Below are 57,671 nucleotides of genomic sequence, written 5' to 3'. Positions count from 1 at the left end.
AAGGGTGGCGAGTTCGGCTGACGGTCACCCGCGGTACGGGTGCGACGGCGGCGAGCCGCTGGGCCAAGGCTTCCATCTCGGCGAGCAGCCCGGCCGGTGACTGGTCGAGTTCGAGTGCGTGCTGGTGAATGGTGATGCGCGCGTGCCGGATACGGTGGGCGGCGTGCGGGGCGTTCCCCTTGGCGTAGACGAGGTGCCCTTCCGGCAGGTTGAGCGCGGTGCAGTAGGCGAGCATCTGGTAGAGGTCGGCGTCCGGGAAGCCCTTGGGTTTCCCGGCCTTGTACTTGGCGTCGGCCACGGCGAGTGGAGTGCCGTCGTCGGCGTACCACACGAGGTCGGGAACCATCCGGATCGCGTGACGTTCGTCGAGGTGGTGGGTGGCCTGAAGGACACAGTGGCCGCCGCTGCCCGTGAGGGCATCGCGCACGGCGACGGTGACGAAGTCCTCGAAGACCCCGGCCACGTCGAAGAGGAAGCCGTTCACGGTGACGTGGGGATGGGCAGGTTGGGCTGGATCTGCTCGACGGGCTCGCGAGAGCCCTCCGGTGGAGCACGGTGCGCATCTGTCGTCGGTGATGACCGGCGGTCAGCCACTGCCTGCTCTTGCGGGCAGCGGTGTCGAGCCCTTCGAGCGTCGACTCCCGGATGTTCTCGCGCGAGGTAGTGGAACCGCGTAACCGGCTGCTGAACATCGCGGTGGGGGTGGTCGTGAGGGGCTAATGTCGGAGGCCGCATTTATGGTGCTGTTGACGATGGCGCACCCAGATCCGTCCGGGCACTGCCGCCAAGACCTGGAGAATGACGTGCACTTTTTCGATGCCGCAGACGTTCCGGAGACAGATCACTGGGAAGCGTGGCTCGCCTACGCGGATCTGCTGACCGGGGCGGGTGATCTCCGAGGTGAGGCGATCCGGCTGGAGCACCACTGTGAGATCGGGGATGGGGATCCAGCCCGGCTGGCCGCGGCGTACGCGGAGGTGGAGCGGCAGTGGGGGCTGGACGGGCTGCGGGAGGACGGCTCGTGGCGGCTCACCTGGTCCCGCGGCTTCATTGACGAGGCATGCTTCCGCCTGGCCAAGGACACACAGCCGCAACGCCGAGAACTGGTGGAACGGCTCCTGACAGATCACCCACGCACCGCGACCGTCGACCTGACCGACCCTGAACAGTGGGAAGGCGCACTGATCGACGTCCTGCTCTCCCACCCCGCCGCCCACCGACTGCGCGCCCTCGAACTGCACCTCACCGACTACCACCGCTCTGCCGAGCACTCCGCGATCTCACTTGCCGGCCGGCGACGCCCCCGTCTGGAGCGCATGTACTTCGGCTACGACTTCGAATACCTCTACGAAGACAGTGAGGGATCGACGGGTAACCGGATCAACCCCCTGGACTACCATCACAAAGGACTTGTTCAGGCCGATGTGTGGGACTCGCTTCCCGCCCTGCGCACACTGGAGCTCGAAGGCGCGTTCCTGTTTCACTTCGTGAAGCACGACAGCCTGACCCGACTGCGGGCGCGGGGCCCTGTCATCTCCGACGGCTCAATTTTCGATTTCGGATGGACTACCGGCCTGCAGTCATTGGAAGTTGAAATCGGTAGTGACGTTTTCGGTTGCCTCTGCCCGGTTGAGCAGCTCGACGAGCTCAAGGCCTCCAAGTACCCCAACCTCGAAAACCTCGACCTCAGCGAGGCGGAATTCGATGACACCTCGTATGAGGTGGTTTCAGCCCTCGCCGATTCCTCGGTCCTTCCTCTGCTCAGGTCTCTGTCCATCCGTGACCTGACGATCAGCCAGATGGACTGCGAGGGGGATCCGCTAACCGCGCTGGCCGAACTGGCACCCAGATTCGGGCATCTTGATCTGTACGTGGGCGACGTCATCGACATCGAAGACGCCGATGACGAGGAGGTCGATCGGGTTCTCTCCCAATTCGGTCTGAGCCAGATCCACACTACCGGCGACCACGGTGACGATTGAGCGTCGGTCTGAAGCATCCCCACCGGGACATCGCGGACGCGACCTCGGCGGACGCGACCTCGTACGTGGTCCGGACCGGCTGCTCCTGGCGGCAGCCCCCGATGTGCCCTCTCGGGGTTTCAAGCCTCCTCAAGGAGAGCTCCGCCGCAGGTCAGGGGCAGGGAAGGCGGGCGAGCCGACCTGTAGGCCGGTTCAATTTCCGCGAACCTCTGACCTGGACCCTTCTAAGCTGAAGGGCTATTCACCTGCGAAACGTTGATGCCGCTGTAATCGTTTGCCCCCGACTTCCAAAGCGATGTGCCCTCAATGTGCCCGCACCCGCCCCTTGCCGGGATGTTCCTCCAACTCCGAAGCGCTACCGGTCAAGTGGAGGCTTGTGGGACAGCAGCCCCGAGTTATTCCGTGTCGGCGCTCGTCCCTGCCTCCGCGTCCTCACTCCGGGCGCGGCGCTCGTAGGTGTCGGCCACGCCGCGCAATACACGTGCGGTCCGAGGCCAGTCACCTGCGATCCGGCGCGCGAGGTCTCGATACTTGTCGGCAAGGTCACGTTCTTGCTGGCCACCTTCGAACACGCCTCGGGATGTCATTCCGCGGCGGTTTAAGATCCCGACATACAGGCCAGAATCAATCCCTGGGCTACCGATGCCGTCGATCACCTCTCTTACCTCTTCTGCCGGCCAGGAACCGTCGGCGCCGTCAGGGCTGGCTGAGAGGATCTGGCCGATGATCTCGTCACCCACATCTCCGCGGTCGATCTCGGTGAGCCTCAGACGCGCCCGTTGGACCCAGTCGCGTAGATGTTCGCCATCGATGGCGCCGTTCTCCTGAGTGCCGGGCACCATCGACCAGGAGCTCAGCACGTCAAAGGCTAGGATTCCAACAGCAAGTTGACCGTCATCAAGTTGCCGACGAGTCTCGTTCTTCCCCTTGTAGGCATAGGACACGATCTCAGCGAACAGGTCAGGATCACGGCCGAGTACTGAGTAGAGCGCCTTCTTCTCGCGCCTGTCGTCGGTCACCCGAGCGAACGCGAACTCATAGCGTGCGATGATTTCTAGGTCAGTGTCCTGAGCGGCCAGGTAATCGATCAGGCGTCCCACGCCATATTCGTGGCGAGGAGAGTGGACGGCGGACGTATCGTCGACCATCGCGCCATCCAATGCCTTACGCACCATCGCAGACGTAATCAAAGGGTGGTTCTCCGCACTATGAATACCCACCTGCAGCAGGTCCAGGGCAGTCCATGGCCGACCGTGCCGGACCAACTCCTCTACTGCCCGTTCGAGGTCTTCCGCGGCCACCACGGCTGCAGACATTGACTCCCAGTAAGCCGTGTGGAGGGCAGGGTCCACGACCGCAATAACATCCCATATCTCACGACGAGGAGGTGCGTTCAACATGAAGGCCAACCGCCTCGCATGAGGCTCCATTTCCGGACGAAGTAGGACGTCGTGCAGCCAAGATGGACCGTTTTCGATCAGCTTGCGTTGCGCCCAGCCAGCCGCGACGTCGCGCAGGGGCGGCTCCGAGGAGTCCAACCATTCAAGCAAAGAAGGTGTCAGCTCATCCGATGCGACCTCACCTAGCGCCAAACCCAGATGATTCGGCACGGGGGCCACTCCGGCGAACTGCCGGACACCGTCGAGCGAAGATTCTGCGAGGACCTCGATTACCGCGTTCCGCCGCGCCGTGACCAGCCCGTCGATGTACCGTTTGTAGTCAACGGTCACATCCAGACCGGGCAGGTCAGGCTGCCAGTCGAACAAATAGCCAAGCCGTAGCGCCCCCTTGACTGGTTCGAGCCGAACCGAGATGTCGCGCAACCGCGCCAGCACCCAATCGTTGGCCTGCCTGGCCTCGCCGAAACGCTTCCTGTTGGCGACCATCGCACGCAGTTTCTCCCACAACCGTGCCTGCTCGCTGATGGGCATGTCATGGTCGTCGGCCAGCGCCGATAGCGCGTCCAGCAGACGTGTCTGTTCTCCCGGCGGCAACGCCCAGATGTGTCCGATTAGCTCGATCCATCGTCCGGCGTCGGCGCCGACGGCTTCGAGGGCGTTGGTCATGAGACTGCCGACATAGGAGATCAGTTCGGCGAGAGTCACCGTCTGGTCCTCCGGTCTCCAGTCACGGAACACCGGACTCGCCGGAGGAGTGATGACCCGATGAGGGGAGGGCAGCAACGCCAGGACAGTTCTCCAGCCAATTTCGGGCCGACGTCGACAGATCAGAGACACTGCCTTCGCCTTTGTCTCTACTGGGGCAGCCGTGTGGCGGATCCGACACGCGAGGATGCTGGCCAGACTCTCCAGCGGACGATTCCTGGTCCGGCCGCCAGGGTCGATCGAGTCCAGGCGAGCCAGCGCGAATGTCCCGTCGATCAGGTGCTCGGTATGCCAGCAGACAGTCTCCAGAGCCCAAAGTAGGCCAGTATGCGGGGACGCTCCGAAACCTCCGTCACTATCCTGGAACAAACCTCCCAGCAGGTCTTTCCGATCGAGATCGTCATGGACCGATGCGAGAAACACGTCCGGTGCCGCCTCAGCGATGAGGGGCAAGACATCTGTCAACGCGCTCCACGTGCTCGAGGTCTCGTCTTCTAGAGCAGCCCGGAGGACCAAGGCCGCAACGCGAGTGGCCTGATCGGCGCAGTTGCTTCCGTCCGGCATCGGCCGGTCGCCTTCGGCGCCCATTAGAGCGAGCCCCGACGCGAGCCCCCGTCGGAGCACACCCGAGCCTGCGCCGAGGAGAACGTCGATCGCGGTTTGGCGCCAGCGTTCCAGTACCGAAACCGAAATGAGGGGGTGCAAAACGTGGAAGATCTGATGAGCGGAGGCAGCGTGCCACTGAGTGCCGGACCGTACGAAAGGTGGATCCTCGGTGTTCTGCCAATGCAGGAGCACCGATTCGACATCGGCCCAGGGCCGACCCGTCATCCGCTCGATAATAGATAGATCACTCGGATTCGCAGTCCACGCACCTATGAGCGCCAACGAGGTAAGAATCGCGGTGTCCACCGCTGTTCGAGCCCAGGGCGGCGTTGCGAAGGCTGGGTCCAGAGCCAGCTCACGGACCAGGGACGGCATGCTCCGGCGAGCCAACGCAGAAAGGGTGTATGCACGGTCCGCAGCCACCCCCAACTCCTGGAGGGCAGTAATGGCCTGCTGGCGGCCGACCGGTGGAAGGTCAATCGTCACAGCGTGATCCACGACATGGTTGCGTCCCACAGGCACGACCACATGGTGACCACGGACCTGGGCACCGGCGAAATCAGCTCCGTCGAACACTGGGACCAGGGTCGCCCGTCCGGACTCAGCGATGACCCGATCCCAGACCGCGGCGGACGACACGACCACGGCGATCGGCGCTTCTGGCATCCGCGCTTCGATCGCGGCCGCCAAGAACGCCACCGCCTCGTCCCGCCACGCTGCTTTGACGGCGATCACAGCCGGGCCGGCAGTCAGAGTTCGCTCAAGACGCCCCGCTTCCTCCTCGCGTCCGGCCAGGAGAAAGGCGCTGCTGAGGTTGGGCGACGTACGCGACTGGAACCGTGCCCACCAACGATCCAGGCTCTCTGCGTCTCGCGGCCGGCGGTCCAGGTGCTCGGAGATCCACACGTGGACCGAGGGCGTCGCCTGTAGCCACCCTTCGAGAGCATCCGCGTCGAGCACGTGGACGTTCGCGAATTTTCCCTCCTCTCGCCGAGCACGAGCCCACTCGTCTCCTCCTGCCCATCGCCTAGGAGTGCAGAAAACGAAGACGAGTTCCCCGAGATCCTCATCGGGACCGGCCTCTTTCAAACGCTTCTGATATTCGCGGTCGGCCTTGCCCTTTCGGTCCTTGTCGACTCCAAACTCGAAACGCAGCCTTCCTGCCGGGAGAAAGGTCGTACCCGTTGACTCTGCCAGCCCATCCCATCCCTCCAGCGCTACCCCGTCACCTGCTCGTATCAGGACTTGAGTCACGCCAGGAGTAGCGGCAAGCAATCGTCGGACCAGTTCCGGAAACCGTCCTTGGGCATCTCGCGAAGCCGCCCACTGCGCGAGCTGAGTCGCGTCCACCAGCTCAGGCCCCGCCGCCCGCCGGTCATGTTCGACGGACGCCACACGCGCGCCGCGCTGCCGTACGAGCCTGTCGACCTCGCTCGCCCTGAACCGGTGAGTTCCTCCCGGAACTCCGGCCGACTGCAGAGTGCCTTTGGCCGCCCAGTTCCGCACGGTGTTCTCATGCACTTGCAGGCGCTTCGCCGTCTCGCGAACCGTCAGCAGAGGATCACTCTCATCGCCCACAGATGCACAATAGCAGGCATGATTGTGGACTTTGTCGACGGTGCGATACGCTCTCCGCGCTGTCCCCGTGCCGCTCCCACTCCATGGGCACGTACGTGCCGGTCATGGCATCCGGTGGGCGTGGCTGTCGTAAGCAAGTCCCGGGTGTTGGTCGCCCATGGCGCACGTAAAGACATAGCCAACTAGGCCTTGGCTACGCAGAGGGGGCAGGCGATGACGGGAAGGCTGGCGGACCCGTCCGAGCACACCGACAAGGACATGCGCAAGGCCCTCAAGCGGTGGGTAGCCCTGGGATGGAGCCTTCGCCACGAGGGCCACGGCTTTCGGCTCTACTGCCCGTGCGAGAACAAGTGCACAACGATCCCCGTCGCGAGCACACCCGCCAACCCTGGACGGGCCAGCCGTCGAATCAACGATGCGGCTCAGCTGTGCCCCAAGGACCCAGATGACCCCCGGAGGGCGCTGACCGGCATGGATCGGGGATAGCTTGTCGTTGACGGATGTCAACAGGTCTGAGAACCTGAGCGTGTGGGAGGAGGCGCGGTGGAGTACGAGTTTCGCTTCGTGGTTGAAGGCGCGTCTGTCGATCACACTGCAGCCGTGGAAGTTTTGGAACGCGAACTCGACGCCATGCTGTTCCGGGGCGGAGGAGTAGACCTCCTGGACATTGCCTTCGAGGGGGAGGATGCGTTCGATGCAGCGATGCACGCTGCAAGGTCGGTTGCCAGGCATGTTCCTGACCTCCGGTTGCTCCGCCTACATCGAGATTTGGTAGGAATCACGGAGATCGCTGAGCGGGCCGAGGTGACGCGCCAGAACGTACATCAGTGGGTCACTGGTCAACGTCGGCGCAGAGGTGTAGCACCCTTTCCGGCTCCCGAAGGAACAGCTGGTCGCGCCCAAGTGTGGCTGTGGGTAGAAGTCAACGCCTGGCTAAAGCAACTAAGCATGGACGATGGCGCGAACAGGCCCGATCGGAACGAAATTGCCGACATCGACTCCGCACTGAACTGTGGACTGCAGCACAGAACGAAGCTAGCAATGGAACGCTGGCTCCGTAATCGAAACTTCAGTGCCGTGGCAACATATGAGACGACCCTTGAACTGGTGGATGCCGAAGAAGTGATCCAATCATCCTCCACCGCAGCTCAGAAGTGGAGCACCTCAGGATCTCTCAATCGCGAAGTTGCCCTACGATGACTACCCGTCAGCCCGCTGATCAAATAGATCTCGAAGCTGCACTGGAGCTCAAGACCATCTATTTCATCGAATCCTCCAGCCGACGATGGAACTGCACTCCAGGGGAAAATGAGACTCCTCCGGAGAAGTCATCACTGCAACTCCTCGTTCTACAGAGCGTGAGCGAGGAAAAAATCTCTGTGCGGAGCCGACTGACCGTCAAGACTCCCCAAGCGCTACTAATTGCCGACGCTGCGGCTGTTTACGAGGTCAAACCCGAAGCAGGGGATTCTCGGAACCCTGCAGAGGATGGGCGAAACCGGGTTGAGCCTGACGATGACGCCCTGAGAGCATTTGCCGAAAATGTTGGAGTCCCAACCATATTTCCATTTCTTCGCGAGGCGATCTATGGCGGCGCTCAGAAGATTGGCGCCAAGACTCCCGTCATCGACATACTTCGACGTGGCAACATAGAGCTTAGTCCTACCGATGGCCCCTGATCGCGAGCAGAACCAGAGGGCGTGTGCGATGGGCAGCCGGTCTCCTGGCACAGCTCGAACACCATCTTCACGGCACGATCACGAAGCTCTTGGGGGGTACTTCCTCTGTGCGGGCACGGCTCCCAGCCTTCCAGTCTTGGGAGTCTCCAACAAACCCGGGGCGCGTCACTAACGATGTGCCCCGATTGTGCCCTCCCGGCTGTTGGGTCTTGCCGGGAGCGCACATCCGTGCAAGCCCAGAGGCAGGGAAGGCGGGCGAGTCGGCCTGTAGGCCGGGTTTTGTCCTTTGCGTTGCAAAGGGGCGACCATCCATCTAGGGCCGCCGTTGCCGGCGGTCTCAAGCGGTCTACCCGCGCGGCTCGGGCGGGTCACCCTCGAACGCCGCGCGCGGGGTCCTCCGAGGAGGGCCCCTTCTTGACCTTGCTCCGGGTGGGGTTTACCGAGCCGCCCACGTCACCGTGGGCGCTGGTGGTCTCTTACACCACCGTTTCACCCTTACCTCCCGCAAGGGGAGGCGGTTTGTTTTCTGTGGCACTGTCCCGCGGGTCACCCCGGGTCGGTGTTACCGACCACCCTGCCCTGCGGAGCCCGGACCTTCCTCGGCAGGGCTCGAAAGCCCTGACGCGGTCGCCCGGCCGACTCGTCCGCTGCCAAATAAGTTTAGCCGATCAGCTACCTCGTCGACTCCGGAGGGAGGCTGCCCGCCGTGCCTATTGCCGCGCCTCCGGCACGGCGGTTTTAGGCGGCGTTCTTCCGTCGTCACTCGGAAGGGGCTCGTTCCTCACCCCTTCCTCCCTCCTCCTCCAGAACGCCGCCGCGTCCCGAACAGGATCAGCCGAGGTGGGCGGTGTCGTTGAGGGTTCTCACGAGTTGGGGGCCGTCGGGGAAGTAGTCGATCACGGAGAGCGCCGCGAGGTCGAGGTGCATGCGGTACAGTGCGGCCGGGGGTGCCAGCAGGGCTGAGGCCAGCAGCAGCTTGATGGGGCTGACGTGCGAGACCACCAGCACGGTCTTGCCCTGATGGTCGAGCAGCAGCCGGTCCTTGGCCTCCTGGACGCGGACCTCCGCCTGGGTGAAGCTCTCGCCGCCGGGCGGGGTCACGGACGGGTCGGCGAGCCAGGCCGCCAGTTCGTCCGGCCACCGGCGCTGGATCTCGGTGAACGTGTGGCCTTCCCAGGCGCCGAAGTCGACCTCGCGCAGGCCGTCCTCCACGGCGACCTTCAGGCCCGTGTGGGCGGCGACGGCCTCGGCGGTCTGGCGGGCGCGCCGCAGCGGGGAGCTGACGATCGCGTCGATGGCGTACGGCGCGCGGGACAGCCGCGCGGCGGCGGCCTCGGCCTGGGCGAGCCCGGCGGGCGTGAGCTCGGGGTCGCCGGTGCCGGAGAAGCGGCGGTCGATCGAGAAGGGCGTCTCGCCGTGGCGGAGCAGGAGGAAGGACGTGGCGGCGGTGGTGGCGGAGGCCGTCCAGCCGCTGGCGGGCGTGGACCGCGTCGGCTTCTGCGCCACGATCCGCGCCTGCCCGGCCGAGGTGGCCGGGATGGCCGAGTCGCCGTCACCGCCCGGCTCGCGTGTGAGGGCCGACGGGATCCCCCCGGTCGGCTCGGAGGAACCCCGGGGACCCTGGGAGGGGGGCCGGGGGAAGGTCTTGCTCTGCCATCTGGTGCCGCGGGCGGCGGCGTCCATGGCTTCGTTGGCCAGGCGGTCGGCGTCGCGGTTGCGTTCGCGGGGGATCCACTTCCAGGTGACGCGCAGGCGCCGGGCGAGCTCGCGGGCCTCCTGGGCGAGCGGGCGCAGACCCTCGTTCTTGATCTTCCAGCGGCCGGCCATCTGCTCGATGACCAGCTTGGAGTCCATGCGGACCTCGACGGGGGCGCCGTCGCCGGCGAGCGCGAGCGCCGAGCGCAGGCCGGCGATCAGGCCTTGGTATTCGGCGACGTTGTTGGTCGTGATGCCGAGCGCGTCGGCGGCCTCGGCGAGCACCTGGCCGTCGGCGTCCTTGACGACCGCGCCGTACCCGGCGGGCCCGGGGTTGCCGCGCGAGCCGCCGTCGGCTTCGACGACGAGATTCACAGGCCCGACTCGGGGGTGCGGACGAGGATGCGGCGGCATTCCTCGCAGCGCAGCACCTCGTCCTTGGCGGCGGCGCGGAGGCGATTGAGGTCGGCGATGGACAGCGACACCTTGCAGCCCTGGCAGCGGCCGCCCTGCAGCATGGCCGCGCCGACGCCGTACTGCTCGCGCAGCTTCTCGTACAGGGCGAGCAGGTCGGCGGGGATGTCGGGCGTGACGCCGCCGCGCCTGCCCTTGGTCTCGCCGCTCTCGCGGTCGAGCTCGCCGATGGCGGCGTCGCGCTTCTCCTCCAGCGTGGCGAGGCCGGCGTTGATCTCGCCGCACTCGGCCCTGAGCCGGGTGACGGTGGCGTCGGCGGCCTCGCGGCGCTCCATGATCTCCAGGACGACGTCCTCCAGGTCGCCTTGGCGGCGGTGGAGCGAGGCGATCTCGGACTGCAGGTTGGACAGGTCCTTGGAGGAGGTCACCTGGCCGGAGTCGAGGCGCTTCTGGTCGCGGTCGGCGCGCACGCGCACGGCCTCGACGTCGGACTCGGCCTTGGTCTGCTCTCGGGCGAGGTCACCGGCCTCGGTCTCCGCGGCGATCACCTCGGTGGCGAGGCGGGCGAGCTTGGCCGAGCGTTCCTCGATCTCGGCGAGCTCGGGCAGCGTGCGGCGGCGGTGGGCCAGCCGGTCGAGGACCGCGTCGAGCTCGGCCAGTTCGAGCAGGCGCTTCTGTGCTTCCGGGGCTGCTTTCACTTAATCCTCGCACTGTGCTGTTGTGGTCCAGGCGTCCGTGACCGTCCGTGAGACGCGCGTCTCAACATTAATCCCCTTCGCGGCCAACCCGGACGCGAGCAGCTCGGCCGCCTGGGGCAGCCAGGGCCATTCGGTCGCCCAGTGGGCGGCGTCGATCAGCGCGGGGCCGCCGCCGAACGCGCCGGACTGCAGGAACTCGGCGGCGGGGTGGTGCCGGAGGTCGGCGGTGAGGAAGACGTCGGCGGCGCGCACGGCGCCGAGGCCGAGCAGGGAGTCGCCCGCTCCCCCGCTGACGGCGACGGTGCGCACGACGCGCTCGGGTTCGCCGGCGACGCGCAGGCCCCAGGCCGTGCGCGGCAGCCCCTGGACGGCCTGGCGGGTGAAGTCGCGTAAGGACATCGGGGTCTCCAGCTCGCCGACGCGGCCAAGCCCCCGGCGGGGGTCGTCGGGGGACGGCTGGAGGGGGCGCAGGGGCCCGGTGAGGCCGACTGCTCTGGCGAGGGCGTCGGACACGCCGGGGTCGGCGACGTCGGCGTTGGTGTGAGCGGTGTAGAGGGCGATGTCGTTCTTGATCAGCGTGTGCACCAGGGCGCCCTTGGCCGTGCCGGCGGCGACGGTGGTGGTGCCGCGCAGGTAGAGGGGGTGGTGGGTGACGATCAGGTCGGCTCCCCAGGCCACGGCCTCGCCGCCGACGGCGGCCACGGGGTCGACCGCGAACAGGATCTTGCGTACGGGTTGCGCCGGGTCTCCGCAAACCAGGCCCACAGCGTCCCAGGGCTCCGCCCAAGCGGGGTCATACGACGATTCAAGTTCCGCGATGATCGCGGACAACGCTGTCGGGGACACGTGCGCAGACTACCGCCACGATTTACCGTGAGCGGGTCTGACACCCGGAGGGCCGGCGAATGGCACCAAGCGTAGCGATCATCGGGGCGGGCTTCGGCGGGCTGTGCATGGCCATCCAGCTCGAGAAGGCCGGGATCACCGACTACACGATCTTCGAGAAGGCCGGCCGCCTCGGGGGGACGTGGCGGGACAACACCTATCCCGGGGCCGCCTGCGATGTGCCGTCCCATCTGTACTCCTATTCCTTCGAGCAGGCGCACGACTGGACGCGGCGCTACCCGCGCCAGCCGGAGATCCTCGCCTATCTCGATCGCTGCGCCGGGAAGTACGGCCTGCACGCCCGGCTGCGGCTCGGCGCGGAGGTGACGGCCGCCGTCTTCGACGAGGCGGTGAACCGCTGGCGGCTGACGGTCGCGGGCGGCGAGGAGCAGGTGTTCGACGTGGTGGTGTCGGGGGTGGGGCAGCTCAACCGGCCCCGTCTGCCCGACATTCCGGGTCTGTCGACGTTCGCGGGGACGAGCTTCCACTCGGCCTGCTGGAACCACGCCCACGACCTGACCGGACGCCGCGTGGCGGTGGTCGGCAACGGCTCGTCGGCCGCGCAGATCATCCCGCGCGTCGCCCCTGTGGTCGCCCATCTGGACGTCTACCAGCGCACGCCGAGCTGGGTCATCCCCAAGCCGGACGGCGAGTACGGGCCGGGTGAGCGGCTGGCCTTCCGTCGCGTGCCGCTCCTGCGGTCGGCCGACCGCCGGCGGGTCTACCGGTTCATCGAGGGCGTGGTGTACCCGGCGCTGGTGGACGGCTGGAGCCGGCCGTTGATGATCAAACGGGCGGAGGAGCACCTCAGGCGGCAGATCCGGGACCCCGGGCTGCGCGCGAGGCTCACCCCGGCGTACCCGATCGGCTGCAAGCGGATCGTGCTGGACAACGACTTCTATCCCGCCCTGACCAGGGGCAACGTCGAGCTCGTCACCGACCCGATCGTCCGCGTGACGCCGGAGGGCATCGAGACGGCGGGCGGCACGCTCCGCGAGGCGGACACGATCGTCTTCGCGACCGGCTTCCAGTCGACCGACTTCCTGGCCCCGATCGAGATCGCCGGGCGGGGCGGGGCGGCTCTGCACGAGGTGTGGAAGGACGGCGCCGAGGCGTACCTGGGCGTCGCCGTACCCTCGTTCCCGAACCTGTTCCTGCTGTACGGCCCGAACACCAACCTCGGCCACAACTCGATCGTCCTGATGATCGAGGCGCAGGTCAGGTACATCATGGGGTGTCTGCCGCTGCTGGCGGCGCGCGGTCCGATGGAGGTGCGGCGGCCCGCCATGGACGCGTGGCGCCGGGCGCTGGACCAGGCGCTGGCGCGCACGGTCTGGCGGGGGGACTGCGACAGCTGGTACAAGAACGCCGCGGGGCGGGTGACCAACAACTGGCCGGGGACGGCGTCGATGTACCGCAGGATCACCAGGGCCCCGCGCCCGGACTCCTACACCTTCGGATGACCCCTGACGAGCCGTTCCCCGGGTAAGGACGGGCAGGTCGACTGCAGGACGTCCGCACCCGGGCCCCTGGTCTCGGATTTCTCTTTGCCCGCCGTACGTATACGGTCGGATGACATCGGACCATCAGGGTGACCCGGGCCCCGCCACGGAGAACGGAGACGCCCGCGGGCGAGAGGAGTCCACGCGTGTTCACCGACCTTCACCGGGACGCGATCGTGGCGGACACCCACAACGATCTTCTGATGGCGGTCTCGGCGAGGCCGCCGGACCGGTGGGCGTCGTTCTTCCGGGAGCGATGGCTGCCCCAGCTCCGCGCGGGCGGCGTCGACGTGCAGGTGCTGCCGGTCTTCATCGACGACCAGTACCGCCCGGAGGGCGCGCTGCGCCAGACACTGCGGATGATCGAGTGCGCCCACGTCATCGCCGAGGGCAACCCGGACGAGGTCGGCATCTGCCTCGACGGGCGGCAGATCGACGAGACCGTCGCGCTCGGCAAGATCGCGCTGGTCATCGCCCTGGAGAGCATGCCCGGCGTGGACGCCAGCGTCGAACTGATCCCCACGCTGCACCGCCTGGGCGTCCGCGTCGCGTCCATCGCGCACTGGGGGCGCACGCCGCTGGCCGACGGCAGCGGGCAGGACGCCACCGGCAGCCGCCTGACCAGCGAGGGCGTCGCGGCGCTGGCCGAGATGGAACGGCTCGGCATGGTCTTCGACATCTCGCACCTGAGCGCGTCGGGCGTGGCGCACGTCCTGGAGCTGGCCACGCGGCCGGTGATCGCGACGCATTCCTCGGCCCGCTCGCTGCGCGACCACCACCGCAACCTCACCGACGACCAGCTCCGCGCGGTCGCGGCGAACGGCGGCGTGGTCTGCGTCAACTTCCTGGCGGCGTTCCTGGACGAGAAGCCCGAGGGGTACACCATCGAACGGCTCGCCGACCACATCCTCCACATCGCCCGTGTCGCGGGCATCGACCACGTCGGCCTCGGCCCCGACTTCATCAGGGAAGTGATGATCGACCTGACGCCGCCGTGCTGCGAGACGAGCGTCAGCGGCCTGGACGCCCTGGCGTCCGTCCCGGGGCTGGACGGCCCGAGCGGCATGCCCCTGGTCACCGAGGAGCTCGTGCGGCGGGGTCTCGGCGAGGACGAGATCCGCAAGATCCTCGGCGGCAACGTGATGCGCCTGTTCCGCGCCGAGATGGGACGGCCGTCCCCCGCCGAGCCGCAGGCCGCGCCGTGACGCCCGGCGACCTGCCCGCCATGCTGGACGACCTGGAGGCGCTGGTGCTCCAGGAGTCGTTCTCCTCCGACCACGCCGCGGTGGCGGCGAGCGCGGCGGTGGTGGCCGAGGTCGGCGCCAGGCACCTCGGGACGGGGCCGGAGACGCTGGTCGTGGACGGCGTGACCCACCTGCGCTGGAGTTTCGGCGTGCCCCGCGTGCTGCTGCTCGGCCACCACGACACGGTGTGGCCGATCGGCTCGCTGCGCGAGCACCCGTGGTCGGTGGCCGACGGCGTCGCCCGCGGTCCGGGGGTGTTCGACATGAAGTCCGGGCTGGTCCAGCTCTTCCACGCCCTGCGCTCGCTGCCGTCCCTGGACGGGGTGTGCGTGCTGGTCACCGGGGACGAGGAGCTCGGCTCGCGCACGTCGCGCACGCTGATCGAGGAGGCCGCGCAGGCCTGCGAGGCGGCGCTGGTCCTGGAGGCGAGCGCCGACGGCGGAGCGCTGAAGACCGCGCGCAAGGGCGTGTCCAACTACCGGCTCAAGGTGCGCGGGCTGGCCGCGCACGCGGGCCTGGAGCCCCACAAGGGGGTGAACGCGGGGGTCGAGCTGGCCCACCAGATCCTCGCCATCGCGGCGATGGCGGACCCGGACGGCTCCATCACGGTGACACCCACGCTGGCGGGCGCCGGGACCAGCGTGAACACCGTCCCGGCGGAGGCGTTCATCGCCGTGGACTCGCGCGCCGCCGACCGGGCCGCGCAGGAGGCGGTGGACGCGCGGATGCGGGCGCTGACCCCGCGCGTGCCCGGCACCCGGCTGGAGCTGGAAGGCGGCCCGAACCGGCCGCCGATGGACCCGGCGTCCTCGGCCGCGCTGTTCAAGCTGGCCGAGCAGGTCGCGGGCGAGCTCGGGCTCGGCCCGCTGCGCGGCGTGGCCGTGGGCGGCGGCTCGGACGGCAACTTCTCGGCCGGGGTGGGCTGTCCGACGCTGGACGGCCTCGGCGCGGTCGGCGACGGCGCGCACGCGGCCCACGAGCACGTGATCGTCGAAGAGATGCCGCGCCGCTCGGCTCTGCTGGCGGGGCTGGTCGAGGCGATCCTCGCGGGACGCGGATGACCTCCGGCACGTCCGCGGAGACGGACTGAGGCGTGATGGTCCCCGCCGTACCGACGCGCCCGGCGCGTCTCCGATGCCGTACGCTCTCGGCCGGACGCGTAAGAGCACGGCGACAGCGTGGAACAGTAAGGACGAAACCCACATGGACGACCTCATGACCGGTGACGGGCCGGTGCCGCCCCTTCGCGACGAACTGTCGCGCGTGCGTTCCGCCTTGCTGGACGCCGACGATTTCGAGGCGCGTCCTCCGGCGACCGAGGAGCAGGTGGCCGCGTTCGAGGAGCGTTTCGGGGTTCTCCTGCCCCCGGAGTTCCGCGCGTTCCTCCTGGAGGTCGCGGACGGCCTCTGGTCGGACGACGAACCCTGGTTGTACGGCCTCGAAGACATGGCCCACGAGATCGTGGGCGACCGCACCGATCCCGCGGGCCCGTTCTGGTACACGAACGCCGACGCCGACGCGATCAGAGCGGCGATCGTGGCGATCCCCGAGGACGGAAGCCTCCTCGAGGACGAGCGTCTGGCCGCGCTCCAGAAGGACGGCGCCCCGGACGGGTGCCTGACCGTCGCCGGTCACGGGGGCAACGACTTCACGGTGCTCGTCGTGACCGGCGAGCAGGCCGGGCGGCTGTGGCGCACCGGCGACGTCGACATCCCGGAGACCCGCGAGTTCTACTCGGGCGAAACGGGCGCTACGCCTCTCGGGTTCCTGTCGTGGCTCGAACTCTGCGCCGAATCTCGCTGATAATCCTGCGGCTATACGAGCTCTCCACCGACAACCTGGCCGTGCTCTACGCGAGCTGCCGCAAGGGCCGGCCGTAGCGGAACCCCGGCGAGGCCGCCGCTGGGCCCCGCCGGTCGCCCTGCATGTGCTCGATCCCTGGTTCCCGCGTGCTTGACCCATAGTTTCTGACGCCTTGCCCTCCCCGCGCCCTCCCCGCGCCCTGACCTCGCGTGATCCGCATTTAGGGTGATCGTTGGGCGGACAAGGGGGCGCGGTGGGCTTGTTGCGCGACTGGTCCGTGCGGACTCGGCTCACGTGGGTCGCGAGCATCGTCACGGCGTTGGCCTGCGTGGGCGTCAGTGCGCTCGTGTTCATGGGCGCGCACAGCCTGGCCGTCGCGCAGCGCATCCAGGACATCATCCTCGCCGACCTGCACGTGTCCCATATGATCAAGCTCCGGCGTCTCACACATATGATCCCCGACCAGGACATCTCGGCCGTCCAGGTGCTCGACGAGACCGGCCGGATCATCGCCACCACGCGCAACATGGCCGGGCGGGAGCTGATGCCCTCCTTCACGCCCCCCGACACGAAGGCCGTAGGACACACGCTCACCTGCTCCTCCCCGGGCTTCCCCGACGACTGCGTGCACGTCGTCGTCATGCGGCACTACCGCGACACGGGGAACCTGCTGATCTACGGCGCCGACCCGACGATCCCCTGGTTCGTCCACCCCGCGCTGTTCGCCCTGCTCACGGCGACGGCGCTGACGCTGGTCGGGATCACCGCGTACGGGACGTACCGGGTGGTCAACCGCACCCTCGCGCCCGTCGACGCCCTCCGCGCCGAGCTCGCCGAGATCACCGTTTCGGACCTCAGCCGACGCGTCCCCCTGCCCCCGCACCGCGACGAGCTGCGCGGCCTCGCCGAGACGGTGAACCAGACGCTGGACCGGCTGCAACAGGCCGTGGAACGGCAGCGCCGCTTCGCCTCGGACGCCTCCCACGACCTGCGCAGCCCCATCACCGCAATGCGCGCCCAGGTCGAGGACGCCCTGGCCAACCGTGACGACGCCGACTGGTCCAAGACCGCCGAGGCGATGACCGGAAGCCTCGACCGCCTGCAGGCCATCGTCAGCGACCTGCTGGTCATCGCCCGGCTCGACTCCGAGGAGCGGGTCACCCGCGACTACATCGACCTGACCGAACTCGTGCGCGGCGAGACCGGCCGCCGGTCCCGGGGCAAGCGGCTCGTGGCGGACCTCCGGCCGGGCGTGATCGTGAGCGGCGACCGGCTGCAGCTCGCGCGGCTGCTCACCAACCTGCTGGACAACGGCGAACGACACGCGGCCTCGACCGTCACCGTGCGCCTGCGCCACGAGGGCGGCGACGCCGTGATGGAGGTCATCGACGACGGCGAGGGCATCCGGCCGGAACACCGGGAGGTGGTGTTCCAGCGCTTCACCCGCCTGGCCGCCGGCCGCGAGAAGGACGTGCAGGGCACCGGCCTCGGCCTCGCCATAGCCCGCGAGATCGCCCAACGCCACGAGGGCACCCTGACCATCGAAGACTCCCCGAAGGGCGCCCGGTTCGTCTTCCGGATGCCCACCCTCCCCCTCCCCCAGGACCGCCGCCCCTGACGGTCGACCGGCCGCACGCGACGGATACGGCGGCCAGGGCGAGGAACCCATTTCAGCGCCCCTTTCCCGCGCTCGCCCTGAGCATCATGTACCGGGGGCTGGCCGTGACCCTGACGGCCGGCGCCATCGTGTACCCGGTGCTGGGCTGGGATACCATCTACCAGCAGGTCGTGCAGGGTGCGCTGATCCTCGGAGCGGTCGGTTTCGACCGTTCGCTGCGAGGCCGAAGGAGTTAGGTGGCTGGCGCGCGGATCGGCGTCCGGCTGGGCGCCGGCCAAGCTCGGGCCGCCCTCGTCGGCGGCGGTCGCATCCGTCATGCCGTGTGCCGGTCCGGCGACGGCCGCGGCCTCTCGCGCATGCTCCGCGATCTCGCTCAGGGTACGCCGGTCCGGTCGGTGACCTGGGACGTCTCCGCCGAGCTGGACCCTGCGAGCTCCGGCTCGCCGGTGGCGTCCGTGCGGGTCACGCCCCGGCCGCCGGCGCGCGGCCTCGGGACCGGGCATCCTTCCCCCTTGCTCCCGGCGCTCGTCAGGCTCCAGGCCGCGGTGATGGGAGGACACGACCTGTTCGGGGTCGAACTCGCCACACTGGACATCTACGAGGTGTTCCGCGTCGCGGCGGCGGCACAGGCGGAGGGGATCGGCGCGCTGGCGCTGACGGCCACGGGGGCCGTCGGATGCCCCCACCACGAGCTCACCGCCGCCGAGGTGGTCCGTGAGGCGTTTCCGCAGCTCAGAGTCTCGCTCTCGCATCAGGTCGGCGGGCTCGGCCTGCTCGACCGCGAGGCCGCGACGGTGATCAACGCCGCGCTGCTGAGCCGCGCCGAGCAGGTGGTGGCACGCTGCGTGCGGATCTCGGGCCGGCTCGGGGCCTCCACCTCGGCCTGGTTCGTGGCCGGGGACGGCGGCCGGATCTCCGCCGAACGGCTGCGGCTGCTGCCGGTGCTGGGACTGTCGGCCACCGGCGCCGCCGCCCTGACCGGCGCCGCGCGGCTGGCCGGAGTGGACGACGCGGTCGTCGGGCTGGCCGGGCCGGACGGGCTGTCTGTGGGACACGTCCGGGACGGCCTTCCGAACGTGGCGACCGACCGGCCCGGCCCCGGCGGGGTGCGGATGGCCGTCCCGCAGGCGTCGCTGACACCGATCCGCGGCTCGCACGCGGACACGGCGTCGGCCTTCGCCCTGCTTGCCGAGCACGACCAGCACACCGCGGTCATCGCCGTCGCCGGGGGCGGCCCGGACGGCGACGCCCCCGACGAGGCCGCGACCGGCCGGGCGCGGTCCGCCGCGGCCCGGCTGCCGTCCACGTCGGTGCTGGTGGAGCCGCCGGCCGAGCTGGCCGCCATCGGCGCCGCGGGGACCGAGCCGAGCGCCTGGCTCGACACCGTCCTGTACGCCGAGACCTCCGAGGTGCTGGCCCGCAAGCGGGCCGCGGCGGAGCAGCGGGCGCTCACCCTGGTGGCCGAGAGCGGCGCGCGGCTCGGCAGCGAGCGCGTGGTCAGCTCCCGCGCCCTGTCGTTGTCGTTCCTGCGCAGCGGCTCCTACCGGCTGCTGGTACGCGCGGGCGGCCGGGCGGAGGACGACGCGTGACCGGCCGATCCATCACCGTGGCGGACGTCCCCGCCCTGCTGGCGGGGGCGGAGTTCTTCTCGACCAACGCGGCGGGCGAGGGCATCGAGTTCGCCGGCTTCTGGTTGGAGGACATCCTCGCGCGGACCGGGCCGGTGGAGCTGGTCACGGCCGACGAGCTCGACCCGGACACGCCGTGCGCGGCGGTCGGCGCGATGGGCTCGACCGTGGCCATGGCCGAGCTGCCGCCCTCCGGGGAGGAGCCCCTGGTTCTGGCGCGCAGCCTGGCCGGCCGGTTCGGCGCCCCGCTGGGCGCGATCATGCCCCTCAACGCGGCCAGCGTGAACGCGCTGCAGCCGGTGGCCGCCGCCGCGGTGCTCGGCCTGCCGCTGATCGACTGTGACGGCATGGGCCGGGTGTTCCCGCTGATCCACCAGACCACCTACGAGCTGGCCGGCCTCTCGCTCAGCCCCCTCGCGGCCGTCAGCGCCGGGAACGACTCGCTGCTGCTGGACACCGGTTCGGCGCGCGCCGAGCAGATCGCCCGGTCGATCACGCAGGCCGCCGGCGGGTGGCTGCTCTGCGGGATGTACCCGACCCGAGTGGGACGCTTGCGCGAGGCCGCGATCCACGGTTCGGTGAGCCGCACGCTCAAGGTCGGCCGGCTGCTGCGCGAACACGCCTCCGACGGCGCCACGGCGCAGGCGCTCGTCGGCGACCCTCCGTGGGGCGGCGCCTCCCCCTGGCCCGCGCACGCGGGCCCCGGCGACGGCGAATGGTCCCGGCGCGGGACCGCGCCGCACGAGCGCCTGCTGCGTGACCTCACCGCGGCCACCGGCGCGACCGTCCTCGGTGGCGGCCGGGTGGTCGAGCTCGGCCCTTCCCCACGGCAGGCGGGAATCGTCTATCCGGGTAACCCGATGAGCATGGTGGTCCACGACCACGACAGCGGCCGCCTGATCCGGCTGGAGGCGCACAACGAGTTGGTGCTCGCCCTCGCCGACGGCGCGCTCACCGCGGCCGTGCCCGACCTGCTCTGCCTGCTCGACCGGGGCACGCTGCGGATGACCGGGCCGGAACGGCTCACCGTCGGCGACCAGGTGGACGTGCTGTGCGTGCCGGCCGCGCCCGTGTGGCACAGCGTCCACGGGCTCGGCCTCGGCGGGCCGGGAGCCTTCGGCTTCCCCCTGCGCCACCCGCGCCAGGAGGGCCGATGAAGCGCGCCGGACGCCCCTCGGAGCAGCTCACCGTGGACGAGCTCGTCAGGTACGGGCCGCTCGGCCGCGCCGAGACGCTGGTCGGGGAGAATCTCGCCCGGCCGGTGTCCCGGGTGGCGCTCATCTCCGATCTCGACCAGGTCCGCCACTGCGGCCCCGGCACCGCGGTGGTGCTCTCCCGGGGGCTCGCGCAGGGAGCGTGGGCGGTCGAGTCGGCGCTGCGCCTGGCCTGGGAGCGCAGCGCCGCCTGCCTGGTCAGTCCCGCCGTCGCCGGGCTCGACCAGGCCACCGCCCAGCTCGCCCGGCGGATGCGGCTGCCGGTGTTCGTCGTGACCGGGGACACGGCGGCCTGCGCCCTGGACCTGGCCGCGGCCATCGCCAGCCCCGACGCCGCCCGCGCCCGCCTGGCGGCGCGCTGCGCGGAGCTGTTCGCCGAGCGGAGCAACGCCCGCGGCATCGTCGGGGTGATCAACTCGGAGGTTCCCGGCGTGACGGCCGCGCTGGTGGCCCCGGACGGCCGCGTGCTGGCGGGTCAGGCGTCCGTCGACCGGGCCGAGCACCGCGTCCAGGTGGACGTGCCGGGCCCGGACGGGCGTCGCTGGGCCGAGCTGGTCGCCGCCACGACCGGCCCTTCCTCGCCGAGCTGGTCCGAGACCGTGCTTCTCATCCTGCGGCTGGCCCGGGGACCGCTGGCCGCGTCGGTCGCCAGGGAACGCCTTGAGGCGGTGCACGGAGCCGAACGCGGCCGGGCGGCTCTTCGCGCCCTGTTCGCCTCGGCCGGGGCCGATCCCGGTCCGGCGGCGCAGAAGGGGCCGGCCGGTCGTGACCGGGGAGACGACGGGCTGGCCGTACCCGAGGAGGCGCTCGGATGGCGCGTCGGCGGGCGGCACGTCGCGGTCTTCCTGCGGTCCAGCACCCCGCTGGACACCGCCGCCGCCGGTCCCGGCGTGATCTCGGCCTGGCAGGAGGCCGTCGACGACCTGCCGCTGGTGCCGTGGGACACCGGCTGGGCCAGCTGGTGGACCGGCGACCGGATCGAGGTGGAGCAGGTGGCGTCGGCGCTGCGCCGGCATCTCGCCCGGATGCGCTCGCCGATCCCGCTGAGCGCGGGCGTGGGCCGCGCCGCCGAGGGGGCCGAAGGGCTGCGGGAGTCGCTGTCGCAGGCGATGCTCGCGGCCGGGGTGACGGTACGGGACGGCCACGGCACGGTGCGCTCGTTCGACGAGCTCGGCTTCCGGGTGCTGCTCGCCTCGCTGTCGCAGCCGGAGCTGGCCGGGTCCGCCCGGACGGTGCTCGCCGACCTGCTCTCGGCGCCGGACGGTCCGGTGCTGGTGACCACGCTGGCCGCGCTGCTGGACTGCGCGAACTCCACCAGCCAGGCCGCCGCCCGGCTCGGCGTGCACCGCAACACGGTGCTCGGCCGGGTCGAGCGCATCAAGGCGCGCGGCGTCGACCCCGACCGCCCCGACCAGCGGCTCGCGCTGCACCTCGCCTGCTACGCGCTGCTGCCCGAGCTGGGCTGACCCTGCGGGTCGAGACCGGTACGGCGGCGCGGGCGCCGGGCCCTGCGCCGCCGTACCGTGACCGGATGCCCGGCTCAGACGGACACCCGGACGGTCGCTCAGACGGTCACGGCGTAGAGCTCGGCCGCCCGCGCGGCGGAGACGTGGCCGTCGAGCACGTCCGTCCGGACGGCCTCGGCGTCGCGGTCGGCGGGGTCGCCGAAGCCGCCGCCACCACCGGTCATGCAGCGGATCACGTCGCCGGCGGCCAGGCGCAGGCCGTTGCACTTGAGGATGCGCCGCTCGCCGGGACGGCCGGGGTTGATGACGATCTCCGGCGGGACGGCGTCGTGCCCGCCGAACAGGCCCCACGCGGGGGTGGCCGACCGCTCGAACCACAGCGAGACCGTGCAGTCGTGCAGCACCGTGTACTCGCGGACCACGCCGTTGCCCCCGCGGAAGCGGCCGGAGCCGCCGGAGTCCGGCCGGATCTCGTACCGGCTGATGCGGAACGGGTACCGGGTCTCGAACACCTCCACCGGGATGTCCTTGAGCGAGCCGTTCGTGCTGTTGATGAGCGCGGTCTCGCCGTCCGAGCCGTCCCAGGCTCCCCACCCGCCGAGGGTGGCCTCCAGGCTGACGTAGTCGCGCCTGGTTCGCGGGTCGGTGCCGGCCAGCAGCACGATCATCGAGTCGCCGTGGCTTGCCCCCGCCACCTTGTCCGGCATCGCGGGGGCGAGCGCCTTGGCCACCATGTCGATGAGCATCCCCAGGTGGGAGAAGTACCACTGGCAGGCCGCCGGGGCGACCGCGCCGAACACCGAGCCCTCCCGGACCTGGACCGTCATCGGGCGGAAGGACCCGCCGTTGCCGGGCACGTCCGGGCTGACGAGCAGCTTGTACCCGACCCGGCAGGCCGACACCGTCTGGGAGACGCCACAGTTGACCGGCCCTGTGGTCTGGTCGGCCGACTCGGTGACGTCGAAGTCGATGTCCGAGCCGCTGACGGTGATCTTGAGCTTGATCGGGACGGTGGTGCCGAGGTCGATGCCGTCGTTGTCCAGGCAGCCCTCCGCGGTGTAGACCCCGTCCGGGATCGCCGCGATGACCTCGCGCTCCAGCGCCTCGGTCTGGGCGAAGATCTCGTCGCGGGCGGCGCGCAGCGTGTCGAGGCCGAAGCGCCGGACGATCTCCTCCAGACGGGCCTGGCCCATCTTGATGGTGGCGATCATCGCGTGCATGTCGCCGCTGGTCTGGTAGGGGAAGCGCACGTTCGTGGCGATCGTGCTCATCACCCCGGGCACGTCGCGGCCGCCCTCGACCAGCTTCTGCGCGCCGAGCCGCAGGCCCTCCTGGTAGATGTTCACCGAGTCCATCGACCCGCCCGGGTCCTTGGAGCCCACGTCGATCCAGTGCGCCCGGGTGGCGGTGAAGCCGACCAGCTCCTCGTCGACGAAGACCGGGCCGAAGATGGTGACGTCGTTCAGGTGGGTGCCGCCGAGATAGCTGTCGTTGAGGATCCACACGTCGCCCGGCTGCCACACCTCGCGGCCGAACTGCTCCTCGGTGGCCTTGGTGCAGGTCTCCAGGTTGCCCAGGAAGATCGGCAGCCCGGCGGACTGGCCCAGCACCTGGTGCCGGTCGTCCAGCAGCGCGACGACGCAGTCGCCGCACTCGTAGATGATCGGGGTGTACGCCGACCGGATGAGGGTGGCGTTCATGTCGTCGGCGGCCGCGGCGAGCGCATTGCGGATGATCTCTACCACGACGGGGTCGACGGTCCTGTTGTCGGTCATGATTCCTCCTGTCCCATACCGTTTGTCACAGCGCCGCGTCCGTACCGGCCCGAATCACCAGGGAGCCGATGGGGTCCACCGACACCGAGAAGCCCGGAGGGACCACGGTGGTGGCCGTGCCCTCCACGATGATCGCCGGGCCCTCGAACGCGTGCCCGGCCGCCAGGTCCTCGCGGCGGACGAGCGGGGTCGAGCGGCTCTCGCCGTCGAACACGACCTCGCGAAGCTCATGCGGGAATTCCGTCCCGGTGGCCCGCTCGACCTGCTCGGCGGCACCGCGGCCGAGGTCGCCGAACGCGGTGGTGCGCAGCGTGACGAACTCGATCGGCGCGCCCAGGTTCGCGTGGCCGTAACGCGACATGTGCTGCTGCCCGAACCGCTTGGCGATGATCTCCACGAAGTCGTCCCTGGCCGGCTCGTCCGCGTCGAGCAGCGGCACCGTCAAGGTGTACTCCTGAGCGGCGTAGCGGATGTCGACCGCGCACTCCGCCCGGCGGTTCCGCTCGGGCACCCCCTCGTCGGCGAGCGAGGCCAGGGCGGCCTCGGCCATGGCCGCGAGCCTGGCCGCCATGTCGGCGGTGTCCAGGTCGGCGTCGAGGTAGAAGTAGGTGTCCGAGGCGTCCTTGCGGATGTCGGTCTGCAGCATGCCCCACGCGGAGAACGCGCCGGGGAAGCGCGGCACCACGACCTCGCCGATGCCGAGCTCCCTGGCCAGGAACACCGCGTGCATCGGCCCGGCGCCGCCGAAGGCGACGAGGGTGAAGTCGCGCGGCTCGATGCCCCGCGAGACGGTGATGGTCCTGATCGCCTGCGCCATCTTGGCGTTGGCGACGTCGCAGACGCCCTCGGCCATGGCCATGGTGTCCAGGCCGAGGGCCTCGGCCAGGCCCTCCAGCGCGGTCCGCGCGGCCCCGGTGTCCAGCGTGAGCGAGCCGCCGGCGAACCACTCCGGGTCGATGCGGCCGAGCACGAGGTTGGCGTCCGTCACGGTCGGCTCGGTGCCGCCGCGGCGGTAGCACGCCGGGCCGGGGTTGGCGCCCGCCGAGCGCGGGCCCACCCGCAGGCCGCCGGCCTCCAGCCAGGCGACCGAACCGCCGCCGGCTCCGATGGTGTGGATGTTCACCACGCTCATCAGCATCGGCAGGCCCTCGATCTTGGCCTCCGCCGAGATGTCCGGCTGCCCGTCGATGATCAGCGACACGTCGAAGGACGTGCCCCCCATGTCCACGCAGATGAGGTTCGGCCGGCCGATCGCGCGGGCCAGCTCGACCCCGCCCATGGTCCCGCCGACAGGGCCGGACAGCAGCGTCTGCAACGGGCGGCGGCGGGCCGACTCGGCGGTGAGGACGCCCCCGGAGGACTGCATGACGTGCAGCGGTACGGCGAGCCCCCGCTCCTTCAGATTCGTCTCCAGGCGCTCCAGGTAGCGTCGCACCACCGGACCGGTGTACGCCTCGACGACCGCCGAGGAGGTCCGCTCATACTCCCGCCACTCCTTCGCGGCCTCGTGCGACAGCGAGATCGTGACGTCCTCGCCGAGTTCCTCGCCCAGGATCTCGCGGGTGCGCAGCTCGTGCGACGGGTCCAGGTAGCTGAACAGATAGGCGACGGCGATCGCGCCGAACCCGCCGTCGCGGTAGCGCCGGGCGGCCTGCCGCACCGCCTGCTCGTCCAGGGGTTCCAGCTCCGCGCCGGCGGCGTCGAACCGGCCGCCGATCTCGACGATGTCACGCAGCGGGACCAGCGGCTCCGGCTTGCGGAAGTGCAGGTCGTACAGCCGGGTGCGCGGACCGCGCGCGATGTGGTAGGTGTCCCCCGCGCCCGCGGTGGACAGCAGCAGCACCTTCACACCGCGCCGTTCCAGGAAGGCATTAAGCCCCTGTGTGGTGCCGTGCACCGTGAACGCGATGTCGCTGGGAGAGTCCACCAGGGACTCCAGCGCTGTCAGCACTCCCTCGGTCAGATCTTCTGGCGTAGTGGACGATTTGCCGACCTGGTAGCGGCCGGTGGCCTCGTCGTAGCCGATGACGTCGGTGAACGTGCCGCCGATGTCCATGGAGACCCGGAAACGGCTCATTAAGGAACTCCTTTCTGCAAGGCGTAGCGGTGACCGTAACTCCGGCGGGACGGCCCGGGATGTGCACGGCGACCACCACATCGCCGGGTCACCGTGCGAGGCGCCCTGCGAGGGCCGCGACCGCTGCGGGAAACTGGGCGCGCCGTCACAGGGGGAGGTAGGCGATGGACGTCTCGGTCGGGCCGGGTCGGGCGGATGCGCCCGAGGTGCGCGGGGTCTTCACCGAGGAGGTGGAGAGCCTGCGCGTGGCGGGCCTGCTGAGGTGGGAGGGGTTCACGGCCGAACCGGGCTCCACCGCGCCGGTCGAGGACGGAGGGCCGGTGCTGCTGGCCGGACTCGGGCCGCGGGACGGATGCGACGCCGAACGGCTGCGCGCCGCCGCGGCCGCCGCGGCGGCGCTGATCCCCGGCGACACCGTGCGGGTCGACCTGGCGAGCCGCGGCGCGGGCCCGGTCGGCGCCGGCGAGTCCGTCCGCGCGGTCGTGGCCGGGCTGGCCCTCACGGCCGCGCGCCCGCTCGGCGTGACGCTCACCGGGCTCGCCGGGCCCGAGGACGACCACGTCACCGCCGGGCTGCTGGACGCGGAGGCCCTGCTGCTCGCCCGGGACCTGACCAACCGCCCGCCGAGTGAGCTCGTCCCCGGCGATCTGGCCTCCCTCGCGCGGGACGTCGCCACCCGGGAAGGCCTGACCGCGCGGGTGCTGGACGAGCGCGACCTGCGCGAGCTCGGGATGGGAGCCCTGCTCGGCATGGGCGCCGGATCTCCACACCCGCCGCGGCTGGTGGACCTGCGGCACGAGCCGCCGGACGCGTGGTGTTCGGTCACGCTGGTGGGCAAGGGCATCACCTTCGACTCCGGGGGCCTGTCCCTGAAGTCACCGGCGGCCATGATGGCAATGCGCTGCGACATGGCGGGCGCCGCCGTCGTACTCGCCGTGATGTCCGTGCTGGCCAGGCGGGGTCTCCCGGTCGCCGTCCGCGGCCTGCTCCCGCTCGCCGAGAACATGATCGGCCCGCACGGCGTACGGCCAGGGGACGTGCTGCGCGCCTGCGACGGCCAGAGGATCCAGGTGCTCGACACCGACTTCGAGGGCCGGGTGACACTGGCCGACGCGCTCGCCCTCGCCGCCCAGGAACGCCCCGACGCGATCGTCGACATCGCCACGCTGACCTACCAGGTGGTGACGGCGCTCGGACCGGAGATCGGCGGAGTGCTCGGACGTGACCCGGGCCTGACGCGGCGGGTGCTCCGCGCGGGCGCCCTCGCCGGCGAGCCGCTGTGGGCCCTGCCCTGGGCGCGCCGCTACCGGGACCAGATCACGTCCGGCTACGCCGAAGTGCGGAACTTCCCCGAGGCCGACACCGGCCGTGCGATCACGGCGGCCCTGCTGCTCGGCGAGTTCGTCCCGGAGGAGATCCCGTTCGCCCATCTGGACATCACCGGACCGGCATGGCGCGGACCGGCCTCCGGCCGCGGCGCCACCGGCTTCGGCGTGCTCACCCTCACCCGCCTGCTGGAATCGCTCGCGACCGACTCGTTCTCCCGGGACCGCGCATGACGCCCCCGCCGCCGTACGTCACGGCCGAGCAGATCCGCCGCGTACTGCCCATGGAGCACGCGGTCATGGCGCTGGAGCAGGCGTTCCGCGCCCGCGCCGGCGAGGACGACCCGCCCCGCACGGCCGTCCCATGGAACCACGGCGAACTGCTGGTGATGCCGAGCGAGCACGGCGCATGGACGGGCACCAAGCTCGTCACCGTCGCCCCCGGCAACGCCGCGCTCTCCGCGGACCGGATCAACGGCGTCTACGTCCTCTTCGACGCCGCGACCCTGGTCCCCCGGCTGCTGCTGGACGCCTCCGAACTGACCACGCTGCGGACCGCCGCCGTGAGCGCGCTGGCGACCCGCTACCTGGCCCACACCGACGCGCGGACCCTGGTGGTCTTCGGCACCGGCCCGCAGGCCCGGTCGCACGTGCGGGCCATGCTCGGCGTCCGGCAACTCGCCGAGGTGCGCGTCGTCTCCCGCGACCGGGCGCGGGCCGCGCGGCTGGCCGGCGAGCTCACCGCGGAACACGGGCTGGCCGTCACGCCCGGCACCCCGGCCGACGTGGCGACCGCCGACATCGTCTGCACGTGCACGAGTTCGGCCACTCCCCTGTTCGACGGCCGGCTGCTCACCGACGTGGCACACGTCAACGCCATCGGCAGCCACCATCCCGAGGTCCGGGAGGTCGACGGCGAGACCGTACGGCGGGCCTTCGTCGTGGTCGAGCAGCCCGGCCCGGCCCGCCGCGAGGCCGGAGACCTGATCATGGCGGTGAAGTCCGGCGCGGCGGACGACTCCGTCTTCGACGTCGACCTGCACCACGTCGTCACCGAACCATGGACCCGCCCGGACCGCCCCACACTCTTCAAGTCGGTAGGCCTCGCCATGGAAGACCTCGCCGTCGCAGCCGAAATCGCCACCAAGCTCCTGACGCCCTGACCCTGCTAGCCGCACTTTGTCCTCATGCTCCGGCGTATAGGCGTTTCAGGTCGATGAGTTCGACATCGGGGCGTTGGGCGGCGAGTCGAGAAAGGGTGGCTGAGAAGCCGGAACGGGAGAACAACAGGAGCTTGGGAAGGGGGCCTACCTTGGCGCTGGGCAACAGTCCGCGCAGGTGTTCCAGTCTTTCCAGCTCAGGGGTGTCGACGGGGGCCTCGGTGCTCTTGGCCTCGCCGATCGCGGTGATTCGATCGGCGGCGAAGGAGGTCGTCTCCGTCACCACGACATCGAGTTCGTGGCCTTGGCGGTGTTCGCGGCACGGCAACTCCGTGGGACGTACAGAGGTGGCGGTGCCGCCGAGCGTTTCAGGCACCGCGTGCATGAAACACCACTGCCGTGCGAGGTCCTCGAAATGGGGGCCGTAGATCTGAGAGGCGACGGTGTCCGAGTTGGCACGCCAGACACGATCCGCGTAGCCCGCGATCAGTTCGGCCTCGTGGCGCTGGATGAGGAGTTGATGCAACCGTACGACGGGTTCTGCGATGCGAAAGACGCTCCGCTTGCCTCGCAGGGCATCGTCGATCTGCTCGATCAAGCCGATGTCCTGCAGGCCGGTCAACAGGTGGGCGAGTGCGCTGCTGGGCCGCCCAAGTGTCGCCGCTATCTCCGAGCGCCGGTGGTTTCCGGCGCTGATCGCGCTCAGCGTGGCGGAGTACGAGGTCGGATCGGCAATGGAAGGCTCTTCTCGGAGCAGCAGGGCACCCTCACGGAACATCGCGGACGCCGGGTTCAGCAGGCGTCGCTGAACCCAGCGGTCGAGCTGACCCATTTCGGCGGGTCCCGATCCGCCGCTCATCTCCAGATAGGCGGGCGTTCCACCGAGCAGAGCGTGTAGTCGAAACGCCAGCTCTGGATCGTGATCCGTGCCCCAGAAAGCGGCTGCCTCGCGGTACCTGAAGGGCCGCACGATCAACTCCATCGCCGCCCGCCCGCGCAGGGGCGCACCGCCGGCGAGTAGCTGCGCCATCGTGGTCAGGGCGCTACCACAGAGGATCATGCGCGTTCGGGTGTGCTCCTTGGCGTACCCGAGCGGGCTGAGCGCCTGCTGGAGGTAGGAGGGCAGCGCGGGTGTGGCCGAGACGAGGTAGGGAAATTCGTCGATGATAAGAGGAGTGGCCTGGTCCTCCCCGATCCGGAGCAGTTCGTCGATCGCCTCCCGCCATGTGCGGAAGATGATGGGCTGGCGCAGCCCGCGATAGGCGGAATAGGCCACCCCGAGGTCCGCGAGGTTCTGCGTCTCGGTCTGTTGGGTCGCGCCGAACAGGAACCCGCCGGTCTGCTGGGCCAGTAGTTCGAGCATCAGGGTCTTGCCTTGCCGACGCCGGCCGTACACCAGCCCGAGGGTCGCCCCAGGCGAGGGGGATGCAACGAAGTCGGCGAGATCGTCCCATTCGGTATCTCGGCCGAACAATCGCTCCGGCTTCCGCAACAACGACAAGGCTCTCCAGGTCAATGACACGAACCACCGCTAGGTATGCGATGGCTATGATAGTTACAACTATCATAGCCATCGCAATCACCCGCTCGCGTCACCACCGAAGGCGACCACGGCGGGGCATCACGGGTGCTCCTTGAGCGGAGCGATCAATCGACGTTTCGGCTACCCTCCCCGGGGCCGGCGGCTCGATGTGGTCGTTACGGCAGGGGGCCACCACCGCTCGCGCCACCGGCGCCATTCCGGGGGTGTCTAGTCGAGGTTGGCCGCGTACACCGAAACGTCGACCGCCGTCACCTGCTCCGCGCCCATGGCGACGGCCAGCTTGCGGTATCGTTCCGCCTCCTCCGGGCGGCTGCGGCGCTCCAGGGTTCGCGCCAGCGCTTCACACGCCCAGCCGTTCACCGGGTCCAGCTCGACCAGCCGCCGGAACGTCTCCTCGGCCCGCCCGAGCTGCGCGCTGTGGAAGTACGCCCGCCCCAGCAACTCGACGGCCGCCCGGTTGGCGGGCTCCGCCTCGACGATCGAGGCCAGAATCCGCGCCGCCTCGGGATAGTCCTTCGCCTCGAAGAACATCACCCCACGCCGAAACTCCTCGTAACTCACCGACCCATCCCCTCCAAGCGGCACTGGCTCTCGTCGTCCAGCGCTCGCCCCTGCTAACAGGGGATCTCAGCCGATACTTCCCTCCTTCACCCCTGCGATGAAGGCGCGCCATTGGAGAGACGTGAGGGTGATGACCGGGCCGGATGGGTTCTTGCTGTCGCGCAGGAAGACCGCGGACGCCCGCGCCCCGGAAGCGACGTCGGCCATCGCGACCTCCACGCACTCCGACCGTTCTTCGAGCGGCGGCTCACCATCGAGACCGTCCGCGCCTACAAGCCCGCTCCGTGGGCGTACCACATGGTCGCCCAGGAACTGGCGGTGCCACCGTCCACCTGCTTCATGGTCGCCTGCCACGTCTGGGACACCGTGGGCGCCCAAAGCGCCGGTTACACCGCGGGCCTGATCACTCGGCCGGGCAACGCGCCTCTGCCCATCGCCTCGCTGCCCCGGCCCAACCTCGTAGCACCAGACCTGCCCACCCTGGCCCACCGGCTCATCCGGCGATGGCGTTCATAGGCCGCGTTCTTCCTCTTGGTCGAGTCCGCTCGTCCTGCGGAGCAGAAAGACCAGCACGACACACAGTAGCCGTCTATGATCGGAACGTGTTTGTCTACACTCGCAGTATGGAAGAGACCACTGAACCCACTGACGAGGCTCCGTTCGAGTACGAAGCCATCCGGAAGCGGTTCCCGTGGGTCGGCTGCATCGCCAGCGGCGAGCGCGATCTTTCCCAGCGGTATCGCCACATCATGGCCGAGGCACGGAAGGATCGGGAGATAGTCGAGGCCATCGACGCGATCCGGCAGAGCGAATGAGAACTCTGCTCTGCGACTCCGGACCTCTCATCGCAACCAGCGACCGAGATGACAAGCACCACGCCAAGTGCGTTCGCCTGCTTGCCGCGTGGCCCGGAAAGGTGATCATCCCTGAGCCCGTGCTGGGCGAGACCTGTAATTTCCTGCGTAACGGCGTGCGTCGCGGCGCCTTACTGGAAGCCGATCTGCTTCAGCAGATGGTGCACGAAAGCACGGACTGGCAGATCGTCAACCCCACCCACGAGGATCGGGCCAGAGCGACCGAACTGGTACGACGCTTCGTCGACGTGCCTATGGGATACGTGGATGCCACGGTCATCGCCATGGCAGAGCGCCTTCATGTCACCGACGTCGCAACCATAGACACCCATCTCACCGGTCTCGCGATCGGGGTCTCGAAAATCAAACCGATCTCCTGGGCCTTCCAAGAACTTTTCTGAAATGAAGCTCGCGAGATCGGCAGAGGCGACGACGTCAGCGGGCCGGAGGCCCGGGAAAACAGCCCGAGCCGAAGGCGAGGCCCATTTCCAGGGGCGGATGGCCCATTCACAGCTGGACGGCCGCAGTGGCGAGGTTGCGACGGACGTTGTTCAGGCGCTCCAGCTTTCACGACACGCCTCGACATCCACCGCCTCGGTGAAACCAGCAATGGTGCCGCTGACGCCCTCGAAACGACTGCGGCGCTCGGCGATCTTCGCGGGCTGCGACATGCAGGCGTTCGGCGTGTTCGAGGCCGCGCGGCGCGCCGGGCTGCGCGTGCCGGACGATCTCAGCGTGGTCGGGTTCGACGACCTGCCGCTGGCCCGCTCGGCGTGGCCGACGCTCACCACCGTCCGCCAGCCGCTGGAGGAGATGGCGGCGCTCGCGACGCGCATGGCCCTGGACATCTCGCGCGGCGAGACGCCCGAGACGCGCAGGGTGGAACTGGCCACCGACCTGGTGATCCGCGACAGTACGGCCCCGCCGCGGTAGCCGTCCCCTCCCATCCGAAAGGTTTCGGCAGACGGCCGGGTGTTTTTTGCGGAACGACCCCGTTCGCCGCCGTGAACCCCTCGCCGGCCTTCCACGAGGAGGTCGAGCCGGCGCCCGGCGCGACGTGGAGCCACCGCTACCGCGTGGTGATCGGGGACGGGTTCTGGGACCAGCGGCGGCTGGAGGCGTACGTGCGCGACCATCCCCTCGAACCCGCCCCCCTAAGGCACCGAGGCTAGGGCACTGAGCGGATCTTCCAGACCAGGCCGGCGCCGAGGAGCGTCAGGGCGCCCGCCGTCAGGTACAGGACCGGGTAGCCGCCGAGGCTCGCGACGATCGGCCCGGCGATCACGGGGGCGAGGACCTGCGGGCCCGAGTTGGCGATGTTGATCACGCCGAGGTCCTTGGCGCGGCCCGCGGCGGCGGGCAGCACCTGCGTGATCAGGGCATTGTCCACCGACAGGTAGACGCCGAAGCCGACACCCATGACGGCCGCGGCCACCATGACGACCGTCCACTGCGGCCAGAGGGCGAGCATCACGGCGGGGACCGCGCTGATCGCGCCGGACAGCGTGACGAGCGTCCTGCGGCGCCCGAGCCGGTCGGAGATCGCGCCGGCGGCCACCGTCGTGAGGATCACCGCGACCGTGTAGATCAGGATGAGGACGAGCAGGCCGTCCTCGGCCTTCGCGCCGGGGAACTCCCGTTCGTAGTGCACCGCGTCGGTGAGGAAGTACAGCAGGTACAGCAAGGTGACGGCGTTGCCGAGCTGCATCAGGAACCGGGTCAGCCAGGCCCAGGCGAAGTCGGGATGGGCGCGGGGGCTGATCCAGAAGCCGCGCAGGAAGCCGCCCGCGCTGAACGGCGGGCGGTGCCCGGCGGGCAGCGGCGGGTCGGGCGTGGCGAGGACGAACGGCAGCGCGCACAGCGGCACGAGCGCGCCGATCATCAGAAATCCGGCCCCGGTGGTCGTGACCACCGTCGTCACCAGCACGACGGCCAGCACCACGCCCAGCGTCTGCGGGATGCCGATCCACCCCGACACCGCGCCGCGCTGGCGTACCGGGACGTGGTCGGGCACGCCCGCCGTCAGCGCGGCCTGCATCGCGTTCAGCCCGGCCTGGGCCAGGCACCATCCGATCACGACACCCGCCACCGTCCCCTGGACGGCGAGCAGGACGAGGCCGAGGCCGCCCGCGAGCGCCCCGAGCAGCGTCCACGGGTGACGCCGGCCGTAGCGGCCCGCCGTCCGGTCGGACAGGGCTCCGGCCAGTGGGTTGGACACCATGGCGACCGCGGCGCCGATGCCGGTCACCCACGCCAGTGCCGTCTCCTTGCCCGCGGGGGCGACCGCCTCCATCTGCTGCGGCAGCAGCACCTGCAGCGGGCCGAAGTAGCCCATCCACAGCGCGAGATTCGCCAGCGAGATGAGGCCGATCCAGCGCGGCCCCACCCGGGTCACCGGCTCGGCGAGCGCCAGGGGGACGTCTGCGGGCGACTTCACGGGGGGTGGCGTGCTCACCGGCATAGCTCCTAGTGATGAGGGGTGCTGGGATAGTAGTCTCGGCGGCCCCCGCGAGAAACCCCCTCCGTACGATCACTCTCTTCTCCTGAGCCACTGGCCTTGCGGACGCACCGCCCCCGTGGAGATGGCACGATGGCAGCATCCGACAAATCCCCAGGAAGGTCACTTCGCGGTGAGGCGATTCCTTACGGTGCTGCTCGCGGCTTGTGCGGCCCTGGCCGTGGGGGCGGCGCCCGCGCTGGCCCACAACGTGCTGACAGGGAGCGACCCCAAGGACGGCGCCCGGTTCGCCGCCATGCCCGGCCACGCCACGCTGACGTTCGACCAGCCGGTGCGCGCGGACTTCGCCCAGATGGCGCTGACCTTTCCCGGCGGGCAGGTCTCCAAGCTGGACGTCCGGGTCTCCGGTGACGATGTGATCGCCACGCTGCCGTACTCCGACAAGCCCGGCGCCTACCTCATCGGGTATCAGATCCTCTCCAACGACGGCCACCCCGTGAGCGGGAAGATCGGCTTCACGCTGGACGCGCCGGCCGGCGCGGCGCCGCCCTCGCCTCCCGTCCAGACCTCGACGGGGGCGCCCGTGGCGGACCAGGTCGCCGCGGTCCCGGCGAGCGGCGGCGGCTGGGTGTGGGGGCTGCTCGTGGTCGCCCTGCTGCTGTCCGGGCTCGGCATCCTCGTCGTCGCCCGTCAGGGACGCCCGGTGAGGGGCGAGGGCGCGTGACCACGACCGGCGCGGGCCAGGGCCCCGTCTCCACGACGCCGGCCGAGGCCGCCACCCTGACGGAATCCGGGTCCCCCTCGGTCTCGACGTCCACCTCGGCCTCCGGTCCGCTCGATCCGGATTCCGCCGCACGCGTGGCTTCTCCCGAGGTGGGCGTGCGGTGGCCGCCCGCGTGGGCGATGGCGGGCGGCGCGCTGCTGACCCTGCTGGTCGCGACGTGGTGGACGCTGCCGGGGGCCGTTCCGGGGCTCGCCGCGCCCGGCCCGCTGATCGAGTACGGCCTGCCCGTGGCCCGGCTGGCCCTGGACCTGTGCGCGCTCGCGACCGTGGGCCTGAGCCTGCTGCCGAGGTTCGTGGGCTTCGACGATCCCGAGCGGACGGAGGCGATGCTGTCCCGGGCGCGGAGCTGGGCGGTCCTCGCGGCGTTCGGGTGGGCGCTGGCCGCCCTGACGGCCATGGTGCTGAGCGCCGCAGAGGTGACCCCCGGCGAGGCCCCCGACCCGGCCGCGTACGTCGCCCGCATCGGCGCCGGCCAGGGGCTGGTGATCAGCGCGGCGTGCGCCCTGGTCTACACATGCTTCGGGTTGCTGGCCGTGCGCTTCGGCGAGAAGGTCCCGGCCGAGCTGCGGATCGCCGTGGCGATCTTCGGGCTGCTGCCGCTGCCGGTCAGCGGCCACGCGTCCAACTGGTACTGGCACGACATCAGCATGGTGTCGATGGAGCTGCACGTCGCCGCGGCGTCGGCGTGGACGGGGGGCCTGGTGGCGCTGGGCGTTCTGCTCGCCCGCGACCGGGAGCTGCTGGCCCGCGCCCTGCCGAGGTTCTCGCGGCTGGCCACGGTCGCGCTGGTGGTGGTCGCCGTGTCCGGGCTGTTCAACGGGCTGATCGAGCTCGCGCTCTCGCCCACGACGCGGCTTCCCGGTTCGCTGTTCACCACCCACTACGGGCTGCTCGTCGTCGCCAAGACCGTGTTCGCGGGCGTGATCGCGGCGCTGGGGGCCAACATCCGCTGGCGCCTGCTGCCCGGGGTCGCGCGGCGGGAGGCCACGGCGTTCGCCGCCTGGGCGCTACTGGAGATCACCGTGATGGGCCTGGCGTACGGCGTCGCGGTCGCGCTGACCCGCGCCGCCGTCGTCTGACCTGTTCGGGGCGCGGCGGTGTTCTGGAGGAGGAGGGAGGAAGGGGTGAGGAACGAGCCCCTTCCGAGTGACGACGGAAGAACACCGCCTAAAGGAGCGCCCCGAACCGCCGTGCCGGAGGCGCGGCAATAGGCACAGGGCGCGGCGGTGTTCTGGAGGAGAAGGGAGGAAGGGGTGAGGAACCAACCCCTTCCGAGTGACGACGGAAGAACACCGCCTAAAGGAGCGCCCCGAACCGCCGTGCCGGAGGCGCGGCCACAGGCACAGCTCCCCGCACGAGGGGGCTAGGGGGTGGCGGGAGCGCGAAGGGGCGGGACGGCGGCGTCCGCGGTGGCCGGTCGGCCGCCCGAGCGCCCGCGGGTGAAGCGCTCGGCGCCGTACCAGGCCGCGGCGAGCAGGACCGCGCTGACGGGCGCGGAGGCGACCATGAACGGCGGGGCGTCCAGCAGGAGGTCCTGGATCGCGAGGCCGACGTAGACGGCGGCGGTGACCAGCACGGCGCCGGCCGCCGCGCGGACGGCGGGGACGCGCAGAATGAACGCGACGTCCACGCACACGGCCGCGGCGAGCAGGAAGAACGGCACGGCCGACGGCGGGAAGTGGAACGCGTACAAAAGCGGCCAGATGGCGGTCCTGAAGGCGACGTAGACGCCCGCGACAGCTGTGGCCGTCCACCTGCGGCCGACCAGCGTGCGCGCGAGGACCAGGACGAGGACGGCGGCGACGCCGAACCACATCGGGTACACCCAGTCGGGGACGGGCAGCGAGAACTTCTCGACCATGCCGCGGTCGACGGCCCGGCCCATCTGGTTCGCGGCGAAGTCCAGCAGCGTCTTCTCGGCGTACGGCTGGTGCCGGTCCCACGAGGCGAGCTCCAGGACGCCGTACTCCTGGTGCTCGCTGGGGAACAGCACGTTCTCCAGGAAGAACACGAAGAAGCCGCCGAGCACGATCGAGCGCAGGCGGCCCGGGGCCGCGTACACGTACCACCCGCGGATCACGCCCGTGATCATGAAGGCGGTGCCGAGGTAGAGGAGCACGTGGGAGGGGCTCCACGAGGTGATGTCGACGCCGTTCACCCGGTGGTTGATCAGGTCGATGGGGATCGCGATCAGGAACGTCCCCGTGCCCCACTGGATCAGCCGCTGCGCCGGGCGGTCGACGCCGTAGCCGGTGTAGGAGTGCACGATCGTGAGGGCGACGACGATGGCCGTCCCGACGCTGTTGATCAGGTGCGGAGGGGCGAAGTCGTCGCGCAGCCACTTGAAGTGCCAGGAGACGTCCCAGGAGGCGCCGAGGACCTTCAGGATGAAAGCGGCGATCCACCCGTAGTAGAGGACGCGGAACAGGTCCGGGGGCGTCTCCCTGCCCGCCGGTCCTCGCGTCCAGTACGGCAGGGCCCACTCGACCATCTGAGTGACCCTGTCCTTGATGCGTGCCCTCGGCTTCACGCGAAGAAATGATGCCGGTCCTCGACATGTACCGCAATCGGGGTTTACCCGGAGATCCCGCTCGCGGGAGGCGCATCTCAGCGAGCTCTCAGGGCGGATCAGTAGGCTCGCGGTCATGAAGCTTTGGGGGAGGCGGTCCGCCGCGTTGATCACCGCGGCGCTCGTGGCGGCCGGGGCGGTGGTGTGGGCCCTGTGGCCGTCGCCCCCGCCGCCGACAGGGCTCGACCAGATGATCCCCGTGGTGGACGGCCCGCGCGACGACCAGCGGGTGACGCTGGACACCACGTTCTTCCCGCCCGCCGGGGGCGGCAGGCGTCCCGCGATCCTGCTCGCCCACGGGTTCGGCGGCAGCAAGGCGAGCGTGCGCGACGAGGCCGTGCGGCTGGCGCAGGCGGGGTACGCCGTTCTGACCTGGTCGGCGCGGGGCTTCGGCGCCTCGACCGGCCAGATCGCGCTCAACTCCCCCGACTACGAGGTCAAGGACGTCAAGCAGCTGATCGACTGGCTCGCCAAGCGGCCCGAGGTCCTGCTCGACAAGCCCGGCGACCCGCGCCTCGGCGCCGCCGGGGGCTCCTACGGCGGGGCGATCACGCTGATGGCCGCCGCCTATGACGACCGCGTCGACGCGATCGTCCCGCAGATCACCTGGTACGACCTCGCCGACGCGCTGTTCCCCGACGCCACGGGCGCCGGGCCGCGCGACGGCGTGTTCAAGCGCATGTGGGCCGGGCTGTTCTTCACCCGCGCGGTCGATTCCCCCCTCGCGCCCGGCGCGGGCGGCGCGGCGGCGCTCGCGGCGGGCGGGGCGGGCGGGGCGGGCGCGTCCGGCCGTCCCGGCCCCTCCGGCGGGCCGCAGGACGTCCAGTGCGGGCGGTTCCTCCCGGAGATCTGCGCGATGTACACCGAGGTCGCGTCGACCGGCCGGGCCACCGACGCCGCCGTCCAGACGCTGCGCCGGTCCAGCCCCGTCTCGGTGCCGGGCAGGATCCGCGTGCCGAGCCTGCTGATCCAGGGCAAGCGCGACTCGCTCTTCCCGCTCGGCCACGCCGACGCCAACGCCAAGGCCATCGCCTCCACCGGCGCCCCCGTGGAGGTCGCCTGGTTCGAGGGCGGCCACGACGGCGGGGACGGCGAGGCCGACTGGGTGGCCGGCCGCACGATCGGCTGGTTCGACCGCTGGCTGAAGAAGGAAGCCCCCTCCGGAGGCGACGCCGCGCAGGCATTCACCGTCACCCGTGACGGCGGGCGCGATCCTGGCACCCGGCGTCCCGTGCTCGTCCACGCGGTTTCCGGGAAATATCCAGGGTTGTCCGGCACGGCGGCCACGCCGGTCGCGCTCGCCGGCCCCGCCCAGCCGGTGGCCGTCCCGCCCGGCGGGTCCCCCGCGTCGATCTCCAGCGTGCCGGGCATCGGCGGGCTGCTGGGCAACCTCGGCGGCTCGGCCGGAGGCGGGCTGACGCTGGACATGCCGGGCCAGGCCGCCGCGTTCGAATCGGCCCCGCTGACCGCGCCGCTCGACGTGACCGGCACGCCGGTGGCCGATCTCACGGTGAGCGGCGAGGGTGAGGTCACGCTCTTCGCCAAGATCTACGACGTCGGCGGGCAGCGTCCCGCGCTCCCGCAGGGCCTGGTGGCACCGTTCCGCGTCACCGCCCGGCCGGAGGGCACGCCGGTCAGGGTGACGCTTCCGGCGATCGACTACCGCTTCGCCGCCGGGCACCGGCTGCGCCTGGTGGTGAGCACCACCGACATGGGGTACGCCTCGGGCACCGCCCCGGCCGTGTTCCGCGTCGCGGCCTCCCCGGCACCGCTGACCGTCCCGACCGATCCGGCGCTCAAGGCCGCCGCGGCGGGCCTGTCATGGTGGACGTGGGCGCTGCCACTCGCCGCGCTCGTCGTCGCCGTCGCCCTGGGGCTGACCGGGCGCGCCCGGCGCCACGACGCGCCGGACCCCGCGCTCGCCGACGTCCCACTGCAGATCACCGGCCTCACCAAGAGGTACCGCAACGGCGAGCTCGCCGTGGACGATCTGTCGTTCCGGGTCGAGCGGGGCCAGGTCCTCGGCCTGCTCGGGCCGAACGGCGCGGGCAAGACGACCACGATGCGCATGCTGCTCGGGCTGATCCACCCGGACGCGGGAGAGATCCGCGTCTTCGGGCACCGCGTGACGCCGGGCGACGCCGTGCTCGCCCGGCTCGGCTCGTTCGTCGAGGGCCCCGGGTTCCTGCCCCACCTGTCCGGCCGGGAGAACATCGACCTGTACTGGCAGGCGACGGGACGCCCGCGCGAGGAGGCCCACATCGAGGAGGCCCTGGAGATCGCCGGGCTCGGCGCGGCCCTGGACCGCGCGGTGCGCACGTACTCCCAGGGCATGCGGCAGCGCCTGGCCATCGCGCAGGCCATGCTCGGGCTGCCCGATCTGCTCGTGCTGGACGAGCCCACCAACGGGCTGGACCCGCCGCAGATCGCCGAGATGCGCCGCGTGCTGATCCGCTACGCCGCGCGCGGGCGCACGGTGATCGTCTCCAGCCACCTGCTGGCCGAGGTCGAGCAGACCTGCGACCACGTCGTCGTCATGCATCGCGGCCGTCTGGTCACGGCGGGCCCGGTCACCGACCTGCTCGCCGCGAGCCCGTCCAACGGCGCGCCGGGCCGCCTGGAGGACGTCTTCCTCGACCTGATCGGCACCAAGCCATGACGACGGGCGCGCGCGGCCAGGGCGTCGGAGAACACGCACCCGACACGGGAGACGAAACAGCCGGAATGAGCACAACGGGCAAGGCGAACGAAACGACCGGGGCCGCGGAGGACGACACCGGAAACGGCGTCAGCCCCGCAGACACGACCGCCGGAAACCCGGCAACGGCGCGTAAAGGGCCGCCCGACCGGAACGCGGATTCGGCCGGGCGCGACTCGGAAACGTACGAAGCCGGGCGCGATTCGGGAAGAGATGCGACGGGTCGAGGCTCGGGAACCTACGCGGCGGGGCGCACTCTGCCGTTGCGGGTGGAGATCGTCCGGCAGTTCCGGCGTCGCCGCACGCTCGTCATGTTCGGCCTGCTGCTGGCGCTGCCGTGGATCCTCGTGGTGGCGTTCTCGTTCGGCCCCGCGCCGACGCAGCAGAGCACCCTGCGCCTGTCCGACCTCGCCACGCAGGGCGGCCTGAACTTCGCCGCGTTCACGCTGTCGGTCTCGGCGACGCTGCTGCTGGTGGTGGCCGTGGCCCTGTTCTGCGGGGACACCGTGGCCAGCGAGGCGAACTGGTCGTCACTGCGCTACCTGCTCGCCGCGCCGGTTCCCCGGGACCGCCTGCTGCGGCAGAAGCTCGTGGTGGCGCTCGGCTACTCGGCGGCAGCGGTCATCATGCTGCCGCTCATGGCGTTGCTGGCCGGCACGGTGGCCTTCGGCTGGAACGACATCCGCCTGCCGGGCACGGGCGAGGCCATCGCGGCCACGACGGTCCTGCCGCGCTTCGGCATCGTCATCGGCTACGCCCTGGTGAGCCAGCTCGTCGTGGCGGCCCTGGCGTTCCTGCTCTCGGTGAACACCGACTCCCCGCTGGGCGCGGTCGGTGGCGCCGTCGGGCTGGTCATCGTGAGCAACATCCTCCAGGCGGTCGAGGCGCTCGGCGTCATCCGCGAGTTCCTGCCGACCTTCTGGAACACGGCCTGGCTGGACGCCCTCGCCCCCGAACTCGACTGGAGCGGCATGCTCAAAGGTGCCTCCCTGTCCGTCACCTACGCCGCCATCCTCACCGCCCTGGCCTTCCGCCGCTTCCGCAACAAGGACGTCGTCTCCTGACCAACCCCACCTCCTCCTGACGGCGTCCACCGCCCCCCGGCGGCCGTTTTGTGGCAATTGGGGGTGGTGGGTGGTGACTTTCTGCTAGGGCAAAGTGGGTTTGAGGGAACATTGGTGGCGCTGGTCTGAAATGATCCTCTCGGTAATCCTGTCGGACATCGAGAATGACGGACAGTGACTGATGCCCCCCATCGATCAATTGACAACGTACGCGGCGGCCAACCCGCTCGGAGCGGCCATCATCTGCGTGTCCGCTCTGGTCGCCCTCGTGCTCGCGTTCTTCGCCCTTCGCGCGGCCTACCGCGCGGCATCCAGCGGATACCGCAAGTTCGCCGAGAACCGTCCGGCTGAGGACATCCTCACCATCGTCGCGGCCAGCATCGCGACCGGGGTGTCCGCGCAGGGCATGTGGCGCTTCTCCGGTGACGTGCTCGGCTTCGACGGGCCGCTGCGCCTGCTTCTCTTCGCGTTCATCGAGGTCGCGGTGATCACCAGCGCGGTGCGCGCGCGCCGCAACATGCGTGAGAACTACTCGGCCGGCATCGACGGCATGGCGGTGTGGGTGCTCACCGGCCTGTCGGCGGTGCTGTCCAGTCTGGACGCCCGCAGCCTCGCCGAGGCCATCTTCCGGCTCGCCGCCCCGCTGGTCGCCGCGTGGCTGTGGGAGCGCGGCATGGCCATCGAGCGGCACCGCATCACCGGCCGTTCCCGCATCAAGTGGCGGTTCACCCCGGAACGGGCGATGGTCCGCCTCGGCCTGGCCGAGGTCAGCGACCGCACCGTGACCGAGGTGGACGCCCACCGCCGGCTCACCCGCGTGGCCCTGGCCGCCAAGCGCGCCCGCGCGCTGCGCGAGGCGGGCGCCTCCGACCGTAAGATGCGGACCGCGCTCGCCAAGCTGGACCGCGTGATGGACCAGGCCGTGGAGCACACCGGACTCGCGGTCGACCCGGGCCGCCAGGAGGCGCTGCTGTCGCAGATCGGCGCCCTGTACAACACCAGCGCCCTCATCGACCTGCGCCCGCCCGTCCCGTGGGAGCCGGAGCCGGAGGAGCCGCCCGCGCCGCACGCCCTGCCCGTGGCGGGCACTCGTGCGGCCTACATCGAGGACGACGACGATGACGCCGTGACGGCGGCCCCGCAGGTGGTCGACACGGCCCAGCGCGCGGCCCTGATGCGCGCGGCGCGCCAGTACTGGGACAAGCAGATCGAGCGCAGGTTCGTCCCCCGCGCGGCGGACATCGCCAAGGAGACCGGCATCTCGCTGGCCACGGCCCGGGAGTACCGCGCCCTGTGGAAGCTGGAGCCCCGGGCGCACGCGCTGATCGAGGCCGCCTACAACGAGCACGGCATCATCGACACCGGGACGTTCCCCGCCATCGTGGTGCCGGACGGTTCCGACTCGGGCGACCGCTCCGACCGCTCCGACCGCTCCGACCGCTCCGACCATGAGGAGCCGGTGCTGAGCATGAACGGCTCCGGCAGCATGAACGGCTCCGGCCCGGCCCACACGGCCGGCGTCTGAGCGCCGCGCTCACCGATGTGAGGACGGCGAGAAGCCGCGGCCCGGAGGCAGGAGCCTTCGGACCGCGGCTTTCGCGGTGGGCCCGGCGGACGTTTCCGCGCGGCCCGGACGACGGGCGTCAGTCCCAGTGCGGGGGTCGCTCCTCCAGCAACCGGGAGACGTCGTCTGACGAGCGCCACTCGCCCCAGCCGGAGTCGGTGTCGTCGCTCGTCTGGTCGGGTAGCACCGGCAGCCCCTCTTCGGAGAGGTCCACCGGACGCAGGTCATCCGGCTCATGCACAGTCACGGGCCCAATGCTACGCGCCGCTGGCGAGGTCTGATCGCTGCCCCTGTCAAGGCTTCCTCGATTCCCCCCAAAAGTGATTCCCGGCTCGTTGCCGTGCACCGATCGTCAGGCTCCACATCTCGGGCGTGCTCACGCCCGCGGGCACCGCGCGGAACCGCCCGCGCGGGTACGATACGGAAGCAGGTAGAACGCCGGAACGACCCCCACGTGAGGCGGCCATGGCATCGCCGGGAGCATGGCGAAGAGACGGAAACCTCCCCGCGGAGCTCACCAGCTTCGTCGGCCGAGACCGGCTGCTCGCCGCCCTCAGGCAGCGCCTGCTGGAGGCCCGCCTGGTGACGGTGACGGGCATCGGCGGCGTCGGCAAGTCGCGCACGGCGCTGCGCGTCGCCCACCAGATGCTTCCGCAGTTCCGCGACGGCGTCTGGTACGCCGACCTGTCCCGCCTGCAGGACCCGTTCATGGTGCCGCACGCGGTCAACGCGGCCCTCGGCATCGCCGACCAGTCGGCCCGCCCGGAGACCGAGACGCTGGCCGACTGGCTGGCCGGGCGCGAGCTGCTGCTGGTCATCGACTCCTGCGAGCATGTCCTGGCCGCGACCGCGGAGCTCGTCGAGCGGGTGCTCCGCGCCGCCCCGGGCGTGCGGGTGCTGGCGACCAGCCGGCAGTCCCTCGCCGTCCAGGGCGAGCAGTCGGTCCCGATCGCCCCGCTGCTGGTGCCGGGCGATGACCGCGACGAGAGCCCGTACCTCAACGAGTCGGTCCAGCTTTTCGCCGAGCGCGCCTCGGCGGTCGTCCCCGGGTTCGTGGTGGACGAGGAGAACGTCACGGCCGTCTCCGAGCTGTGCCGGCGGCTGGACGGCATCCCGCTGGCGATCGAGCTGGCGGCGGTCCGCCTGCGGGCGCTGTCGGTGGAGCAGATCCTCGCGCTGCTGATCGACCGCTTCAGCCTGCTCGCGGGCGCCAGCCGTACGGCGCTGCCGCGCCACCAGACGCTGCGCGCGGCGATCGGCTGGAGCCACGAGCTGTGCGAGCCGGCCGAGCGGCTTCTGTGGGCGCGCCTGTCGGTGTTCTCCGGCGACTTCGAGCTGGAGGCCGCCCAGTACGTCTGCTCCGGCGAGACCCTGCCGGAGGCCGACGTGATGGACCTGATCTCCGGCCTGATCGAGAAGTCCATCCTGCTGAGCTCCAGCGAGCGGCCGGGCGTCCGCTACCGGCTCATCGACACGCTTCGCCAGTACGGCGGGGAATGGCTGGACAAGCTCGGCGAGACCGACGCCACGCGCCGCCGCCACCGCGACTACTACCTGGGGCTCGCCGAGCGCGGCGAGGGCGCGTGGTCGGGGCCGAGGCAGGTCTACTGGTTCGGCCGCATGCGCCAGGAGCACGACAACATCAGGTCCGCGCTGGACTACTGCCTGCGCGACCCGGCCGAGGCGAGCACCGGTCTCACGCTGCTGTCCTCCCTGTGGTTCATGTGGGTGGCCTGCGGGTTCGCCCGCGAGGGCCGCCTGTACCTCGAACGGGCGCTGGTCGCCTCCCCCGATCCGAGCCGGCAGCGCTGCAAGGCGCTGTGGGTGCTCGCGTACGTCCGCAGCGCGCAGGGCGACACGGCGGGGGCGCTGGAGGCGGCGGAGCAGTGCGCGAGCGACGCGGTGCGGGTGGGCGACTCGATCGCGGTGATCCTGGCCACGAAGATGCAGGGCACCGCCGCGTGGCTCCAGGGCGACCTGCGCAAGGCGACCGCGCTGATCGGCGTGGCGATCGAGTTCCACCGCAGCGGGCGCGAGCTGAACCCCGGCCTGCTTCCCGCCATCGTGGAGCTCGCGGTGGTGCTCACCCAGCAGGGCGAGCTGGAGGAGGCCGAGGGGCTGCTGCGCGACTGCCGCCAGCTCTGCGCCGAGCGCGGCGAGCTGTGGCTGCGGTCGTACGCCGTCTGGGCGACCTCGGCGATCGAGCGCATGACCGGTCGCACCGCGGACGCCGTGTTCAGCGCCCAGGAGGCTCTGCGCATCAAGCGGCACTTCCACGACGTGCTCGGGGTCGTGGTGGCGATGGAGACGCTCTCCCAGCTCGCCCTCGACCAGGGGGACGCGGCGCGGGCGGCGCGCATGCTGGGCGCGGGGCAGGCGAACTGGCAGATGTTCGGCCTGCCGCTGTTCGGCTCGCCGTTCTTCGGCACCGAGCACGAGCAGTGCGTCAAGGAGTGCAAGCGCCTGCTCGGCGAAGAGGCCTACGCCGAGGCCTACCGGCAGGGCGCGCGCATGGAGTTCGAGGAGGCCGTGAGCTACGCCATGGGCGAGGCCGAGCCGGACGACGCCCACGACGGCGCGGCGTGACGACCCACAGTGACGACCCCACAGTGACGACCCCCGCGTGACGGCCCGCGCGGGGCGGTCTCGTCTCCGCGGGACGGCGTCGATACGCGGACGGGCCGTCAGTTGTGGCCGCGGACGGGCAGGGTGGTCCCCTTCCAGGCGCGGGTGTACCTCGTGCTGGTGAGCGAGTAGGCCACGCTGCCGCTGACCCAGTGTTCGAGGCCGCGCACGTAGGCCGTCACCGCCTCCGACCCCAGCCCGGCGAGTTCGTCGCGCAGGGACAGCATGCGGGCGACGGACTGGTCGCGCATGCGGCCGATCTGGTCCATGGCGTTCTGGATCGACCGGTCGCCGTGCCGGGCCAGGACGCTGACCAGGTTGTTCCCGGCGTTCACGCCGTCGCGCTCCTTGGCGTAGGACAGCAGGTCGTTGTCCCAGACCACGACGTCGTTGGCGCACTCGGTGATCGCGCGCACCCACGGGTGGCGCCACTCGCCGGGGGTGAGGGCGTGCCCGGTGGCGAGGTCGATGAGGGCGAAGACGGTCAGCATGGCGCCGGTCCTGCGCCGCATGAAGACGTAGTCGCCGTAGGTGGGGACGACGGCGTCCTCGCGGTTCGCGGCCTCCCAGACCTGGGCGAACAGGTAGTCCTTGGTGACGGTCCGCCACCGGTCGAGCTGGTCGGCGTCCCCGGCCGCGCCGACGCGGGCCATGATGTCGCGCATCGCCCGCGCGAAGGGGCCCTCCACGGGGATCCCGGCGTCGGAGTCGTCCAGGACGCAGAGCAATTGCGGCAGCGCGCGGGCGATTTCGGCGGCACGCCGGTCGGACTCGCAGAAGGCGTCGTCGAAGGCGAAGAGCCACACGCACCAGTCGGTCACCAGTCGGAGCGCGTCGTACGGGGCGTAGGGGTAGGTGCGGGCGCCGAGGATTCCGTAGGCGGCCTCGCGGTAGCGCTCCAGCTCGGCCTGGTCGACGATCATTCGGCTGGCCCGCAGCCAGGAGAAGGTCTCCCGGTCGACCTGGGCGGCGTACGGGCTGATCAGACTGGGGAAAGGGCTCGACAAATCGGGTAGAAGCATCTGGGAATGCGCTAAATCAGCCATCCCCACATCATGGCAACAAAGACAGCCCGTAACCACTCCGCGACGGGTCCGTATGTGACATTATCGGCCTTTGTCCGCGAACAATGCCAGGATTTCGGTCTGCCCGAACATCCGCGCGGTGTCGGCCGCCGACGGCGACCCCTCGGACGGATCGGCCCCGGCCTCCAGGAGCGCCCGCACCACATCGGGCTGCTTCTTGAGGACCGCGCCCGCCAGCGGCGTCTGCCCGCGCTCGTTGGCGCGCCCCGGATCGGCCCCGCGCTCCAGCAGGGCCCGGACGGTCTCGGCGTGGCCGTGGTAGGCGGCGAGCATCAGCAGCGTGTCGCCCTTGTCGTTGTGGAGGTCGGCCGGGACCCCCGCGTCGACGTAGGCGCACAGCCGGTCGGTCTCCCCCGATCTCGCCATCTGGAACAACCGGGTGGCCAGCTCCACGACGTCCGCGTCGCCGGCGTCGCCCTCAGCGCGGTGTGGCACGTCATCCATTCTGCCCAGGCGGGTGCGGGGGCCCGGACGGCGGGTGGCGGACAGCGGGTAGCGGGCGACTCGCCCGGCGGAATCCTCGCCACATCCCATAGGTTCTCTCTTGAGAGACGAAAGAAAGGCTGGGACCCAAGGTGTTCGACCCGACGGATCTTTACCGGCTCAGCGGCGACGTCCCTGAGCTGACCGATCCGGTGCTGCTCTACCACTTTGACGGTTTCGTGGACGCCGGAGGGGCCGGAAGGCTCGCCGTCGGCCACCTGCTCGCCGAACTGGAGCACCGGGTCGTGGCGACGTTCGACGTGGACCGCCTCCTCGACTACCGGTCGCGGCGCCCCCTGATGACCTTCGACACCGATCGCTGGGTCGACTGCGAGACGCCCGAGCTGGCCGTCCACCTCGCCCACGACGCGACCGGGACGCCGTTCCTGCTGATGAGCGGCCCCGAACCCGATCGCGAGTGGGAGCTGTTCACCGAGGCCATCGGCGCCCTCGTCACCCGCCTCAACATCGGCAAGCTGGTCACCGTGCACGGCATCCCCATGGCCGCGCCGCACACGCGTCCTCTCGGGGTGACCGCGCACGGCACGCGGCCCGAGCTGGTCACCGGGCCCGGCAGCCCGTTCGGCAAGATCCAGGTGCCGGGCAGCGCGGCGGCGCTGATCGAGCTGAGGCTCGGCGCCCGGGGGCACGCCGCCCTCGGCTACGCCGTCCACGTCCCGCACTACCTCGCCCAGGCCGAGTACCCGCGGGCGGCGGTGACGGCCCTGGAGGCGGTGACCCGCGGCACCGGGCTGGTGTTCCCGATGGACGGCCTGCGGGACGCCGCCGAGAAGACCACGGCCGAGATCGAGGAGCAGATCGTCGCCTCTGCGGAGCTGTCCACGGCCATCCAGGGCCTCGAACAGCAGTACGACGCGTTCACCGCCGGGGCGGAGCGCGAGAACCTCATGGCCGAGACCACGCCGATGCCCACGGGGGACGAGCTCGCCGCGCAGTTCGAGCGGTTCCTCGCCGAGCGCGACGAGAGCGACTCATGATCGCCACCGGCCTGGTCGGGTACGGCACGGCCGGAGAGTTCTTCCACGCCCCGCTGATCGCCGCGGCGGACGGGCTCCGGCTCGCCGCCGTCGTGACGCGCGACCCGGAGCGCGCGGCCCGCGCCGCCCGTGATCATCCGGACGCGCGGGTCGTCCCGTCCGCGGACGATCTGCTCGGGCTCGGCCTCGACCTGATCGTGATCGCCTCGCCCAACCGGACGCACGTCCCGCTGGCGCGGGCGGCGCTGTCGGCGGGCCTGCCGGTCGTGGTGGACAAGCCGCTGGCCGCCACGGCGGCCGAGGCGCTGGAGCTGGCCGATCTCGCGCGCGAGCGCGGCGTGATGTTGACGGTGTTCCAGAACCGCCGCTGGGACGGCGACTTCCTGACGCTGCGCACCCTCGACCTCGGCGAGGTCCACCGCTTCGAGTCGCGGTTCGAGCGGTGGCGGCCGGTCCCCAAGGGCGGCTGGCGCGAGAACGGCGGCCCGGAGGAGCTCGGCGGCCTGCTGTACGACCTGGGCAGCCACCTGGTGGACCAGGCCCTGCGCTACCTCGGCCCGGCGACCGACGTCTACGCCGAGACCGACGTCCGGCGGGCCGGCGTCGGCGCGGACGACGACGCCTTCGTGGCGCTGACGCACGCCTCGGGCGCGCGCTCGCACCTGTGGATGAGCTCGGTCGCCGCCCGGCTCGGGCCGCGCCTGCGGGTGCTCGGCTCGCGCGCCGCGTACGTCAAGTGGGGGCTTGATCCACAGGAGGAGCGCCTGCGGGCGGGCGAGCGGCCGGGCGGCCCCGGCTGGGGTACCGAGCCCGCCGACCGCTGGGGCGTGCTCGGCACCGACGCCGAGAGCCGCCGTGTCGAGACCGTGCCGGGGGCCTACCAGGAGTTCTACGCCGGGGTGGTGGCCTGCCTGCGGGACGGCGCGCCGCCGCCGGTGGACCCGGCCGAGGTGGCCGGGGCGCTGGCCGTGCTGCACGCCGCGCGGACCTCGGCCGCCGAGCGCCGCGTCGTCGCGCTGGACCCCTCTGCGGGCCTGATTCAGGCGAGCAGGGGGGCCTGAATCGCCTGAATCTAGCCGAGCAGGCGGACGCGCAGGGCCGCCGCGTCGTCGGGCGTCCAGCCGTTACGCTCCAGCCAGCCGAGCGGCCCGCCGTAGGTCTCGTCGAGCACGCCGAGGAAGTACTCCATGTACTCCGGCCGCGGCAGGTGGTTCTCCGCGGGCTGGGCGTCCAGGTCGTCCCGGTAGGTCGAACTGGCCCGCAGCCGCGCGAGCAGGGGCTCCAGCCGGTCGCCGGTGGCCGCGTAGTCGGCGACGATCGCCTCGCGGGCGACGCCGGCCACCGAGAGCGCCAGCGCGCTGACGACGCCCGTCCTGTCCTTGCCGGCCGCGCAGTGGACGATGGCCGCGCCGTCGCCCCGGGCGAGCACCCGCAGCGCGGCGAGGACCGAGTCGGGCCGGTCGCGCAGGTAGGCGTGGTAGAAGCCGATGACCCGGACCTCGGCCAGGTCGTGCTCACGCTTGCCCTGCCAGGGGAGCACCCGGTCACCGTCGATGCGGCGACGGCGGCGCGTGTCGTCGGCGAGGTCGCCGGTGTCGGCCTCGACGTCGGTGTGGCGGCCACCTTCGGCGAAGAGCGTCAGGTGATGGATGCCGACCTCGGGTACGCGGGTCAGCGGGCCGGGGCCTTCGAGGGCGACCTCGGCGTTGGAGCGCAGGTCGATCACGTCGCGGAGCTTCATCTCGCCGACGAGCTTTCGCACGTCGGCCTCCGTCAGTCCCTGCAGGTTGTCCGAGCGGAGCACCCGCCCGAACTGTGTGGTCCGGCCGTCCTCCGTGGGGAGACCGCCGAGGTCCCTCACGTTCACGGCCCCGTCAAGGGCTATCCACCTCGTTAGTTCGTTCATCAGTTGCCAGCCTATATGCGCTGTATGTCCGCGTGGAGAACGCGGCGCGGGGCAAAGCGTCAAAAGACATGTCCATCACGTGGCGATCGCCACCGTGACGCGGGCGCGTTCGTGGCGTGAGGACCGGCCGGCCGTGCCCGAGACCGCGCGGCTCGGCGGGCAGGCACGGGGAGGTGGAGCGCGTGTTCCGCGCGAGCGTGGACGAGGCCTGGCTGGGCGGGGAGCCACCTGCTCTCGGCCGACCGGCCGTCCGCCAGAGGTCCAGAGGTATGGGCCGTGGTGGTCGCACCCCGGTGGACCTGGGCGGCCGTGGCCCGAAACACCCGCTTAACCAGTGACCTCCCGTGCATTCACATGCCCTTAATTGAGCTACCCGAAAGCACACAATTCGGTCAGTGTGCCTAATACGCTCGTTTCACCAGCAATTGCGCTCGCAACACACCGTCCCCTTTAATCTCCTTCTGGACATCGTGATTCGGTCCACGCCGGCCACTACCTCGGGGCACCTCGGAAGGAACCAGTCGATCCGTCATGACCGCGCTCATCGAGGTCCGTGACGCGAGCGTCCGCTACCTTTCCACCGGCCAGGCCGCGCTCGGCGCGACCTCGCTGACCGTCAACCCCGGCGACCTCACGCTGGTGAGCGGGCCGTCCGGATGCGGCAAGAGCACGCTGCTGCGGCTGCTCAACGGGCTGATCCCGCACGCCTACCGGGCCGAGGTCTCCGGCGAGGTGCTCGTCGGCGGCCGTCCGGTCGCGGGCAGGACGATCCGCGACATCTCCACCATCGTCGGCACCATGCTCCAGGACCCGCGCCGCCAGATCGTCGGCACCACCGTCGCGGCCGAGATCGCGTTCGGCCCGGAGAACCTCGGACTGCCCCGCGAGGAGATCCGCCGCCGCGTCGGAGACGTCGCCGCCCGCGTCGGCGTCACCCACCTGCTCGACCGGGCGACCGCCGGGCTCAGCGGCGGCGAGCTCCAGATGGTGGCCTTCGCGGGCGTGCTGGCGATGGATCCGCGGGTCGTGGTCGTGGACGAGCCGCTGGCCAACCTCGACCCCGCCGCGAGCCTGCGTCTCATGCGCGAGATCAGGAGGTTCGTCGACGAGGGCGGCGCCGCCGTGGTCGTCGAGCACCGCGTCGAGGAGATCCTGGAGTTCGAACCGGACGAGGTGCTGTACCTGGAGGACGGCGCCCCCCGCTACCTCGGCCCCGTCGAGGGTTTCCTGCGCATGGCCCCGGCCGGCGACGTCAACCTGCCCTTCCCGACCCTGGTGTCCCGCGCCGGCGAGCTGCCCGCCGTGACCCCTCCGTCCCGCCGCGAGGGCGGTGCCGCACCGTCAGGGCAGGCCGTGCCCCGCCTGGAGTACCGGCGGGTCGCCCTCGCGTACGGCCCGCGCACGGTGCTCGCCGACGTCGATCTCGCCCTCGACGCGCGTGAGCGGGTCGCGGTCCTCGGGCCGAACGGCGCCGGCAAGTCCACGCTGCTGCGCGCCGCCGTCATGCTCGTCGCCGCCGCGCGTGGCGAGGTGCTGGTGGACGGGTCCCCCGTGGCCGGCCGCTCGACCGTCAGCCTCGCCACGACCTTCGGCTACGTCTTCCAGAACCCCGGGCAGGCCCTGTTCAGCGCCACCGTCGGCCAGGAGCTCGCCTTCGGCCCGCGCAACCTCGGCCGCGACCCCGAGGAGATCGCCAGGGACTCGGCGGACGTCCTGCGGGCGATGCTGCTCGACGGCGAGAAGGACATCATGGACCGGCCGCCTAGGACGCTGTCGTTCGGGCAGCAGCGCCGCCTCACCGTCGCCCTGGCGCTCGCCATGCGCCCGCGCACGCTGATCCTGGACGAGCCCACCGCCGGGCAGGACCTGCGCACCACCACGGCGTTCCTCGGTCACGCCCTCGCGGCCGAAAGCGTGGAGAGCGTCTACTTCATCACCCACGACGTCGACCTCGCCCTGACCTACGCCGACCGTGTCGTCGTCGTGGACGGCGGGCGGGTGGTCGCCGACGCCTCCCCCGCCGAACTGGCCCGTGACGAGAGCGTCTGGTCGGGGGCCGGGCTGCGCGCCACGAGCCTGGTGCGCGCGGTCCGCGACCATCCGCCGGCCCCAGCCGGGTCGATACCTCACCCGTTCGACCTCGCCCGCGACCTCGCATTCCGTACACCGGGTACGGACGCGCACAGTTCCAACCCGTCCCCCGAGGAAGGAACCACCCCCTCATGAGCGCAGACGCCGCGGCCCGCCGAGGGCCGTTACTGGAGATATCGTCACGCACGGTCGTCTACGGCGCGGTCGGCGCGGCCCTGTACGCCGCGCTCGGCCTGTTCAGCTTCCTCATCCCCGGCACCCAGTACGTCACGGTGCGTCCCGCCTTCGCCCTGGTGCCGTTCTTCGGCAAGCGGTTCGGCGTGGTCGCGGGGTTCTTCGTGGGCTTCGTCGGCAACGTCGTGATCGACCTGATCCAGGGCGGCGGCCTGACGTACTTCAACTGGAGCGTCGCCAACGGCCTCGTCGGAGCCGTCGCGGGGCTCATCTTCGCCTACCTGCCGCCGATCGCCAACGAGGCCCTGCGCCTGGTGGTGACCGCCCTCGGGGCCCTGGTCGCCACCGCCGCCGGCCTGCTGTTCGTCATCACCGACATCCCGCTGCAGGGCATCGACTTCAACACCTTCCTGACGCTGAACTACGGGCCCGCGCTGCTGGCCGACGCCGTCGCCGTCGTCATCCTCACCCCGGCGCTCGACGCGATCTGGGAGCCGCTGTCCAAGCGCGCCGGCCGGTGACCTGATGGACGTCACGCCGCGCTACCTGGGCGCGGGCTCCTTCCTGAGCCGCCGCGATCCGCGCGTGCTCCTGCTGGTGCCCGTGCTGTACCTCGCGGCCGTGGCGGGCGTCGACGACCTGCGCCCGGTGCTCGCCTGCACGGTCGTCGCCGTGCTGTACTACCGCGCCGCGGGCATCCCATGGCGCGGCGTGCGGGCGAACTGGACGTTCATGCTGGGGTTCACCACGCTGCTGGTCCTCGCGAACAGCGTGCTGACGCCGGCGGACACGCGCTCCGGGGGGAGCGTCCTGTTCACCGTCCCGCTCGCGCACACCGACGTGACCTGGGCCACGCTGTCGTACGCGGCGACGATCCTGGTCCGGTACGTCTCCCTGGCCCTGGTCGGCTTCCCGGTGGCGTTCGCCATCGCGCCCGCCGACTTCGGCGTGGCCTTCGCGCGGCTCGGGCTCTCCCAGCGCCTGGCGTACGGGGTGGACCTCACCTTCCGATTCCTGCCCTCGACCTGGGCGAGCCTGCGCGAGACCGTGGACGCCCAGCGCCTCCGCGGGTACGAGCACAGCCGCAGCCGCAACCCGGTCAAACGGCTCCTCACGCTGAAGCCTGTGGTGGTGCCCGTGACGGTGAACGCGCTGGTCGACGCCGAGGACACCGTCAACGCCATGGACCTGCGCGCCTTCGGCGGACGGCACCGCACGTGGACGCGCGAGCTGGCCTTCGACCGCGCCGACCGGCTCGTGCTCGGCGGCTTCGCCGCGATGGCCGCGGCCATGACCGTCGCCCGATTCCTCGGCCTCACGGGGACGGTATGGGTCCCGTGAGCGACGCGGGCGAGGCGGTCGGCCTGTCCGCCGGGCCGGGCCGGATCGGCTCCCTGGACGCCGGCGCGCGCTGCGACTTCGCCGTCTTCAACGTGGATCCCGGCGACCCCGGCGACCCGGACCCGTACCGCACGCTCATCGAGGACGGTCCGGGGCGGTGCGTCGCCACGGTCACCGGCGGCGTCCACACCGGCCGCGACCGCCTCGCGAACTTCACCCCGGAGGTACCACGTGGGCGCTAGCCTCACGTCGACGATGACCAGACTCGGCGGCCTGTTACGCGGGCTCCTCGCGCCGGCGACCCGTGCCGGCGATCTGGCCCGCCGCCAGAGGACGCTGCGCTTCAAGCTGTACTCGCTGCTCAGCCTGCCGATCGTCGCGCTGATCCTGCTCTGGACGTTCATCACCGGCCACCTGATGAGCGACCTGTTCGCGCTGCGCAGGGCCGTCACGCAGTTCGAGCAGGTCGCGGCGCCCGCCTCCGCCCTGGCCGACCGCCTGCGCGAGGAGCGCCACCGGTCCGCCGTCGTCCTCAGTGGGACGGGCCCCGACGGCGGGCGCCTGGCGACCGCCCGGCAGGAGACCGACCGGGCCGTGGTGCTGCTCCACCAGCGCGCGACCTCCCAGGAGGGATCGAGCGCCACCGGGCCCGACATCGTGGACGACCTCACCGCGCTGGAGCGCGAGCTGCAACGGCTCGGCGGCCTGCGGGAGCAGGTCGACTCCCGCGCCCTCGACCGGCTGGGCGCCGTCCAGCAGTACACCGAGATCCAGCGGTCGCTCTACCGGATGACCGACGGGCTGGTGACCGTCCCCGACCCCGCGCGGTACCGGCAGGCGAACGGGCTGCAGACCATCGCCGAATCACGCGAACTGCTGTCCCAGGAGGACGCCCTGCTGTCCGGCGCGCTGCTGCGCGGGCGGCTCGGCGCCGAGGAGCAGCGCCTGTTCGCCCAGATCGTCGCCGCGCGCAGGCTCCTGTTCGACCGCGGCACGCAGCAGCTCGACCCCGAGCTGCGGCGGCCGTACGACGATCTGCTCGCCTCCGCCGACTACAAGCACCTCACCGCCATCGAGAACGAGGTCGGCGCGCGGCGCGCCGCCTTGGGCCAGGCCACCGCGTGGAAGGGGCTCGCCGGGACGCTCGGCACGCGCGTGGACCGGCTCACCGCCGACCGCACCGCCCTGCTGAACTCCCTCGCCGACGGCGTCTCCTGGGGCATCGTCGCCCAGATCGTCATCGCGGGCGGGCTCGGGCTCGTCGCGATCCTGCTGGCCGTGGCCCTGTCCGCGCGGCTCGGCCGGGGCCTGGCCCAAGAGCTCGCCGACCTGCGCAGCGCCGCCCTGGACCTCGCCGACGTGCGGCTTCCCGGCGTCGTCCGCAAGCTACGCGACGGCGAGCCCGTCGAGGTCGACACCGAGGCACCGCCGATCCACATCACCGGCACCACCCTGGAGGTGCAGGACGTCGCCCAGGCGTTCTCGACCGTGCGCCGCACGGCCGTCGAGGCGGCGGTCGGGCAGGCGGACCTGCGCAAGGGCGTCAGCCTGGTCTTCCGCAACCTGGCGCGGCGCAACCAGTCGCTGCTGCACCGCCAGCTCACCCACCTGGACACGATGCAGCGCAAGACCAACGCGCCCGACGCCCTCGCCGACCTGTTCCGGCTGGACCACCTGACCACGCGCATGCGCCGCCAGGCCGAGGGTCTGATCATCCTGTCCGGCGCGCCCGCCGGCCGCGCGTGGCGCAAGCCGGTGCCGATACACGACGTGGTGCGCGGCACGGTGGCCGAGGTGGAGGACTACACCCGCGTCACCGTCATGCCGATGTCGGACGCCTCGCTGGTCGGCACGGCCGTCGCCGACGTGATCCACCTGCTGGCCGAGCTGATCGAGAACGCGACGGTGTTCTCCCCGCCCAGCACCCAGGTCTACATCAAGGGCGACCTCGTCGGCCGGGGCTTCGCCGTCGAGATCGAGGACCGCGGCCTCGGCCTGACGCCGGAGGCCCGTGAGGAGATCAACCGGCGGCTGGCCGACCCGCCGGAGTTCGACCTCACCGACAGCGACCGCCTCGGCCTGTTCGTCGTCAGCCGCCTGGCCGCCCGCCACGGCATCACGGCCTCCCTGCGCCGCTCCCCGTACGGGGGCACCACCGCCGTCGTCCTGCTCCCCCACGGCCTGGTGATCCCCGCGGGCCTGGACGACGAGCTCACCGGCCCGGACACCGGCTCGATGCCCGCCGTCATCGCCCTGGAGCAGGGCTCGGACCCGACCAACCGCCGCTGAGGTCCCGTCTCGTCAGGGCTTCGTCAGGGCTCCATCAGGGCTTCGTCAGGACGCGGCGAAACCGGCACCGTCTTCGCCTGATCCGCCGGGCGCCGGGCTACTGGACGCGGCCCTCGGCCAGGACGGTGACCAGCTCGGGGATGCCGTCGATGATCACATCGGCCCGCCGTGCCTCGGGGCGCTCGGCGTGCAGGTAGCCCCAGGGGCCCCTGCGGAGCAGGGCCGTGCGCATACCCGCCTCGGCGGCGGGGAGCACGTCGTTGTCCAGCCGATCCCCGACGTAGAGGATCTCACCCGGCTCGCGGCCCGCCACGGCGGCGACCTTGGCGAAGAACTCCGGGTCCGGCTTGCTGACACCCCAGCCCGCCGAGGTGTGAATGCCGTCCACCGGCAGGTCCATCGCGGCGAGCTGGTCGTACGCCTGCGGGGGCTGGTTGCCGGCGATGACCAGCTCGTACCCGGCCTCCCGCAGCGCGGCGAGCCCCGGCCGCACGTCGGGGTACAGGTCGTCCTCGTCGAAGTTCTCCCGCAGCCCGCCCGGCTCCTCCCGCCGCCAGGCGTCCAGCTCGGCGGACAGGTCGATGCCCGGCCGCACGACCTGGAAGGCGTCGCGGTGGGACCGGTCGAGCGCAGCCATCCCCCCGAGCACGCCCATCATGACGAACCGGGGCACCCCCAGCCGGTCGGCCCACCGCGACCAGATGCGCGTCTCGTCGACCAGCGTCTCCCCGACATCGAACACCAGCGCCCGGACCACCACGACTCCCCCTCCTCAACGCACTACCCGGACCCTACTCGCCGCTCATCCCCGCAGGCCCACCGAGGGCGACCGCATCTCTGATATCCGAGCACCTGTTCAGTGATTACCGAGATACTCAGCGTGTCCACTTAACTACGAAGGGGCAGGAAAGATGGTCATGATGCCGCGAAGGTCGCACACGAAACCTGCCGTTCCCCCGGACCCGACTTCTCGGCCGGAAGCCGAACCCGAGCCCACGCTCGAGCCGACGACGATCGACGGCCAGACGGGGAGTGCCTCGGAGATCGCGCCGCGACCGTCCCCCGGCGCGAGGTCGCACGCGAAGCTGGCTCCGACGCCGGAGACGGCGGGCCGGCCACTGCCGACGACTCCGAGAGAGCTCTTCGACGCCCTACCTCCCCTTCCCCTCCGCACTGAAATCATCAACGGGAGAATGCTCGTGAGCCCTATGGGCACTCCCGAGCACGCCGATGCCGCGATGAACCTTTGCCGCGCCCTGTGGCCGATCATTGACGCACACGGATTGGACGCGTTCACCGGCAACGTCGACGTCTGCATCGACGGTCCCCGTGATCCCGTCGTTCCGGACTTCGTGCTCGCTCCCCCCGACTGCCCGCGATGGGGGCGTGAGCTGCTTTCGTCCGGCCTGGTCATGGTGGCCGAGGTCGTCTCGCCCGGCAGCGTCCGCGAGGACCGCGAGGACAAGCCCGACCTCTACCGAAATGCGGGCCAGTGCTCCGGCCGTCAGGCCGGGGGTGAAGGCCCGCGCGGGAGTGCCCGCTAGAGCGCGAGCGTGCCTTCACCCGCAGGTCACAGTGGGCGTTGCTGCTGCTCGATGTACTGCTTGACTACCGTGAGCGGTGCACCGCCGACTGATCCGGCGAAGTAGGACCCGGACCAGAAGTGCCCACTCCACAGGTACTGGCGGACATGCGCGGCATACTCCTTGCGCAGGAGCCGTGCCGAGACGCCCTTGAGACTGTTGACCAGTTTGGACAGGGCGACCTTCGGCGGGTGGTGGATCAGCAGGTGGACATGGTCGTGTTCGCCGTTGAACTCACGCAACTCGACCTCGAAGTCCGCGCACACCTCCCGCATGATCTCCTCGCAGCGGGCCGGCATCTGGTTTGTGCCCCCGCCGATACTTGGTGACGAACACCAAGTGCGCGTGAAGGTCGTAGACGACATGCCGTCCGCTGCATACATCAGGGTTCGGTTTCCCTCGCGGTGACGCAACGAAACGATACGATCACGGTGTGGCGAAGGTAAAGCAGACGCGGGCGCATGTGGCCCGCCTGGAGTTGAGCACGGCCCAGGCGGCGGTGCTGGACGGTCAGGCGCACACCGCCCGCGCGCTGTGGAACCTGCTG

Annotated in this window: 50 protein-coding genes, 1 other RNA gene and 2 pseudogenes (2 of these 53 only partly in view); 34 read left to right on the top strand and 19 right to left on the bottom strand. The window is 70.8% G+C overall.

The annotated features are described in order from the left end of the window. Positions 1-21 carry the final stretch of a DUF397 domain-containing protein gene (locus AB0M95_RS19345; RefSeq protein ID WP_363766135.1) on the top strand. It extends 183 nt beyond the left edge of the window, so only the last 21 of its 204 coding nucleotides appear in the window; its start codon lies off the left edge, out of view; its stop codon occupies positions 19-21. On the opposite strand, the gene AB0M95_RS19340 is transcribed toward AB0M95_RS19345, so the two are convergent. Further along, on the bottom strand, positions 1-484 hold the 5' portion of the coding sequence (locus AB0M95_RS19340) for a hypothetical protein (protein ID WP_363766132.1). 2 nt of this gene lie to the left of the window's left edge; 484 of the gene's 486 nt are visible here — the first part of the coding sequence; its start codon is at positions 482-484; its stop codon straddles the left edge of the window (only 1 of its three bases is visible, at position 1). The two genes, AB0M95_RS19345 and AB0M95_RS19340, sit on opposite strands and share 23 nt — an antisense overlap. Before the next feature lie 253 nt (positions 485-737). Between AB0M95_RS19340 and AB0M95_RS19335 the strand changes: the two genes are divergently transcribed. Further along, positions 738-1,982 (top strand): hypothetical protein, encoded by a 1,245-nt coding sequence (locus AB0M95_RS19335; RefSeq protein ID WP_363766129.1) that lies wholly within the window; start codon positions 738-740, stop codon positions 1,980-1,982. Positions 1,983-2,377: 395 nt separating this feature from the next. Here the strand turns inward: AB0M95_RS19335 and AB0M95_RS19330 are convergent, their stop codons facing one another. Then, positions 2,378-6,271, bottom strand: coding sequence for a helix-turn-helix domain-containing protein (locus AB0M95_RS19330; RefSeq protein ID WP_363766126.1), 3,894 nt, complete (start codon positions 6,269-6,271; stop codon positions 2,378-2,380). Between the two features lie 543 nt (positions 6,272-6,814). Here AB0M95_RS19330 and AB0M95_RS19325 point away from each other — a divergent pair. Continuing rightward, positions 6,815-7,471, top strand: a complete 657-nt coding sequence (locus AB0M95_RS19325) for a hypothetical protein (protein WP_363766123.1) — start codon at positions 6,815-6,817, stop codon at positions 7,469-7,471. Then, entirely contained in the window at positions 7,468-7,950 is a 483-nt protein-coding gene (locus AB0M95_RS19320) for a hypothetical protein (protein ID WP_363766120.1), read from the top strand. Before AB0M95_RS19325 ends, AB0M95_RS19320 begins: the two co-directional genes overlap by 4 nt. 252 nt (positions 7,951-8,202) lie before the next feature. Here AB0M95_RS19320 and rnpB read toward each other — a convergent pair. The 4 genes from rnpB to AB0M95_RS19300 form a co-directional block, all read right to left on the bottom strand. Further along, positions 8,203-8,593, bottom strand: an RNA gene (gene rnpB, locus AB0M95_RS19315) — RNase P RNA component class A. Positions 8,594-8,781: 188 nt separating this feature from the next. Further along, positions 8,782-10,020, bottom strand: coding sequence for a bifunctional RNase H/acid phosphatase (locus AB0M95_RS19310; protein WP_363766117.1), 1,239 nt, complete (start codon positions 10,018-10,020; stop codon positions 8,782-8,784). After that, the gene (locus AB0M95_RS19305) at positions 10,017-10,757 is read right to left on the bottom strand and encodes a C4-type zinc ribbon domain-containing protein (RefSeq protein WP_363766114.1); all 741 of its coding nucleotides are present in this window, start codon (positions 10,755-10,757) and stop codon (positions 10,017-10,019) included. Before AB0M95_RS19305 ends, AB0M95_RS19310 begins: the two co-directional genes overlap by 4 nt. Next, complete coding sequence (locus AB0M95_RS19300) at positions 10,758-11,603, bottom strand: Nif3-like dinuclear metal center hexameric protein (protein ID WP_358510518.1); 846 nt, start codon at positions 11,601-11,603, stop codon at positions 10,758-10,760. A 59-nt stretch (positions 11,604-11,662) separates the two neighbouring features. Between AB0M95_RS19300 and AB0M95_RS19295 the strand changes: the two genes are divergently transcribed. From AB0M95_RS19295 to AB0M95_RS19255, 9 genes are all read left to right on the top strand, one after another. Next, positions 11,663-13,105 (top strand): NAD(P)/FAD-dependent oxidoreductase, encoded by a 1,443-nt coding sequence (locus tag AB0M95_RS19295; RefSeq protein ID WP_363766111.1) that lies wholly within the window; start codon positions 11,663-11,665, stop codon positions 13,103-13,105. 185 nt (positions 13,106-13,290) lie between these two features. Further along, positions 13,291-14,349, top strand: a complete 1,059-nt coding sequence (locus AB0M95_RS19290) for a dipeptidase (protein ID WP_363766108.1) — start codon at positions 13,291-13,293, stop codon at positions 14,347-14,349. Further along, the gene (locus tag AB0M95_RS19285; protein ID WP_363766105.1) at positions 14,346-15,449 is read left to right on the top strand and encodes a M20/M25/M40 family metallo-hydrolase; all 1,104 of its coding nucleotides are present in this window, start codon (positions 14,346-14,348) and stop codon (positions 15,447-15,449) included. Before AB0M95_RS19290 ends, AB0M95_RS19285 begins: the two co-directional genes overlap by 4 nt. 142 nt (positions 15,450-15,591) lie before the next feature. After that, positions 15,592-16,191, top strand: a complete 600-nt coding sequence (locus AB0M95_RS19280) for an SMI1/KNR4 family protein (RefSeq protein WP_363766102.1) — start codon at positions 15,592-15,594, stop codon at positions 16,189-16,191. A 253-nt stretch (positions 16,192-16,444) separates the two neighbouring features. Beyond that, entirely contained in the window at positions 16,445-17,809 is a 1,365-nt protein-coding gene (locus tag AB0M95_RS19275; protein WP_363766099.1) for a HAMP domain-containing sensor histidine kinase, read from the top strand. 86 nt (positions 17,810-17,895) lie between these two features. Beyond that, positions 17,896-18,045 carry a hypothetical protein gene (locus AB0M95_RS19270; RefSeq protein ID WP_363766096.1) on the top strand — a complete coding sequence of 50 codons (150 nt, stop codon included), beginning with the start codon at positions 17,896-17,898 and terminating at the stop codon, positions 18,043-18,045. Continuing rightward, positions 18,046-19,398 (top strand): hypothetical protein, encoded by a 1,353-nt coding sequence (locus AB0M95_RS19265; RefSeq protein ID WP_363766093.1) that lies wholly within the window; start codon positions 18,046-18,048, stop codon positions 19,396-19,398. After that, entirely contained in the window at positions 19,395-20,594 is a 1,200-nt protein-coding gene (locus AB0M95_RS19260) for a DUF917 domain-containing protein (RefSeq protein WP_363766090.1), read from the top strand. The genes AB0M95_RS19265 and AB0M95_RS19260 overlap by 4 nt, the downstream gene beginning before the upstream one ends. After that, positions 20,591-22,117: a helix-turn-helix domain-containing protein gene (locus AB0M95_RS19255; protein ID WP_358510557.1), complete on the top strand. Its 1,527-nt coding sequence runs from the start codon at positions 20,591-20,593 to the stop codon at positions 22,115-22,117. The genes AB0M95_RS19260 and AB0M95_RS19255 overlap by 4 nt, the downstream gene beginning before the upstream one ends. Positions 22,118-22,215: 98 nt before the next feature. Here the strand turns inward: AB0M95_RS19255 and AB0M95_RS19250 are convergent, their stop codons facing one another. Continuing rightward, on the bottom strand, positions 22,216-23,892 hold the full coding sequence (locus tag AB0M95_RS19250; RefSeq protein ID WP_363766087.1) for a hydantoinase B/oxoprolinase family protein: 1,677 nt from the start codon (positions 23,890-23,892) through the stop codon (positions 22,216-22,218). A gap of 25 nt (positions 23,893-23,917) precedes the next feature. Continuing rightward, the gene (locus AB0M95_RS19245) at positions 23,918-25,969 is read right to left on the bottom strand and encodes a hydantoinase/oxoprolinase family protein (RefSeq protein WP_363766084.1); all 2,052 of its coding nucleotides are present in this window, start codon (positions 25,967-25,969) and stop codon (positions 23,918-23,920) included. Positions 25,970-26,133: 164 nt separating this feature from the next. Between AB0M95_RS19245 and AB0M95_RS19240 the strand changes: the two genes are divergently transcribed. Further along, positions 26,134-27,528 carry a leucyl aminopeptidase family protein gene (locus tag AB0M95_RS19240; protein ID WP_363766081.1) on the top strand — a complete coding sequence of 465 codons (1,395 nt, stop codon included), beginning with the start codon at positions 26,134-26,136 and terminating at the stop codon, positions 27,526-27,528. Beyond that, entirely contained in the window at positions 27,525-28,457 is a 933-nt protein-coding gene (locus tag AB0M95_RS19235) for an ornithine cyclodeaminase family protein (protein WP_363766078.1), read from the top strand. Before AB0M95_RS19240 ends, AB0M95_RS19235 begins: the two co-directional genes overlap by 4 nt. Positions 28,458-28,479: 22 nt before the next feature. Here AB0M95_RS19235 and AB0M95_RS19230 read toward each other — a convergent pair whose 3' ends face one another. The 3 genes from AB0M95_RS19230 to AB0M95_RS19220 all read right to left on the bottom strand — a co-directional run bounded on the left by AB0M95_RS19230 (position 28,480) and on the right by AB0M95_RS19220 (position 30,765). Next, a complete protein-coding gene (locus AB0M95_RS19230) occupies positions 28,480-29,976 on the bottom strand; it encodes an ATP-binding protein (protein ID WP_363766075.1) in 1,497 nt (498 codons plus the stop codon). 228 nt (positions 29,977-30,204) lie between these two features. Beyond that, positions 30,205-30,528 (bottom strand): tetratricopeptide repeat protein, encoded by a 324-nt coding sequence (locus AB0M95_RS19225; protein WP_363766287.1) that lies wholly within the window; start codon positions 30,526-30,528, stop codon positions 30,205-30,207. Positions 30,529-30,624: 96 nt separating this feature from the next. Continuing rightward, complete coding sequence (locus tag AB0M95_RS19220) at positions 30,625-30,765, bottom strand: DUF397 domain-containing protein (RefSeq protein WP_363766072.1); 141 nt, start codon at positions 30,763-30,765, stop codon at positions 30,625-30,627. A gap of 45 nt (positions 30,766-30,810) precedes the next feature. On the opposite strand from AB0M95_RS19220, the gene AB0M95_RS19215 reads away from it, so the two are divergent. The 5 genes and pseudogenes from AB0M95_RS19215 to AB0M95_RS19195 all read left to right on the top strand — a co-directional run. Continuing rightward, positions 30,811-31,074, top strand: a complete 264-nt coding sequence (locus tag AB0M95_RS19215) for an HAD hydrolase-like protein (protein WP_363766284.1) — start codon at positions 30,811-30,813, stop codon at positions 31,072-31,074. A 107-nt stretch (positions 31,075-31,181) separates the two neighbouring features. Continuing rightward, positions 31,182-31,373 (top strand): hypothetical protein, encoded by a 192-nt coding sequence (locus AB0M95_RS19210; RefSeq protein ID WP_363766069.1) that lies wholly within the window; start codon positions 31,182-31,184, stop codon positions 31,371-31,373. Then, positions 31,370-31,813 (top strand): PIN domain-containing protein, encoded by a 444-nt coding sequence (locus tag AB0M95_RS19205; RefSeq protein ID WP_363766065.1) that lies wholly within the window; start codon positions 31,370-31,372, stop codon positions 31,811-31,813. Before AB0M95_RS19210 ends, AB0M95_RS19205 begins: the two co-directional genes overlap by 4 nt. 1 nt (position 31,814) lies before the next feature. Further along, positions 31,815-32,345, top strand: a complete 531-nt coding sequence (locus AB0M95_RS19200; RefSeq protein ID WP_363766062.1) for a substrate-binding domain-containing protein — start codon at positions 31,815-31,817, stop codon at positions 32,343-32,345. A gap of 26 nt (positions 32,346-32,371) precedes the next feature. Further along, a pseudogene (locus AB0M95_RS19195) lies at positions 32,372-32,584 on the top strand (DUF6807 family protein); the annotation flags it as partial. Here AB0M95_RS19195 and AB0M95_RS19190 read toward each other — a convergent pair. Continuing rightward, positions 32,581-33,867, bottom strand: a complete 1,287-nt coding sequence (locus AB0M95_RS19190; protein WP_363766059.1) for an MFS transporter — start codon at positions 33,865-33,867, stop codon at positions 32,581-32,583. The pseudogene AB0M95_RS19195 and the gene AB0M95_RS19190 sit on opposite strands and share 4 nt — an antisense overlap. A gap of 175 nt (positions 33,868-34,042) precedes the next feature. On the opposite strand from AB0M95_RS19190, the gene AB0M95_RS19185 reads away from it, so the two are divergent. Then, entirely contained in the window at positions 34,043-34,594 is a 552-nt protein-coding gene (locus AB0M95_RS19185) for a copper resistance CopC family protein (protein WP_363766056.1), read from the top strand. Then, a complete protein-coding gene (locus AB0M95_RS19180) occupies positions 34,591-35,733 on the top strand; it encodes a CopD family protein (protein ID WP_363766053.1) in 1,143 nt (380 codons plus the stop codon). The genes AB0M95_RS19185 and AB0M95_RS19180 overlap by 4 nt, the downstream gene beginning before the upstream one ends. Positions 35,734-36,017: 284 nt before the next feature. On the opposite strand, the gene AB0M95_RS19175 is transcribed toward AB0M95_RS19180, so the two are convergent. Further along, positions 36,018-37,184, bottom strand: coding sequence for a hypothetical protein (locus tag AB0M95_RS19175; protein ID WP_363766050.1), 1,167 nt, complete (start codon positions 37,182-37,184; stop codon positions 36,018-36,020). Between the two features lie 115 nt (positions 37,185-37,299). On the opposite strand from AB0M95_RS19175, the gene AB0M95_RS19170 reads away from it, so the two are divergent. From AB0M95_RS19170 to AB0M95_RS19160, 3 genes are all read left to right on the top strand, one after another. Beyond that, positions 37,300-39,882 (top strand): alpha/beta fold hydrolase, encoded by a 2,583-nt coding sequence (locus tag AB0M95_RS19170; RefSeq protein WP_363766047.1) that lies wholly within the window; start codon positions 37,300-37,302, stop codon positions 39,880-39,882. Between the two features lie 308 nt (positions 39,883-40,190). Then, positions 40,191-40,985, top strand: coding sequence for an ABC transporter permease subunit (locus AB0M95_RS19165; protein ID WP_358510606.1), 795 nt, complete (start codon positions 40,191-40,193; stop codon positions 40,983-40,985). A 181-nt stretch (positions 40,986-41,166) separates the two neighbouring features. After that, on the top strand, positions 41,167-42,510 hold the full coding sequence (locus AB0M95_RS19160; protein WP_363766044.1) for a hypothetical protein: 1,344 nt from the start codon (positions 41,167-41,169) through the stop codon (positions 42,508-42,510). A gap of 118 nt (positions 42,511-42,628) precedes the next feature. On the opposite strand, the gene AB0M95_RS19155 is transcribed toward AB0M95_RS19160, so the two are convergent. Then, a complete protein-coding gene (locus tag AB0M95_RS19155) occupies positions 42,629-42,796 on the bottom strand; it encodes a hypothetical protein (RefSeq protein WP_181871229.1) in 168 nt (55 codons plus the stop codon). A gap of 218 nt (positions 42,797-43,014) precedes the next feature. Between AB0M95_RS19155 and AB0M95_RS19150 the strand changes: the two genes are divergently transcribed. Beyond that, positions 43,015-45,135 (top strand): ATPase, encoded by a 2,121-nt coding sequence (locus tag AB0M95_RS19150; RefSeq protein ID WP_363766041.1) that lies wholly within the window; start codon positions 43,015-43,017, stop codon positions 45,133-45,135. A 98-nt stretch (positions 45,136-45,233) separates the two neighbouring features. Here the strand turns inward: AB0M95_RS19150 and AB0M95_RS19145 are convergent, their stop codons facing one another. Both AB0M95_RS19145 and AB0M95_RS19140 read right to left on the bottom strand, forming a co-directional pair. Further along, on the bottom strand, positions 45,234-46,181 hold the full coding sequence (locus AB0M95_RS19145; protein ID WP_363766038.1) for a 4-epi-cubebol synthase: 948 nt from the start codon (positions 46,179-46,181) through the stop codon (positions 45,234-45,236). A gap of 99 nt (positions 46,182-46,280) precedes the next feature. Beyond that, on the bottom strand, positions 46,281-46,703 hold the full coding sequence (locus AB0M95_RS19140) for an ankyrin repeat domain-containing protein (RefSeq protein WP_358510618.1): 423 nt from the start codon (positions 46,701-46,703) through the stop codon (positions 46,281-46,283). Positions 46,704-46,834: 131 nt separating this feature from the next. Here AB0M95_RS19140 and AB0M95_RS19135 point away from each other — a divergent pair, with 131 nt between their 5' ends. After that, complete coding sequence (locus AB0M95_RS19135) at positions 46,835-47,740, top strand: PAC2 family protein (protein ID WP_363766035.1); 906 nt, start codon at positions 46,835-46,837, stop codon at positions 47,738-47,740. Next, positions 47,737-48,801: a Gfo/Idh/MocA family oxidoreductase gene (locus AB0M95_RS19130; protein ID WP_358510624.1), complete on the top strand. Its 1,065-nt coding sequence runs from the start codon at positions 47,737-47,739 to the stop codon at positions 48,799-48,801. Before AB0M95_RS19135 ends, AB0M95_RS19130 begins: the two co-directional genes overlap by 4 nt. Positions 48,802-48,812: 11 nt before the next feature. Here the strand turns inward: AB0M95_RS19130 and AB0M95_RS19125 are convergent, their stop codons facing one another. Beyond that, the gene (locus tag AB0M95_RS19125) at positions 48,813-49,646 is read right to left on the bottom strand and encodes a tyrosine-protein phosphatase (protein ID WP_363766032.1); all 834 of its coding nucleotides are present in this window, start codon (positions 49,644-49,646) and stop codon (positions 48,813-48,815) included. A 531-nt stretch (positions 49,647-50,177) separates the two neighbouring features. Here AB0M95_RS19125 and AB0M95_RS19120 point away from each other — a divergent pair. The 5 genes from AB0M95_RS19120 to AB0M95_RS19100 are packed head-to-tail and all read left to right on the top strand — an operon-like array spanning position 50,178 to position 55,541. Next, positions 50,178-51,872, top strand: coding sequence for an ABC transporter ATP-binding protein (locus AB0M95_RS19120; protein ID WP_363766029.1), 1,695 nt, complete (start codon positions 50,178-50,180; stop codon positions 51,870-51,872). Beyond that, positions 51,869-52,432, top strand: coding sequence for an ECF transporter S component (locus tag AB0M95_RS19115; protein WP_363766027.1), 564 nt, complete (start codon positions 51,869-51,871; stop codon positions 52,430-52,432). The genes AB0M95_RS19120 and AB0M95_RS19115 overlap by 4 nt, the downstream gene beginning before the upstream one ends. 4 nt (positions 52,433-52,436) lie before the next feature. Continuing rightward, on the top strand, positions 52,437-53,252 hold the full coding sequence (locus AB0M95_RS19110) for an energy-coupling factor transporter transmembrane component T (RefSeq protein WP_358510635.1): 816 nt from the start codon (positions 52,437-52,439) through the stop codon (positions 53,250-53,252). After that, positions 53,240-53,494 (top strand): hypothetical protein, encoded by a 255-nt coding sequence (locus AB0M95_RS19105; protein ID WP_363766024.1) that lies wholly within the window; start codon positions 53,240-53,242, stop codon positions 53,492-53,494. Before AB0M95_RS19110 ends, AB0M95_RS19105 begins: the two co-directional genes overlap by 13 nt. A gap of 13 nt (positions 53,495-53,507) precedes the next feature. Beyond that, complete coding sequence (locus AB0M95_RS19100) at positions 53,508-55,541, top strand: nitrate- and nitrite sensing domain-containing protein (RefSeq protein WP_363766021.1); 2,034 nt, start codon at positions 53,508-53,510, stop codon at positions 55,539-55,541. Positions 55,542-55,638: 97 nt separating this feature from the next. Here AB0M95_RS19100 and AB0M95_RS19095 read toward each other — a convergent pair whose 3' ends face one another. Continuing rightward, complete coding sequence (locus AB0M95_RS19095; RefSeq protein WP_358511368.1) at positions 55,639-56,298, bottom strand: HAD family hydrolase; 660 nt, start codon at positions 56,296-56,298, stop codon at positions 55,639-55,641. A 154-nt stretch (positions 56,299-56,452) separates the two neighbouring features. Between AB0M95_RS19095 and AB0M95_RS19090 the strand changes: the two genes are divergently transcribed. Then, positions 56,453-57,085 (top strand): Uma2 family endonuclease, encoded by a 633-nt coding sequence (locus AB0M95_RS19090; protein ID WP_363766018.1) that lies wholly within the window; start codon positions 56,453-56,455, stop codon positions 57,083-57,085. 26 nt (positions 57,086-57,111) lie between these two features. Here AB0M95_RS19090 and tnpA read toward each other — a convergent pair. Beyond that, positions 57,112-57,463, bottom strand: a pseudogene (gene tnpA, locus AB0M95_RS19085) (IS200/IS605 family transposase). Positions 57,464-57,671: the final 208 nt, after the last annotated feature.

This window comes from Sphaerisporangium sp. NPDC051017 (genome assembly GCF_040683095.1).
GTDB lineage: Bacteria > Actinomycetota > Actinomycetes > Streptosporangiales > Streptosporangiaceae > Sphaerisporangium.
Note: the sequence above shows the minus strand (reverse complement) of the source record. Positions and strands in the feature narration are given on the sequence as shown.

Coding starts and splice junctions, on each gene's coding strand:
- AB0M95_RS19335 (WP_363766129.1), top strand. CDS start 738: ATGGTGCTGTTGACGATGGCGCACCCAGATCCGTCCGGGCACTGCCGC.
- AB0M95_RS19320 (WP_363766120.1), top strand. CDS start 7,468: ATGACTACCCGTCAGCCCGCTGATCAAATAGATCTCGAAGCTGCACTG.
- AB0M95_RS19295 (WP_363766111.1), top strand. CDS start 11,663: ATGGCACCAAGCGTAGCGATCATCGGGGCGGGCTTCGGCGGGCTGTGC.
- AB0M95_RS19280 (WP_363766102.1), top strand. CDS start 15,592: ATGGACGACCTCATGACCGGTGACGGGCCGGTGCCGCCCCTTCGCGAC.
- AB0M95_RS19270 (WP_363766096.1), top strand. CDS start 17,896: ATGTACCGGGGGCTGGCCGTGACCCTGACGGCCGGCGCCATCGTGTAC.
- AB0M95_RS19255 (WP_358510557.1), top strand. CDS start 20,591: ATGAAGCGCGCCGGACGCCCCTCGGAGCAGCTCACCGTGGACGAGCTC.
- AB0M95_RS19250 (WP_363766087.1), bottom strand. CDS start 23,892: ATGACCGACAACAGGACCGTCGACCCCGTCGTGGTAGAGATCATCCGC.
- AB0M95_RS19245 (WP_363766084.1), bottom strand. CDS start 25,969: ATGAGCCGTTTCCGGGTCTCCATGGACATCGGCGGCACGTTCACCGAC.
- AB0M95_RS19240 (WP_363766081.1), top strand. CDS start 26,134: ATGGACGTCTCGGTCGGGCCGGGTCGGGCGGATGCGCCCGAGGTGCGC.
- AB0M95_RS19235 (WP_363766078.1), top strand. CDS start 27,525: ATGACGCCCCCGCCGCCGTACGTCACGGCCGAGCAGATCCGCCGCGTA.
- AB0M95_RS19225 (WP_363766287.1), bottom strand. CDS start 30,528: ATGTTCTTCGAGGCGAAGGACTATCCCGAGGCGGCGCGGATTCTGGCC.
- AB0M95_RS19220 (WP_363766072.1), bottom strand. CDS start 30,765: ATGGCCGACGTCGCTTCCGGGGCGCGGGCGTCCGCGGTCTTCCTGCGC.
- AB0M95_RS19210 (WP_363766069.1), top strand. CDS start 31,182: ATGGAAGAGACCACTGAACCCACTGACGAGGCTCCGTTCGAGTACGAA.
- AB0M95_RS19205 (WP_363766065.1), top strand. CDS start 31,370: ATGAGAACTCTGCTCTGCGACTCCGGACCTCTCATCGCAACCAGCGAC.
- AB0M95_RS19200 (WP_363766062.1), top strand. CDS start 31,815: ATGAAGCTCGCGAGATCGGCAGAGGCGACGACGTCAGCGGGCCGGAGG.
- AB0M95_RS19170 (WP_363766047.1), top strand. CDS start 37,300: ATGAAGCTTTGGGGGAGGCGGTCCGCCGCGTTGATCACCGCGGCGCTC.
- AB0M95_RS19160 (WP_363766044.1), top strand. CDS start 41,167: ATGCCCCCCATCGATCAATTGACAACGTACGCGGCGGCCAACCCGCTC.
- AB0M95_RS19150 (WP_363766041.1), top strand. CDS start 43,015: ATGGCATCGCCGGGAGCATGGCGAAGAGACGGAAACCTCCCCGCGGAG.
- AB0M95_RS19140 (WP_358510618.1), bottom strand. CDS start 46,703: ATGGATGACGTGCCACACCGCGCTGAGGGCGACGCCGGCGACGCGGAC.
- AB0M95_RS19130 (WP_358510624.1), top strand. CDS start 47,737: ATGATCGCCACCGGCCTGGTCGGGTACGGCACGGCCGGAGAGTTCTTC.
- AB0M95_RS19125 (WP_363766032.1), bottom strand. CDS start 49,646: ATGAACGAACTAACGAGGTGGATAGCCCTTGACGGGGCCGTGAACGTG.
- AB0M95_RS19120 (WP_363766029.1), top strand. CDS start 50,178: ATGACCGCGCTCATCGAGGTCCGTGACGCGAGCGTCCGCTACCTTTCC.
- AB0M95_RS19115 (WP_363766027.1), top strand. CDS start 51,869: ATGAGCGCAGACGCCGCGGCCCGCCGAGGGCCGTTACTGGAGATATCG.
- AB0M95_RS19110 (WP_358510635.1), top strand. CDS start 52,437: ATGGACGTCACGCCGCGCTACCTGGGCGCGGGCTCCTTCCTGAGCCGC.
- AB0M95_RS19105 (WP_363766024.1), top strand. CDS start 53,240: ATGGGTCCCGTGAGCGACGCGGGCGAGGCGGTCGGCCTGTCCGCCGGG.
- AB0M95_RS19100 (WP_363766021.1), top strand. CDS start 53,508: ATGACCAGACTCGGCGGCCTGTTACGCGGGCTCCTCGCGCCGGCGACC.
- AB0M95_RS19090 (WP_363766018.1), top strand. CDS start 56,453: ATGGTCATGATGCCGCGAAGGTCGCACACGAAACCTGCCGTTCCCCCG.